Source organism: Microbacterium sp. GW823-FHT02G05, assembly GCF_058797175.1.
This window is the reverse complement of sequence record NZ_JBXAJK010000002.1, coordinates 564710-622154: the sequence shown is the minus strand read 5'-3', so window position 1 is coordinate 622154 and position 57445 is coordinate 564710. Positions and strand designations below refer to the sequence as shown.

The 57445-nt window shown below is 65.2% G+C and carries 54 protein-coding genes and 2 tRNA genes (2 of these 56 cut by a window edge); 33 read left to right on the top strand and 23 right to left on the bottom strand.

All coding sequences use genetic code 11. The annotated features are described in order from the left end of the window. Nucleotides 1–973 carry the 5' portion of an NHL repeat-containing protein gene (locus AC1REM_RS12965; protein ID WP_492514985.1) on the bottom strand. The gene continues 293 nt to the left of window position 1, outside the view, so only the first 973 of its 1266 coding nucleotides appear in the window; it begins with the start codon at nt 971–973; its stop codon lies off the left edge, out of view. Nucleotides 974–1199: 226 nt separating this feature from the next. Here AC1REM_RS12965 and AC1REM_RS12960 point away from each other — a divergent pair, with 226 nt between their 5' ends. The 11 genes from AC1REM_RS12960 (at nt 1200) to AC1REM_RS12910 (ending at nt 16663) form a co-directional block, all read left to right on the top strand. Beyond that, nucleotides 1200–1517, top strand: coding sequence for a hypothetical protein (locus AC1REM_RS12960; protein WP_492514984.1), 318 nt, complete (start codon nt 1200–1202; stop codon nt 1515–1517). A 176-nt stretch (nt 1518–1693) separates the two neighbouring features. Next, nucleotides 1694–2206: a DUF3846 domain-containing protein gene (locus AC1REM_RS12955; protein ID WP_492514983.1), complete on the top strand. Its 513-nt coding sequence runs from the start codon at nt 1694–1696 to the stop codon at nt 2204–2206. 386 nt (nt 2207–2592) lie between these two features. Then, the gene (locus AC1REM_RS12950) at nt 2593–5046 is read left to right on the top strand and encodes a type I restriction-modification system subunit M (RefSeq protein WP_492514982.1); all 2454 of its coding nucleotides are present in this window, start codon (nt 2593–2595) and stop codon (nt 5044–5046) included. Then, on the top strand, nt 5046–6167 hold the full coding sequence (locus tag AC1REM_RS12945) for a restriction endonuclease subunit S (protein WP_492514981.1): 1122 nt from the start codon (nt 5046–5048) through the stop codon (nt 6165–6167). Before AC1REM_RS12950 ends, AC1REM_RS12945 begins: the two co-directional genes overlap by 1 nt. Next, nucleotides 6164–6913: a TIGR02391 family protein gene (locus tag AC1REM_RS12940; protein WP_492514980.1), complete on the top strand. Its 750-nt coding sequence runs from the start codon at nt 6164–6166 to the stop codon at nt 6911–6913. Before AC1REM_RS12945 ends, AC1REM_RS12940 begins: the two co-directional genes overlap by 4 nt. Beyond that, the gene (locus AC1REM_RS12935) at nt 6910–9987 is read left to right on the top strand and encodes a type I restriction endonuclease subunit R (protein WP_492514979.1); all 3078 of its coding nucleotides are present in this window, start codon (nt 6910–6912) and stop codon (nt 9985–9987) included. The genes AC1REM_RS12940 and AC1REM_RS12935 overlap by 4 nt, the downstream gene beginning before the upstream one ends. Before the next feature lie 13 nt (nt 9988–10000). Further along, nucleotides 10001–10699, top strand: coding sequence for a M48 family metallopeptidase (locus AC1REM_RS12930; protein ID WP_492514978.1), 699 nt, complete (start codon nt 10001–10003; stop codon nt 10697–10699). Nucleotides 10700–10799: 100 nt separating this feature from the next. Further along, nucleotides 10800–11540, top strand: coding sequence for a Hachiman antiphage defense system protein HamA (locus AC1REM_RS12925; RefSeq protein ID WP_492514977.1), 741 nt, complete (start codon nt 10800–10802; stop codon nt 11538–11540). Next, complete coding sequence (locus AC1REM_RS12920) at nt 11537–13993, top strand: DEAD/DEAH box helicase (RefSeq protein WP_492514976.1); 2457 nt, start codon at nt 11537–11539, stop codon at nt 13991–13993. The genes AC1REM_RS12925 and AC1REM_RS12920 overlap by 4 nt, the downstream gene beginning before the upstream one ends. Before the next feature lie 867 nt (nt 13994–14860). Beyond that, nucleotides 14861–15580 carry a hypothetical protein gene (locus tag AC1REM_RS12915; RefSeq protein ID WP_492514975.1) on the top strand — a complete coding sequence of 240 codons (720 nt, stop codon included), beginning with the start codon at nt 14861–14863 and terminating at the stop codon, nt 15578–15580. Between the two features lie 171 nt (nt 15581–15751). Beyond that, a complete protein-coding gene (locus tag AC1REM_RS12910) occupies nt 15752–16663 on the top strand; it encodes a helix-turn-helix transcriptional regulator (RefSeq protein ID WP_492514974.1) in 912 nt (303 codons plus the stop codon). A gap of 8 nt (nt 16664–16671) precedes the next feature. Here the strand turns inward: AC1REM_RS12910 and AC1REM_RS12905 are convergent, their stop codons facing one another. Further along, nucleotides 16672–18864 (bottom strand): MMPL family transporter, encoded by a 2193-nt coding sequence (locus AC1REM_RS12905; RefSeq protein WP_492514973.1) that lies wholly within the window; start codon nt 18862–18864, stop codon nt 16672–16674. Nucleotides 18865–18930: 66 nt separating this feature from the next. After that, nucleotides 18931–19428, bottom strand: a complete 498-nt coding sequence (locus tag AC1REM_RS12900; RefSeq protein WP_492514972.1) for an Lrp/AsnC family transcriptional regulator — start codon at nt 19426–19428, stop codon at nt 18931–18933. A 112-nt stretch (nt 19429–19540) separates the two neighbouring features. Here AC1REM_RS12900 and AC1REM_RS12895 point away from each other — a divergent pair, with 112 nt between their 5' ends. Then, a complete protein-coding gene (locus tag AC1REM_RS12895; protein ID WP_492514971.1) occupies nt 19541–20752 on the top strand; it encodes a trans-sulfuration enzyme family protein in 1212 nt (403 codons plus the stop codon). Here AC1REM_RS12895 and AC1REM_RS12890 read toward each other — a convergent pair. After that, on the bottom strand, nt 20749–21267 hold the full coding sequence (locus tag AC1REM_RS12890; protein WP_492514970.1) for a YbaK/EbsC family protein: 519 nt from the start codon (nt 21265–21267) through the stop codon (nt 20749–20751). The genes AC1REM_RS12895 and AC1REM_RS12890 overlap by 4 nt on opposite strands. Nucleotides 21268–21306: 39 nt before the next feature. Next, nucleotides 21307–22440, bottom strand: coding sequence for a PQQ-dependent sugar dehydrogenase (locus AC1REM_RS12885; RefSeq protein ID WP_492514969.1), 1134 nt, complete (start codon nt 22438–22440; stop codon nt 21307–21309). A gap of 73 nt (nt 22441–22513) precedes the next feature. Between AC1REM_RS12885 and pepN the strand changes: the two genes are divergently transcribed. Then, a complete protein-coding gene (pepN, locus tag AC1REM_RS12880; protein ID WP_492514968.1) occupies nt 22514–25000 on the top strand; it encodes an aminopeptidase N in 2487 nt (828 codons plus the stop codon). 19 nt (nt 25001–25019) lie between these two features. On the opposite strand, the gene AC1REM_RS12875 is transcribed toward pepN, so the two are convergent. Continuing rightward, on the bottom strand, nt 25020–25541 hold the full coding sequence (locus AC1REM_RS12875; RefSeq protein ID WP_492514967.1) for a GNAT family N-acetyltransferase: 522 nt from the start codon (nt 25539–25541) through the stop codon (nt 25020–25022). A 7-nt stretch (nt 25542–25548) separates the two neighbouring features. Beyond that, nucleotides 25549–26187 (bottom strand): MBL fold metallo-hydrolase, encoded by a 639-nt coding sequence (locus AC1REM_RS12870; RefSeq protein WP_492514966.1) that lies wholly within the window; start codon nt 26185–26187, stop codon nt 25549–25551. A gap of 145 nt (nt 26188–26332) precedes the next feature. On the opposite strand from AC1REM_RS12870, the gene AC1REM_RS12865 reads away from it, so the two are divergent. Next, nucleotides 26333–26405: transfer RNA gene (locus tag AC1REM_RS12865), tRNA-Glu, on the top strand. 103 nt (nt 26406–26508) lie between these two features. Here the strand turns inward: AC1REM_RS12865 and AC1REM_RS12860 are convergent. Then, the gene (locus tag AC1REM_RS12860) at nt 26509–26772 is read right to left on the bottom strand and encodes a hypothetical protein (protein WP_492514965.1); all 264 of its coding nucleotides are present in this window, start codon (nt 26770–26772) and stop codon (nt 26509–26511) included. Between the two features lie 13 nt (nt 26773–26785). On the opposite strand from AC1REM_RS12860, the gene AC1REM_RS12855 reads away from it, so the two are divergent. Continuing rightward, a complete protein-coding gene (locus AC1REM_RS12855) occupies nt 26786–27481 on the top strand; it encodes a polysaccharide deacetylase family protein (protein WP_492514964.1) in 696 nt (231 codons plus the stop codon). A 67-nt stretch (nt 27482–27548) separates the two neighbouring features. Beyond that, nucleotides 27549–27621, top strand: a tRNA-Glu gene (locus AC1REM_RS12850). A gap of 59 nt (nt 27622–27680) precedes the next feature. Here the strand turns inward: AC1REM_RS12850 and AC1REM_RS12845 are convergent. The 3 genes from AC1REM_RS12845 to AC1REM_RS12835 form a co-directional block, all read right to left on the bottom strand. Then, nucleotides 27681–28766 (bottom strand): DUF4349 domain-containing protein, encoded by a 1086-nt coding sequence (locus AC1REM_RS12845; protein ID WP_492514963.1) that lies wholly within the window; start codon nt 28764–28766, stop codon nt 27681–27683. Then, nucleotides 28763–29320 (bottom strand): RNA polymerase sigma factor, encoded by a 558-nt coding sequence (locus tag AC1REM_RS12840; RefSeq protein ID WP_492514962.1) that lies wholly within the window; start codon nt 29318–29320, stop codon nt 28763–28765. The genes AC1REM_RS12845 and AC1REM_RS12840 overlap by 4 nt, the downstream gene beginning before the upstream one ends. 76 nt (nt 29321–29396) lie before the next feature. Further along, a complete protein-coding gene (locus AC1REM_RS12835) occupies nt 29397–29540 on the bottom strand; it encodes a hypothetical protein (protein ID WP_492514961.1) in 144 nt (47 codons plus the stop codon). A gap of 32 nt (nt 29541–29572) precedes the next feature. Here AC1REM_RS12835 and AC1REM_RS12830 point away from each other — a divergent pair, with 32 nt between their 5' ends. From AC1REM_RS12830 to AC1REM_RS12800, 7 genes are all read left to right on the top strand, one after another. Continuing rightward, nucleotides 29573–30604 (top strand): TerC/Alx family metal homeostasis membrane protein, encoded by a 1032-nt coding sequence (locus AC1REM_RS12830; protein WP_492514960.1) that lies wholly within the window; start codon nt 29573–29575, stop codon nt 30602–30604. A gap of 183 nt (nt 30605–30787) precedes the next feature. Next, nucleotides 30788–32251 carry a 3-isopropylmalate dehydratase large subunit gene (gene leuC, locus AC1REM_RS12825; protein ID WP_492514959.1) on the top strand — a complete coding sequence of 488 codons (1464 nt, stop codon included), beginning with the start codon at nt 30788–30790 and terminating at the stop codon, nt 32249–32251. A 1-nt stretch (nt 32252) separates the two neighbouring features. Next, complete coding sequence (leuD, locus tag AC1REM_RS12820) at nt 32253–32849, top strand: 3-isopropylmalate dehydratase small subunit (protein WP_492514958.1); 597 nt, start codon at nt 32253–32255, stop codon at nt 32847–32849. 80 nt (nt 32850–32929) lie between these two features. Continuing rightward, nucleotides 32930–34273 carry a UDP-N-acetylglucosamine 1-carboxyvinyltransferase gene (murA, locus tag AC1REM_RS12815; RefSeq protein ID WP_492514957.1) on the top strand — a complete coding sequence of 448 codons (1344 nt, stop codon included), beginning with the start codon at nt 32930–32932 and terminating at the stop codon, nt 34271–34273. Between the two features lie 3 nt (nt 34274–34276). Further along, a complete protein-coding gene (locus AC1REM_RS12810; RefSeq protein WP_492514956.1) occupies nt 34277–35044 on the top strand; it encodes a lysophospholipid acyltransferase family protein in 768 nt (255 codons plus the stop codon). After that, nucleotides 35034–36164, top strand: coding sequence for an NAD(P)H-dependent glycerol-3-phosphate dehydrogenase (locus tag AC1REM_RS12805; RefSeq protein ID WP_492514955.1), 1131 nt, complete (start codon nt 35034–35036; stop codon nt 36162–36164). The genes AC1REM_RS12810 and AC1REM_RS12805 overlap by 11 nt, the downstream gene beginning before the upstream one ends. After that, entirely contained in the window at nt 36070–37152 is a 1083-nt protein-coding gene (locus AC1REM_RS12800; protein ID WP_492514954.1) for a D-alanine--D-alanine ligase family protein, read from the top strand. Before AC1REM_RS12805 ends, AC1REM_RS12800 begins: the two co-directional genes overlap by 95 nt. A gap of 33 nt (nt 37153–37185) precedes the next feature. On the opposite strand, the gene AC1REM_RS12795 is transcribed toward AC1REM_RS12800, so the two are convergent. Together AC1REM_RS12795 and AC1REM_RS12790 are read right to left on the bottom strand one after the other, a co-directional pair. Then, a complete protein-coding gene (locus AC1REM_RS12795; protein ID WP_492514953.1) occupies nt 37186–37680 on the bottom strand; it encodes a DUF3515 family protein in 495 nt (164 codons plus the stop codon). Between the two features lie 9 nt (nt 37681–37689). Further along, nucleotides 37690–38724, bottom strand: a complete 1035-nt coding sequence (locus tag AC1REM_RS12790) for a Gfo/Idh/MocA family protein (RefSeq protein ID WP_492514952.1) — start codon at nt 38722–38724, stop codon at nt 37690–37692. A 22-nt stretch (nt 38725–38746) separates the two neighbouring features. On the opposite strand from AC1REM_RS12790, the gene thiL reads away from it, so the two are divergent. Further along, on the top strand, nt 38747–39751 hold the full coding sequence (gene thiL / locus AC1REM_RS12785) for a thiamine-phosphate kinase (protein WP_492514951.1): 1005 nt from the start codon (nt 38747–38749) through the stop codon (nt 39749–39751). Here thiL and rsmD read toward each other — a convergent pair. Next, the gene (gene rsmD / locus AC1REM_RS12780) at nt 39748–40329 is read right to left on the bottom strand and encodes a 16S rRNA (guanine(966)-N(2))-methyltransferase RsmD (RefSeq protein ID WP_492514950.1); all 582 of its coding nucleotides are present in this window, start codon (nt 40327–40329) and stop codon (nt 39748–39750) included. The genes thiL and rsmD overlap by 4 nt on opposite strands. Before the next feature lie 22 nt (nt 40330–40351). On the opposite strand from rsmD, the gene AC1REM_RS12775 reads away from it, so the two are divergent. The 8 genes from AC1REM_RS12775 to AC1REM_RS12740 all read left to right on the top strand — a co-directional run bounded on the left by AC1REM_RS12775 (nt 40352) and on the right by AC1REM_RS12740 (nt 46797). After that, nucleotides 40352–42523, top strand: coding sequence for an ATP-dependent DNA helicase RecG (locus tag AC1REM_RS12775; protein ID WP_492514949.1), 2172 nt, complete (start codon nt 40352–40354; stop codon nt 42521–42523). A gap of 19 nt (nt 42524–42542) precedes the next feature. Continuing rightward, entirely contained in the window at nt 42543–43040 is a 498-nt protein-coding gene (gene coaD / locus AC1REM_RS12770; protein WP_204937497.1) for a pantetheine-phosphate adenylyltransferase, read from the top strand. Between the two features lie 100 nt (nt 43041–43140). Continuing rightward, entirely contained in the window at nt 43141–43638 is a 498-nt protein-coding gene (locus AC1REM_RS12765) for a YceD family protein (RefSeq protein ID WP_492515490.1), read from the top strand. 2 nt (nt 43639–43640) lie between these two features. Continuing rightward, nucleotides 43641–43850 (top strand): 50S ribosomal protein L32, encoded by a 210-nt coding sequence (gene rpmF / locus AC1REM_RS12760; protein ID WP_091036036.1) that lies wholly within the window; start codon nt 43641–43643, stop codon nt 43848–43850. Between the two features lie 17 nt (nt 43851–43867). Further along, a complete protein-coding gene (rnc, locus tag AC1REM_RS12755; protein WP_204937496.1) occupies nt 43868–44560 on the top strand; it encodes a ribonuclease III in 693 nt (230 codons plus the stop codon). Beyond that, the gene (gene mutM / locus AC1REM_RS12750; protein ID WP_492514948.1) at nt 44553–45446 is read left to right on the top strand and encodes a bifunctional DNA-formamidopyrimidine glycosylase/DNA-(apurinic or apyrimidinic site) lyase; all 894 of its coding nucleotides are present in this window, start codon (nt 44553–44555) and stop codon (nt 45444–45446) included. Before rnc ends, mutM begins: the two co-directional genes overlap by 8 nt. Nucleotides 45447–45587: 141 nt before the next feature. Next, nucleotides 45588–46214: a hypothetical protein gene (locus AC1REM_RS12745; protein ID WP_492514947.1), complete on the top strand. Its 627-nt coding sequence runs from the start codon at nt 45588–45590 to the stop codon at nt 46212–46214. 25 nt (nt 46215–46239) lie between these two features. Beyond that, nucleotides 46240–46797 (top strand): DUF6434 domain-containing protein, encoded by a 558-nt coding sequence (locus AC1REM_RS12740; RefSeq protein ID WP_492514946.1) that lies wholly within the window; start codon nt 46240–46242, stop codon nt 46795–46797. On the opposite strand, the gene AC1REM_RS12735 is transcribed toward AC1REM_RS12740, so the two are convergent. The 9 genes from AC1REM_RS12735 to AC1REM_RS12695 form a co-directional block, all read right to left on the bottom strand. Continuing rightward, complete coding sequence (locus AC1REM_RS12735; RefSeq protein ID WP_492514945.1) at nt 46794–47321, bottom strand: hypothetical protein; 528 nt, start codon at nt 47319–47321, stop codon at nt 46794–46796. The two genes, AC1REM_RS12740 and AC1REM_RS12735, sit on opposite strands and share 4 nt — an antisense overlap. Continuing rightward, on the bottom strand, nt 47318–47941 hold the full coding sequence (locus tag AC1REM_RS12730; RefSeq protein WP_492514944.1) for a hypothetical protein: 624 nt from the start codon (nt 47939–47941) through the stop codon (nt 47318–47320). Before AC1REM_RS12730 ends, AC1REM_RS12735 begins: the two co-directional genes overlap by 4 nt. Then, entirely contained in the window at nt 47928–48476 is a 549-nt protein-coding gene (locus tag AC1REM_RS12725) for a hypothetical protein (protein WP_492514943.1), read from the bottom strand. Before AC1REM_RS12725 ends, AC1REM_RS12730 begins: the two co-directional genes overlap by 14 nt. 9 nt (nt 48477–48485) lie before the next feature. Then, nucleotides 48486–49697, bottom strand: a complete 1212-nt coding sequence (locus tag AC1REM_RS12720; RefSeq protein WP_492514942.1) for a hypothetical protein — start codon at nt 49695–49697, stop codon at nt 48486–48488. A gap of 6 nt (nt 49698–49703) precedes the next feature. After that, the gene (locus tag AC1REM_RS12715; protein ID WP_204937489.1) at nt 49704–49997 is read right to left on the bottom strand and encodes a hypothetical protein; all 294 of its coding nucleotides are present in this window, start codon (nt 49995–49997) and stop codon (nt 49704–49706) included. Between the two features lie 82 nt (nt 49998–50079). Then, entirely contained in the window at nt 50080–51405 is a 1326-nt protein-coding gene (locus AC1REM_RS12710) for a permease (protein WP_492514941.1), read from the bottom strand. Beyond that, nucleotides 51402–52100 carry an ABC transporter ATP-binding protein gene (locus AC1REM_RS12705; RefSeq protein WP_492514940.1) on the bottom strand — a complete coding sequence of 233 codons (699 nt, stop codon included), beginning with the start codon at nt 52098–52100 and terminating at the stop codon, nt 51402–51404. The genes AC1REM_RS12710 and AC1REM_RS12705 overlap by 4 nt, the downstream gene beginning before the upstream one ends. Nucleotides 52101–52253: 153 nt before the next feature. Then, complete coding sequence (locus AC1REM_RS12700) at nt 52254–53345, bottom strand: GNAT family N-acetyltransferase (RefSeq protein WP_492514939.1); 1092 nt, start codon at nt 53343–53345, stop codon at nt 52254–52256. Between the two features lie 14 nt (nt 53346–53359). After that, on the bottom strand, nt 53360–53635 hold the full coding sequence (locus AC1REM_RS12695) for a hypothetical protein (RefSeq protein ID WP_492514938.1): 276 nt from the start codon (nt 53633–53635) through the stop codon (nt 53360–53362). A gap of 533 nt (nt 53636–54168) precedes the next feature. Between AC1REM_RS12695 and smc the strand changes: the two genes are divergently transcribed. Then, a protein-coding gene (smc, locus tag AC1REM_RS12690; RefSeq protein WP_492514937.1) for a chromosome segregation protein SMC crosses the window boundary here: on the top strand, nt 54169–57445 show its 5' portion. Its footprint extends 254 nt past the window's final position; only the first 3277 of its 3531 coding nucleotides appear in the window; the start codon lies at nt 54169–54171; the stop codon falls past the right edge of the window.

Here is a 57445-nt window from a genome sequence, read left to right as displayed (position 1 = left end):
GGAATCCGTTCGTGCCATCGCCAGCAATCGTTGAAACGGTTCCGTTAGGGAGGATCTTGCGGATGCGACTATTTTCAGTGTCCGCAACGTAGAGTGTGCCAGCAGTGTCAATGACGATGCCACGCGGTCGGAAGAATTGCGCCGTATTGCTAGGGCCGTCCTGATAGCCGTGGTTGCCGTCGCCGGCCGGTGTCGAGACCGTGCCATCAGGGAGAATCTTGCGGATGCGGCTATTGTTGGTGTCCGCAACGTAGAGCGTGCCAGCACTGTCAATGGCGATGCCTTGCGGGCGGAAGAATTGCGCCGTATTGCCAGGGCCGTCCTGATAGCCGTAGTTGCCGTCGCCGGCCAGTGTCGAGACCGTGCCATCAGGGAGAATCTTGCGGATGCGGCTATTGTTGGTGTCCGCAACGTAGAGCGTGCCAGCACTGTCAATGGCGATGCCTTGCGGGCCGTAGAACTGTGCTGTCGCTCCAGGTCCATCTTGGAATCCGTTCGTGCCATCGCCAGCAATCGTTGAAACGGTTCCGTCAGGAAGGACCTTCCGGATACTGTGGTTGAGACTGTCCGCGACGTAGAGCGTGCCAGCACTGTCAATGGCGATGCCTTGCGGGCCGTAGAACTGTGCTGTCGCTCCAGGTCCATCTTGGAATCCGTTCGTGCCATCGCCAGCAATCGTTGAAACGGTTCCGTCAGGAAGGATTTTGCGGATGCGGTGATTAAACGTGTCTGCGACATATAGTGTGCCGTTGCTGTCGACGGTAGTATTCGATGGAGCTGAGAACTGTGCCGTTAGCCCCGGTCCATCTTGATATCCCTGAGTCCCGTCGCCAGCCACCGTCGAAACGGTGACGTCTGGATCCGCAGCCGATGCGCTTGATAGCGGCAGAACTGCTGATATTAGCATGAGAAGCGCGGCTAATATAAGCGAACCTTTCGAATAATGGTGTTTATGTGTGTTTTGAATGCCCATTTCCTCTTGTACTCCTTAGCTGCATTAATCACAGCCTGTTCGACGCCCACTATGAAGCATGAGCGTGTTTGGTGCAAGACATCATTTGTAGTAGTTTTTGCAACACTGACGATCGGAAGATTGACGCACCGCAGCATCCGTTCATACTCAGCGTCGTTCCTCATTGGCATGCGGCTTGAAGGAGAACCATAAGGTTCGCCGGCCGCTCCCGATGAGGAGGCTCACCATGAGTGAGAACACCCCCGCCAACGTGCCTTCCACGGCACTCGGCCCGATCCGCACCCTCGCGGTGCGACTCACCGACGGATTGCGGGCACAGCTGGACGTCATCGCCCAGCTCAACGACCGCTCCGTCACCGAAGAGATCCGCATCGCCCTCGAGGCCTGGGTCGAAACCAGCAAGTCCGACCCAAAGGTGCTCGCCAGGGCCGAGACGGTGCGTGCCGAGATCGACCGCGAGGCCAAGACCAAGCAGTCCGCAATCGAGGCCATCTTCGGCGGCGCAGGAGCCAAGGCTTCGCGCGCCAAGTCAGGTTCCGCCTGACGCCACAACTCCCTCTCGCCGGGGGAGAAGGGTGGCTGCCCCGGGGATCTGAGCGCTACGAGCGCTCTCTCCGGGGCAACTGCCCAAACTACTCACCTGCCCTCGTTGCTGCCCCGCGGCTTCGCAAGAGAACCAACCAGGTTCTCGGCCGCGACAACAGTAAGGAAGTGGGAGGCATGGTTCAAGGAATCGTCATCCCGGCTGACAGCAATGAACCACTCCGGGAGCTCGACACCGCAGAACCGGACCCAGTTGGGCATGCGGTCGGCGGACTCATGGAAGCCGTCGACCTGTGCGACCTCGGCGTCACGGTTGATGTCAACGAGTCCGGGCAGTTGCGACACCTGCCGTTCAACAGCCGCGCTTCGTTCCTTTGGTGGTACCACGTCCCGTCCGCGCGTCAGCGAGCCATGCTCGTCGGCGACGCGGTCATCGTGGGGCTGCCGGATGATGACGGCGCCGACACCGAGGTGCCACAGGCTGTACGTGAACTGCTGTTCTCACCCCAACGCTTCCGCGTCGAGGTGCAGACGGCAGGCGACCCTACCTGGTGCCGCAACCGGGCGACCTTTCCCGATTACTGGGAAGCGATCGTCTGGGCGATGGTGCTGCTCGAGCGGATGTCGGAGGTGGTGGAAACCCGCGTCGTCCCGGTGGGCGGCGACGAAGACGTGGTCGCGGCGGCGTGACCACTGTTCACCACTTCCAGCACGGCGGCGACTGCCCAGTCTCGAGAGCTTTGCGCTCCCGTCTGGAGCGGTCGCCGCCTTCTTCATGTGAGCGCGGGGCTAGGCAAAAACACCAGTTCATCGTATAAATAAGAGCAGCGCTGCGCGGCGGTTGAGTGAATCCTCCCACCATGCGCCACACACCCAGTCGAGTGTCTCCGCGGCTTTGTCGGCATCCGCCGATACCCTGAGAGCAGTCCCTGGGGGACATCAACTTACTGCGTGCACTGCCGCGCGTTGGAGGAACTACACAGCATGACCCGAGCCACAACTAACCGACTCAAGCGTCTATCGGGAAAGCGCGTCGTCAAGTACACCGCGACCGACCTGTCGCCGAAGGTGGTGACGTGGTAGTGGCTCTCAAGAAGTCGGACCTCTACAGCTCGCTCTGGGCCAGCTGCGACCAGCTCCGCGGGGGCATGGACGCCAGCCAGTATAAGGACTACATCCTCACGATGTTGTTCGTGAAGTATGTCTCGGATAAGGCGAAGTCCGACCCGGACAGCCTGATCGAAGTCCCCGAAGGCGGATCGTTCGAGGACATGCTTGCCGCCAAGGGCGACAAGGAGATCGGCGACAAGTTCAACAAGATCATCGGCAAGCTCGCCGAGGCGAACGATCTGCGCAACGTCATCGACCAGGCGGACTTCAACGACGCCGAGAAGCTCGGCAATGGCAAGGAGATGCAGGACCGTCTCTCCAAGCTCGTGACCATCTTCAATGATCTCGATTTCCGTGGCTCGCGCGCCGAAGGCGATGACCTGCTCGGCGACGCCTACGAGTACCTGATGCGTCACTTTGCCACCGAGTCGGGCAAGAGCAAGGGGCAGTTTTACACGCCTGCCGAGGTCTCTCGCGTGCTCGCCAAGGTCGTGGGTATCAACTCGAAGACCCGTCAAGATGAGACCGTCTACGACGCAGCCAGCGGTTCTGGCTCTTTGCTTCTGAAAGCTGCAGCGGAAGCTCCGCGTGGCATGACTATCTACGGCCAGGAGAAGGACAACGCCACTTGGGCGCTGGCGAAGATGAACATGATCCTTCATGGCAATGAGACCGCGGAGATCTACAAGGGCGACACGATTACTAGCCCGCAGCTGACCAACGGCACGAAGCTCAAGACGTTCGACTACGTCGTCATGAACCCGCCGTTCTCGATCAAATCGTGGAACAACGGCCTGGAAGAAGACTTCGGGCGTTTCGAGTACGGCATGCCGCCAGAGAAGAACGGCGACTACGCCTTCCTGCTCCATGCGCTTACGTCGCTGAAGTCCACCGGTAAGGCAGCGGTCATCCTTCCGCACGGCGTGCTCTTCCGTGGTAACGCCGAAGGCAATATCCGTAGAGAACTACTCAAGCGCGGCTTCATCAAGGGCGTGATCGGCCTCCCGGCGAACCTCTTCTACGGCACGGGCATCCCGGCCTGCATCGTGTTGCTCGACAAGGAGAACGCCGTTAGTCGTACCGGCGTCTTCATGCTCGACGCCAGCCGTGGCTTCATCAAGGACGGCAACAAGAACCGCCTCCGTGACCAGGACATCCACAAGATCGTCGATTCATTCAACCGTCAGCTCCCGATCGACGGCTACTCGCGCATGGTGCCGATGAGCGAGATCGCCGACGCGAAGAACGACTACAACCTCAACATCCCGCGCTATATCGATAGCTCCGAGCCGGAAGACATCCAGGACCTCTCAGCGCACATCCATGGCGGCATCCCGAACCGCGACATCGATGCGCTTCAGAACTACTGGGATGCGTTGCCTTCGCTCAAAGCAGGGTTGTTCGAGCCACTCCGCGAGGGGTACTCGAAGCTCAAGGTCGATCTCTCCGAGGTGCAGGACTACGCCCTCAACCGGAGCGGTCTTGAATTCATCCGCGCGGACGTCGAGAAGGTCGTCAGCGACTGGTTTGCCGCGCACCGCGAGATGCTGCTAGGGATCAACGCGGAAACGAAGCCGAACGATCTGATCAGCGCACTTGGCGACGACTTGCTCGCGCGGTTCAAGGACATGCCCCTCCTCGATGAGTACGACGTATACCAACAGCTCATGAGCTACTGGAACGAGACGATGCACGACGACGTCTACCTGATCATGACCGAGCTCGGCAACGGTGGCTCATGGGCCAGCGCCTCCAAGCCTCGTCCGACGATCGAAGACAAGGAGCGCAAGCTCACTGAGGATGCGGATCTTGAGATCGGAAGTGGACGGTCCAAGAAGAAGTACAAGATGGACCTCGTCCCGCCGGCGCTGATCGTGTTGCGCTACTTTGCGAGCGAGCAGGCGAAGGTCGACGAACTCCAAGCTACCGCTGACGAAGCTGCGCGTGCTGTCGAGGAGTACACCGAAGAGAACGCCCTGGAGGATGGTCTCCTCGCCGATGCGATGGACGACGACAAGATCTCGAAGGTGCTTGCGGCCAAGCGTCTACGCGAGATTAAGAGCGGTGGCGACCAGGAAGAGATCGCCGCACTGAGCCACTTGATCAAGCTGTACACAGCTGAGGCTGCGGCCAAGAAGACGGCGAAAGAGGCGGAATCTGGTCTCGATGAGCAGACGCTGCGACAGTACGGCGCGCTCACTGACAGCGACGCGCAGGAGCTTGTGCTCGATGCAAAATGGCTGGCGACTCTGGAACGGCGAATTGACGGACAAGCGCGCGACCTGACGCTTCAGCTTGTGCGGCGGGTACGCGAGATCGGTGGGAGGTACGCGTCGACTGTCGACGAGCTTGATGATGAGCTGTCGAATCTTCAGGCCCGAGTTGCGGTGCACCTTGAGGACATGGGAGTCGTTCTCTGATGGGATCACCAGTGTGGACTGAGCGACGCCTCGGCGAACTCGTTTCGTTGACGAGTGGTCAGAGCCCGTCGGGATTCAGATTTCGTGCGGTGGGCACACCGTATTACAAGGTTGATCAACTTGGTCGCGCAACCAAATACCTCGATTCATCTTCGACGCCGTACTTCGCGACCAAGATGCCGACGATACCCGCGGGCAGCGTCCTGATAGCCAAGCGAGGTGGCGCTATCGCGTTGAATCGCGTGAGGGTTACGACCGTGCCGAGCTTCATGGACACTAACGTGATGGCGCTCACTCCGCGCATCGAACTTGACTCTGAGTTCTTGTTCTATTGGCTCAGCTACCGCGGACTCTGGGACATCGCGGATGTCACATCGGTGCCACAGATCAATAACAAGCACATAAATCCGCTTGGGATTGCACTCCCCGACATTGCGGAGCAACAGAGAATTGCCGCAGCATTGCGCGGCTCTGATGATCTGATCGTCACCCTGGAGCGGCTCATCGCCAAGAAGCAGGCGATCAAGCAAGGGATGATGCAGGCACTACTGACAGGACGCACACGCCTTCCTGGCTTCACGGACGAGTGGACTCATTGCCGTCTTCGGGACGTGCTCACCGTGCGGCACGGGCGGAGCCAACGAGCCGTCGAGCGCCCATCGGGTGTAGTACCGATCCTTGCCACGGGCGGGCAGATCGGGTGGGCCGATCGCCCGCTGTACTCGAAGCCCTCCGTGCTTATCGGGCGTAAGGGAACTATTGATCGCCCCCAGTATCAAAGCAAGCCTTTTTGGACGGTCGACACATTGTTCTACACCGAGATCGCACCGAATGCGGATCCGAAGTTTCTCTTCTACGTCTTCCAGACCGTTGACTGGCGATCTATGAATGAAGCTTCGGGCGTCCCGAGCCTGAGTTCCTCCCGCGTTGAGAACGTGGACGTTCACCTCCCGGGTCTGCCCGAACAGATTGCGATTCGCGTAGTCCTCGATGATGCTGAGGCTGAGCTTTCGTCGCTCAACCGTCGACTCGTAAAGGCTCGCGCCATTAAGCAAGGCATGATGCAGCAACTCCTAACGGGCCGCACTCGGCTTCCAGTGCCTGACGAGGTGGCCGCATGACCGGCTTGAACAGCGACTGGGCGTTGGCTGAACTCGACAAGTTCATCACGATGACGGTGATGACGAACAACAGCCGAAGCGGACCCGGCTACGTCTCGATCACTCACACATCGAGTACCGCTTCTCCGGATGCGGACGTGACCAAGCAGGCGCAGGTGGTCGAGAAGATTCTCGACCGTGTGATCCCGACTTGGCGGACTGATATCGAGAACTCGAAGAATAATCGCTGGACGCGTCATCGCGAGGCGGCGATTCGAGCTCGCGAAGAACTCGTCCGCGCCGAGGAGATACGCCAGAATCTTGGCGAAGATGCCCCCGAAATCTCAGCCGCCAACCTACACTCATGGATCTGGGGCGGAGCCCGCTCGCTTTGGCAGTCGGGCCACTACGTGCAGACCGTCCGCGATGCGGCGACCAAACTCAACGCCGAGACGCAGAACAAGGTCGGCCGTCGCGACGTGAGCGAGACCGACCTGTTCAAGCAGTCGTTCTCTCTCGACCCAGCGAAGTCAGGCAAGCCACGGCTTCGTCGAATGGCACCCGAAGACAACGACACATATCGCTCCGTTCAGCGCGGCGCGATGGCCTTTGCCGAGGGAGTCTTCGCGGGCATCCGCAATCCGCTCAGCCACGAAGCGGATCAGGAGATGAGCGAGCAAGTGGCACTTGAACACCTGGCTGCGTTGAGCGTGCTCGCGCGGTGGGTGGATGAATCAACTGTGGAGCACGCAGGAGAATCCTCATGAGCACCGTAGGCCAGATCGAAAAGAAGACGCAGGACCGCGTCGTGAAACTGTTTACCGAGCAGCTCGACTACGAGTACCTCGGAGACTGGCACGACGGCAACCGCACCAACGGCATCGAAGTCGATCTGCTCGAGCAGAACCTCCGGGCCCGCGGCATCGACGAGACGCTCATCAGTCGTGCGCTCGATCGCCTGCAGAAGGCTGCCGCGGTGGGTGCTGGTCGGAACCTGTACGAAGCCAACCGTGATGTTTACGAACTGATCCGCTACGGCGTGAAAGTAAAGTCTGCCGTCGGCGACCAGACCCAGACGGTCTGGCTCGTGGACTGGCAAACTCCAACCGCCAACCACTTCGCGATCGCCGAAGAAGTCACCGTTTTGAGCCAGCACACGAAGCGCCCCGACATCGTGCTCTATGTCAACGGTCTCGCGCTCGGAGTCGTCGAGCTCAAGCGGTCCAAAGTCTCAGTGACCGAAGGCATCCGCCAGAACATCGGCAACCAGAGCAAAGACTTCATCCGTCCGTTCTTCTCGACGGTGCAGTATCTCTTTGCCGGCAACGATGCCGAAGGTCTTCGCTACGGGGTCATCGACACACCCGAGAAGTACTGGCTCGAGTGGAAAGAAGACTCCGACGTGGAGTCCCCGCTCGACCGAGCACTACTTCAGATGTGCTCGAAGGAGCGCTTCCTCGAACTGATCCACGACTACATCGTCTTCGACAAGGGCGTCAAGAAAGGCCCTCGCCACAACCAATACTTCGGCATCAAGGCGGCCCAGGCGCGCATCGCCAAGCGCGAAGGCGGCATCATTTGGCACACCCAGGGTTCCGGCAAGAGTCTCACGATGGTGTGGCTCGCCAAGTGGATCCGCGAGAACCAGCCCGACGCGCGCGTCCTTCTGATCACCGACCGCACTGAACTCGACGAACAGATCGAGAAGGTCTTCAACGGGGTACACGAGAGTATCTACCGCACCAAGAGCGGGGCGGATCTCATCGCGACGCTCAACAAGTCCGAAGAATGGCTGATCGGCTCGCTCGTCCACAAGTTCCGCGGCGGTGACGACAACGCGGAACAGGACGCTGATGACTACATCGCCCAGCTCAACGCCGCGCTGCCAAAGGACTTCAAGGCGAAAGGCAACATCTTCGTCTTCGTCGATGAGGCTCATCGCACGCAGTCCGGCAAGATGCACAAAGCGATGACGCAGCTGCTCCCGGGAGCCATGTTTATCGGCTTCACGGGCACGCCCCTGCTCAAGGCGGACAAGGCGACGAGCATCGAGACCTTTGGATCGTTCATCCACACCTACAAGTTCAACGAAGCCGTTGCCGACGGGGTCGTTCTTGATCTCCGCTATGAGGCTCGAGATATTGATCAGGAACTGAGCTCGCCGGCCCACGTCGATAAGTGGTTCGAGGCGAAGACCAAGGGGATGACGGATCTCACCCGCGCTGAGCTCAAGAAGCGCTGGGGCACGATGCAGAAGGTCGTGTCCAGCAAATCGCGTGCGGAGCAGATCGTGGCCGACATCCTGATCGACATGGAGACCCGGCCGCGCCTGATGGACCGCCGGGGCAACGCCATGCTGGTTGGTGCGAGCATCTATCAGGCCTGCAAGTTCTACGATCTCTTCGTGGCTGCGGGCTTCAAGGGCAAGTGCGCCATTGTCACGAGCTACCAGCCGAACGCTAGCGAGATCTCGAAGGAAGACGCGGGCGCAGGCAAGACCGAGAAGCTCGCGCAGTACGACATCTACCGCAAGATGCTGGCGGACTACTTCGACACCTCCGAAGACGACGCCATGGGCCGCGTCGAAGAGTTCGAGACCGCCGTCAAGAAGCAGTTCCTCGAGGAGCCGGGCCAGATGCGCCTGCTCATCGTGGTGGACAAACTTCTCACTGGATTCGACGCGCCGAGCGCCACCTACCTCTACATCGATAAGAAGATGCAGGATCATGGCCTCTTCCAAGCGATCTGTCGGGTCAACCGTCTCGATGATGACGACAAGGATTACGGCTACGTCGTCGACTACCGTGACCTGTTCAACTCGCTCAAATCTGCCATTCACAACTACACGAACGGCGCGCTCGACGGCTACGAGAAGCAGGACATCGAAGGTCTGCTCTCTGACCGCATCGACAAAGCTCGGGAGTCTCTTGATGACGCCCTCGAGCGGATCCGTGCTCTGTGTGAGCCGGTGCTGCCACCCAAGGGCACGGACCAGTACCGCGCCTATTTCGTGGCGATGGAAGCCGGGAACGCCGAGCAGATCAAGCTCAATGAACCGAAGCGCGTCGAGTTGTACAAAGCCGTCGCGGGCGTCGCCCGTGCGTTCGCCAACATTGCCAACGACATGGTCGAGGCCGGCTATAGCCCGGCGGACACCGAAGCCATCAAGCGCGAGATCGCGCACTACAGCGACGTGCGCGCTGAAGTGAAGCTCGCGGCTGGCGAGGACGTCGACTTCAAGGCCTATGAAGCCGACATGCGCTTCCTGCTCGACACCTACATCAAGGCTGGCGCTTCCGAAGTCGTGTCGAACTTCGAAGACGCCGGGCTTATCGACCTGATCGTGAAGCTCGGCCCCGGCGCACTCGACAAGCTCCCTCCTGGCATCAAGAAGAGCAAGGAAGCGGTTGCCGAGGTCATCGTCAACAACATGCGCAAGGTCATCATCGATGAGCACGCGCTGAACCCGAAGTTCTACGACCGCATGAGCGAACTGCTCGACGCGATCCTTGAAGAGCGCCGCAAGCAGGCCCTCGACTATGAGGAGTACCTGGCGAAGATCCTCGAAGCTGCTCAGCAGCTCGGGAAAGGCGAGAGTGACCACCCGTACCCGGACTGGGCTGCCAACGGGGGCCAGCGCGCTCTCGTGGACTTCTTCTGGCCCGACAGTGACCTCGCACTCGAGGTTCACTATGCGGTGCGCAACAACAAGAAACATGGCTGGAAGGACAACGCCCTGAAGCGCAAGCAGGTCGAGCGTGCGATCATGCGCGTACTACCGGGCGATGATCGTGCCGCGGAAGTCTTCAATCTCATTCGGAACCGCGATGAGTACCAGTAGCGCCTATCTCACCGTGCGCGGTATCGACATCGATGTCGTCTACAAGAACATCAAGCACTTGCACATCGGCGTCTACCCGCCAGCGGGGCGCGTTCGTGTGGCGGCACCGGAACGGCTTGATGACGAGGCAGTCCGCCTCGCTATCGTGCAGCGTCTGCCGTGGATTCGGCGCCAACGCAAGGAACTTGCGAGTGCGGACCGGCAGTCGATGCGTGAGATGGTGACGGGTGAGAGCCACTACGTCTGGGGACTACGCAAGCGCCTGAAGGTCGTTGAACGACCTGGACGCGCGCACATCGAGGTCGATGGTGAGCGCCTGGTGCTGTTCGTGCCGACCGCCGCTTCGCCGGAGCAACGCCGGATGGTGCTGGATCGGTGGTACCGCGAGCAACTGCGCGCTTCAATTCCCGGCCTGATTGCCAAGTGGGAAGCCCAGCTTGAGGTGACGGTACCCAAGTGGACGATCCGCAAGATGAAGACCAAGTGGGGATCGTGCAACCGCGAGACGCACGACGTCTGGTTCAACGTCGAGCTTGCCAAGAAGCACCCTGACTGCCTCGAGTACATCGTGGCGCACGAACTCACGCACTATTTCGAGCGAGCCCACGGTGCTCGCTTCACTGCCTTGATGGATCAGCACCTGCCAGATTGGCGTGTGCGGCGCGACGAACTCAACGGATCACCTCTCGCGGAGGAAGAGTGGGACGCGTGAGCAATGGTGTCGATGGTTGCGGGTGCAGGCTGGAGGGTCGTCCATGAATGGCCTTCGAACCCTAGCTGTTGGCGATGCGAGCATTATCGTCCTTGAGTCGGTGACCGATGAGATCAAGGACGCACTCGAAGAGCGTCTGGCTGAGTATTGCTACGGCCGCGTGCACGTCGATGAAGACCCTGACTATTACTCCTTTGAACTGACGATCGCGGAGTTCTTCAGGCTGTACGACGCCAAGCCTGACCACACCAAGCTCGGCCTCGCGGGGGAACTGGTCGTGCACCTGCTCCTCCCTCACGGGCACGAGCATCTGGAGAGTGCCTGCTTGTACTTCAACAAGGAAGAGCACAACGTCAAGAAGGGCTTCGATCTCACTTTCCGTGATCGCATGGACGGCGGTCTCTGGTACGGCGAAGTCAAGTCCGGTCGTGTCGGGGACGGCCAGACTGCAGATGACAAGGTGCGAGAACGTATCGGTGAAGCCGAGCGTGGGCTGAATGCGATGTTCACCTCTAGCGTCGAGAGGAAGCGCTGGGATGCGGCGATTCTTGATGCGGATGCCACCCTTCGCGGGACGAGCGCGTCGAACGTGAAGAGTCTGCTGCGCGCGGACTTCAAGACGATTAGTCAGGGCACTCCGGCAAAGGTTCGAGCGCTGCTGTGTGCGGTCGTGATGCATCCCTTCGACGTGAGCGAGATTGATGCCGCTTCTGGGCAGCATCTCATTGATGGCGTGAAGTCACGCGGACGCTTCGAAGACGTCCGCATCTTGTTGATTCAGCAATCTGACCTTGAACTCATAGTCGAGGTGCTACGTGAATCGTTGGAAGAGGCGGCATGACGGCCACGGACATCACGGTGCGCAAGCTGCGGCATCACAAGAATCTTGACGGTTCGGCCTTCCTGGAGCTGTATGAGAAGCTCGTGCTGTCGCAGCCGCTTACCGACAGTGAATATCAGGAACTCCTGGCATTTGCCGTGATCTTTATGCGGCAAGGGGACCCCACTGTTGAGAAGCTCGGATATCGAATCGCCTTGCAGTACTCGTTGGACACTCTCGACTTCGATCCGCTGATGGCGATCTCAGATCAGCGCGAGATTATGCCAGTGCTCGACGCGATCCGTCGAGCCCACCCGGAAGCGGTGGATGACAGCGACCTTCGACAGGTCTTGAGCGAAGCGCACGGAATCAACTTCACGCAGGGCGGCGTCACGCGGACGAGAGAACAGCTCGCTCTCCAGCAGTTCAACCGTCAGCACTCACAGGCCGCGATCATCGCTCCGACCTCGTACGGCAAGTCGGAGATGTTGATTGCGCGCGCAATCGCAGCACTTCCGGGCGCCGTATGTATCGTTGTGCCTTCCAAGGCTCTCATTGCTCAGACAAAAGCAGAACTGATGCGGGTAGCGGGAGGCCCGAGCAACGCAACGAGGGTCATCACTCACCCCGAGGCATACAACGGCGAGGGATCGTTCATCGCCGTCCTCACGCAGGAACGCCTGCACCGGTTGTTTGTCGACAACCAGGACTTGCAGCTCGATCACCTACTCGTGGACGAGGCGCAAAACATACTAAGTAGCGACTCCCGATCACTTGAGCTGTCCCAGGTGATACTCATTGCTCGTCGTCGAAACGCCGGACTCCAGATCGCCTATTACACGCCGTTCCTGGAGGAGCCCGAGGCGCTTCGGCATGTGAATGGCGTCGACGACGAAGTCCGCTCCCGCACTGTCAATGAACATGTCAAAGCTGAGAAGTTCTTCGCCGGTGCGCTTGGCGAAGAACTCCATGTCTTCGACCAGTTCTTGGGACGAAGTTTCGATACTGGCATCGCTGTGCCGGCTGACGACGCTGCGGCCGTGATTGCGCTGGCTGGCGACCGTACGATTGTGTACCTAAACAAGCCGCGCGACGCGCAGGCGCTTGCGCTCCAGATCGCGAATCAGGTCGGAGACATCGAACTCACTACGCTCGCTGAGACGGCGATTGCGGCGATTGGTGACCTCATCGACAAGGACTACCTACTCGTCGATGCGATTCGGAGCGGAGTTCTGTTCCACCATGGTCAGATACCCGAGGTGCTTCGGCAATACGTCGAGAACCTCTTCCGCGAGGATCACGCAGAGCAACGTCGCTACCTGGTGACCACGTCAACGTTGCTTGAAGGTGTGAACACCCCTGCCGACACTATGATCTTGATGTCAGCGGGTAAAGGACGCGGCAACCTGGTTCGATCATCGTTCCGGAACCTCGTTGGGCGGGTGGCGCGCTTCAGCCAGATCTTCGCACCGGGTCGCCCCCAGTTGTCTTTGCTACTGCCGAAGATATACGCCATTAAGAGCTCATACTCACGTGCGGATTGGAATCCACTCGCATGGCTTGGCGATCATGCAGATCCATCGAAACCTGCTATCGACCCAGTCGAGAATCCTCTACTCCAAGGCGGTCCGACCGACCAACCACGCATTGAGGCACTTGAGCGGCTCGAGAACATCGAACGGGGCGCGTCCGGCCTTGAGGAGGTGCGTCTCGCACTTACTGAGCTGGGGCGACTGTGCTTCCGGCATGGTGCGCATGACTTTGACGTGTTCAAGTATGAGCGCCTTATGCAAGATCGTGTGACCGAGCGTGTGGGCACGCTGGTAACGACCGCCGAAGAGTTGATTGCGACTATTCGTTCGATCTTCCTCGATGGCGTTGAGCTGCTGGGGAATGGTACGGCTGACCTCGAACGGCTCCACGACGAAGAGGCAGCTCGGAAGTTCTATGCCATGTTCTTGAGTTGGCGAGCCGACGGTGCGCCGATGAAGCTCATGATCGGGCGCTATCTGAAGTACTGGAAGGATCAGGAGAGCGACTGGATTTGGGTTGGATCGAAATGGGGCGATGAGAAGAAGTTCCCAGCGGAGCACGTCAAGGCGTACGTCCGTCGGTCTAAGAAGGCGCGTCCGGCGTTGGTCAACCTGGCAATCGTTCGCATCAAAGCAGAGCTCGATTTCCTCGATTACAACCTGATGAAGTATCTCGAGATTCTCTTCTCTCTTGGACTGGTGGAGGAGAACTTCTACCTGAAGCTGAAGTACGGAACGGATGATCGAGTAGTCATCACGATGCTCCGAAACGGTATGTCGTTCGAGCTTGCGAAGCTCATCGCGGAGTCGTACGTCGCACATGCCGTAGTTGATACTGTGGCGAACGCCGTGGACTTGAAATCCAGTCTCCTGGCCGCACTGGAAGCCGACTCCGTGAACGACGTCTTGATCTTTGAGGTGCGTGGGTTGCTGGGCTCGTAGGTGTACCTGCGAATCGTCGAAGCTTTGAATTTCTCGCGCATTCGTTCATTGTTGCTGGGATGGTTGCGGCAATGACCGGTCGTTTCCCTTGTCTCGAGTAGATATCCAGGACGCTCGCGGCTTGCTCGGCCGCATCTCTACGCCCAGCCGATGGAGCGCTCGCAAGACCGCGCCATGCGACAGACCGTACTTGGCTTCCAGGTCACGCATCGTGGATCCTGCCCCATACTCCTTCGCTATCGCAGCAGCTTCGTCATCGCTCACTTTCCGCTTCTGGATTGTGACGCCCTGCGCCTTCAGCATGCGCGTCAGTGCAGAGTTCGCAACGCCAAGCTCCTTCGCGAGCGACCGGGCACTCTCGCCTGCCTCGGCTCGCTCGACCAGCTCTGTCACCTTCTCCGCTCCGAGCCTCTTCGACAGTTCCTGCGGTCGAGGTGAAACTGGCTTGTTCAAACCATCCGGACGGCTTCGAAGAACCGCGAGTTTCCGCAGAAAATCAGGGGTCAGACCGCTCGCCGAATTGTTTGAACAGAGGTCGAGAGTGCCAGCAAGAAACAACCCTCGCTCAGGCGGGGGTTTTCTTGTATTGCGGCGCGGCCGGCGGCCTCGGGGCGCACCTCTTCGCGCGGCCCGGTTTTCGGTGTCATCACACGCCGGACGGCGATGGGATCTTCGCTGGGGAGCGACCGCGACGCCGGCGACCGTCGTCGGGGTTGCTGGCGCAGTGGTCATCGCAGTGGGCGCGGTGACTTCTCAGGCAGTCACGGTCACGTTTGGCGAGCCGCATTCGGAATCGGGGCAGATGAGGGTCACCCGCGCGTCCGCACTTCTAGGGTGTGATCCTGACCACACCCGGGGAGGAAGACAATGACCGATACCGCGCCCATCTCGAGGCCGAATCCCATCAATCGACGCGCCGTGCTGGCGGGCGCAGCCTGGTCGGTTCCGGTTATCGCGGTCGCTGCGATGACCCCGCTCGCGGCCGCGAGCACCGAACCGGTGCGCCTGCTCTCCGCATCGAGCAGAGTGTCCGTCGCGCCCGTGAATGACCCGTCCTGGAACGCTGCGCAGTATGGTGCGGGCAAGGACATGATCCCGTACGCACCCGTCGTGCTCGGGTTGTCGTTTACCAATCTCGGTGATCCGCTGCTCGCGGGAGAGGCATATATCCAGGGCCTTCTGACCTCGGCGGCGAAGGATCCCACGGGCATCATCTACGCGCTCTCGGCCGCACACAACAACAACTGGGAGTTCGTGGGCATCGGGGCTCCGCAGCATTCGGATGTGTCCACCGACGCTGCCTATCCCGTATGGTTCCGCTATCTGTTGCCGCTCGCGACAGGCCAGACCTCGAGCACCGCGATCTTCACCGCGAACCCGACGGGGGCCATCGCAGATCACATCGTCGTCGATGGAGTCGTGCAGATCCCTGGCCAGACTCTCTGGTCTAGGGCTTTCATCAACGCTGACCTCTCGGCGATCCCGGTGGGGAAAGCAGGTGCCGCGAGTGACTTCGTCTCCGGATGGTCGAGCACGCCGCTGCCGGGCAGAGCAGCGACCTTCTACATTGAGCCCGCCGCAAGCTGACAGGCACAGCTTCGACGCCACTGCCGATGGGGAAGCGCGCGTGCGCCCTCCCCACGCGCACCGGCCCCTTTCGTGACCCGGCTGCGCTTCCCCATCTCGCCTCATACGGCGCTATAGCCCCCGATGCTCGCCCTCCGGCATACTGATCTCCTGGCTCAGCGGGGAGGGTGCGTGGAGGAAATCACCATCGGTGCGACGGAGGTGCATCGTCTTGTCGGGCGACAGAGCGTCGCCGTCCCCGATCGTGAAACGTTCGCCGCGCAGCGCCAGCTGCAACAGTACGGCGAGGTCGTCATCGAGCGAAGCTCCATGTCCACGATGCGCGTGCGAACGACGCCCGTCCTGCGCAGCGAGGCGCCTAGCATTGCCCTGTTGCAGATCGTCCATGGCTCGCTGACCGTCTCTCGCGCTGGTCTCACTGCACGCGTATCCGGCGGCGAGTCGATCCTCCTGCTGAGCACTCGGGGGTATGACTTCCTCTTGGAGGGGGAGTGCATTCAGGTGCTGTTGCCGTTGCGCCTGTTCTCACCGGAGGCAGCGGCGACGATCATCGCCGTCACTGACATCCCTGTGCCTCCGACTCCGCTGAGCGCACTGGTGTGGGGTCTCATCGATCACCTCATCACGGCAAGTCCGAATGCCGAGCCCGATGCCGCGACGATCGCCGGGGTCGAGGGTGTCGTCACCGGTCTGATCGCGCAGCTCACCGCTCACGACTTCTGGGGACGGCGCCAGAGTGACTCGGAATCACCCATCCTCGTTGCCGCCTTCCTGTTCTTCGACGCCCACATTTCCGACGCCACCGTCACCGTCGACAGGATCGCCTCCGGGATCGGAACGAGTGCGCGCAGCCTGAATCGCGCGTTCCGCTCGATCGGCACCACCCCGATGGCGGCGATCCGCGACGCCCGGCTGACGGCGATCGCGAAGCAGCTGCGCTCACGGGTCGCTCAACCGACGATAGAGATGCTCGCGGCGGAGTACGGCTACGGGGATCGTACAGCTCTCACGCGCGCGTTTCGTCGCAGATTCGGCCGATCACCTGCGGACTATCGACGGTGGGTCCTGCCCTTCGGGCAGTGAGGGTCGCGTTACTCCTTGCCCCGTCCCAGTTTCGACGGCCACCAGATCGCGCGTCCGATGTCGTAGGTGAGTGCCGGTACGAGCAGTGAACGCACGATGAACGTGTCAAGCAGCACTCCGAAGGCGACGATGAAGGCGATCTGGACGAGGAACAGGATCGGGATCACCGACAGTGCGGCGAAGGTCGCAGCGAGCACGAGTCCGGCCGAGGTGATCACACCTCCGGTGATCGTGAGTCCGCGAAGGATGCCCTCACGGGTGCCGTGTTTCAGGGCTTCTTCGCGCACGCGCGTCATGAGGAAGATATTGTAGTCGATGCCGAGGGCAACGAGGAACACGAAACTGAACAGGGGTACCGCCGGGTCAGCGCCGGGGAACTGGAACACGTGCGTGAACAGGAGAGCGGCGACGCCGAGTGCGGTGCCGAACGACACCACGGTCGTCAGGACGAGCAGGATCGGGGCGAGGATCGAGCGCAGCAGCAGCATCAGGATCACCAGGATCACCAGCAGAACGATCGGGATGATCAAGGTGCGATCGTGGATGGACGCGTCGTTGGTGTCGATCGCCGTCGCTGTGACGCCGCCGACGAGCGAACCGGGGATGTCCTCGTGCAGCGCAGTGCGCAGTTCGCGCACGGTGTCGGCGGCCGCGTCGGAATCCGCAGCGTTCGTGAGCGTCGCCTGGAGCAGCACGTCGCCGTCGGCCACGGTGGGGGCGGGCGCGGGCGTTCCCGGAGGGCCGAAGGCCGTGATGCCGTCCGCGGTCACAGGGGCGGTGCCACTGGGAGAGTCGGCGGCGAGGACCGAGACGCTGTCCACACCGTCCTCTGCGAGGAGCACGTCGGTGGCGTCTTGAAGCTCGGCTTCGGGAACGATGACGTACACCGGGCTTCCCGATCCGCCGGGGAAGTGCTCGCCAAGCACCTGCTGGCCGTCGCGCGCGTCGCTCGCACCGAGAACGAGGTCGGAGGCGGGGACGCCGTCGGCGTCCAGTTGCGTTGCGCCGACGGCGCCGGCGATCAGCACCAGCGAGGTGACGATCCAGATCGAGCGGTGACGCCGGCGGATCCACTCGGCCAGGCGCACCCAGATGCCGCGTGTGGGCATGCCGTTCTCGGCGGCGACGACCTCAGGCTCGTACTGTGGGCGGCGAGGCCAGAAGGCTGCGCGGCCGAAGGCGAAGAGGATGGCGGGAAGCAGCGTGAGGGCGGCGAGCATCGCGAAGACGATGCCGATGGATGCCACGGGGCCGAGCGTGCTGTTCGATTTGAGGTCGCTGAGCAGCAGGCAGAGGAGCCCGGCGATGACGGTGCCGCCGGACGCGATGATCGGCTCGAAGGAGCCGCGGATCGCCTGCATCGTCGCAGTCCACTTGTCGGTGTTGACGCGCAGGGCCTCGCGGTAGCGCGAGACGTAGAGCAGCGAGTAGTCGGTGGCGGCGCCGATCACGAGGATGAACAGGATTCCCTGCGTCTGTCCCGAGAGCAGAAGGATGCCCGCCTTCGCCAGCCACCACACGGAGAGCAGCGCGACGGTGAGAGCGAACAGGCTCGTGGAGAGAACGGCGACGGGCAGGAGGAGCGAACGGTAGACGACGATCAGGATCAGGAATACGGCGAGCAGCGCAACACCCAGCAGCAGCCCGTCGATGCCCGAGAAGCCGTTCACGAGGTCGGCGGTGAAGCCGGCAGGCCCGGTGACGTGCACGGCGGCGCCGTCCGGCGCGGCGGCGCGCATCTCGTCACCGATCGCGTTGACTGCGTCGCGCAGATCGGCGCTGGAGTCGATCGGTACGAAGATCTGCACCGCGAGACCGTCTTCGGAGGGGAGCGCCGGCGAGACGTCGCTGCCGACCCCTTCAACGGTGTCGGGAAGGGCCGCAGCCGCCTCGCTGATCTTCTCCACGGCGGCTTCGCTCAGTTCGGTGTCGTCGGCGATCACGACAACGGCGGGGATCTCATCGGAGTCGCGGAAGTCACCGAGACGCTCCTGCACCTGGGTGGCATCTGCACTGGACGGCAGGTATGTGGTCTGGTCGTTGGAGGAGACCTCGCTGACCTTGCCGAAGTAGGGGCCGCCGATACTGGCCCCCGCAAACCATACGAGAATCAAAACGGCAGGCAGGAGGATGCGGATCCAGCGCGGAGCCCCGTGCGTGCGGGCTTCGCGTCGAGTGTGGGGCGCCGTCGAGTCGTTCATGCCGAATCCTTCTGCGATGGTGAAGATATCGCTAGCTAAGTTAGCAAAATTTTGAACGCGATGTGCTCACCCTCGTGCGCGAGGCAGCACGCCCACACCCTCGCGAAGCTCGAACACGAGCTGTGTTTCCGTGGCGCGCACGACTTCGTGGATCGTGATCTCCTCGAGCACGATGTCGCGCAGCGCGGCAGCATCGCGCACAGCCACGTGCACGAGGAAGTCGTCGGCGCCGGCGATGTGGAAGACCTGGAGCACGCCCGGAGTGTGCACGAGGTCGTCGAAGAGCGCCTCCACTCCGGCCTTGCTGTGGTTTCCCAAGCGCACGCGGATCATCGCCTGTAGCGGGTGTCCGAGCGCGGCGAGGTCCAGGTGTGCGCGCAGCCCGGCGATGATGCCCCGCTCGCGCAGCATCCGCAGCCGGTAGGCACACGTGGACTCGGGAATACGCAGCGCCTGCGCGAGTGCTTTGACGGTGGCGTCCGGGGTTTGAGTGAATGCGGCGAGAACGCGCAGATCGAGGTCGTCGACGGGGGATTCGCTCGCGGGAGATTGCTGGGTGGGCAAGGGCAGTCCTCTCGGGTCGTGAGATTTCACTGATCCTGCAAAATTCTGATCCATCATTGCGTGTTCAACAAGAGAACTAGAGAAGATCAGTGAATCCGCGCATCCTGAAGCTATGACTTTGCGCCCTGAGACCATCGCCGTTCATGCTGGACGCACCGACTTCGCAGCCCTCGGCGTGCACGCTGCGCCGATCGATCTGTCGTCGACGAACCCGCTGCCGGATATCGAACACGGCGGTGACTCGTATGAGTCGATGGCGACAGGAGGCCACCCTCTGGCCGGTGGTGGCAACGTCTATGCCCGGCTATGGAACCCGACGGTCGCCCGGTTCGAGGAGGCACTCGCCGAACTGGAGCACGCGAACGCCGCGGTCGCCTTCGGGTCGGGCATGGCGGCGCTGACCGCCGCGATTCTGTCGCACACGACCGCAGTCGGAAAGCCGCACATCGTGGCGGTGCGTCCGCTCTACGGCGGCACTGACCACCTGCTGGATTCGGGTCTCCTCGGTGCGGAGACGACATTCTGCGCCCCCGGCGAGGTCGCTGCGAGCATCCGCCCCGACACGGGCCTCGTGGTGCTGGAGACCCCGGCGAATCCCACACTCGATCTCGTCGACATCGCCGAGGTCGTTGCTCAGGCCGGCGTGGTCCCGGTGCTGGTCGACAACACCTTCGCGACCCCGCTGCTGCAGAACCCGCTGGATCTGGGCGCGGCGATGTCGATGCACAGCGCCACCAAGTACATCGGCGGGCACGGAGACGTCATCGCGGGTGTGATCGCCTGCTCCGAGCAGACTGCCGAAGCGCTGCGTCGGGTGCGTGCGATCACAGGGGCTCTGCTGCACCCGCTGGGCGCGTACCTGCTGCACCGTGGCCTTGCGACTCTCCCGATTCGCCTGGAACGGCAGCAGGCGACGGCGCAGACGATCGCCGAGTGGCTGACGACGCAGGACGGCGTGCTCGAGGTGTTCTATCCCGGCATGCGCGAGGGGGAGCGCGCACTGCTCGCGCGGCAGATGCGAGGCAGGGGTGCGATGATCGCCGTGCGTCTGCGAGGCGGTTTCGAGGCAGCATCCGCGCTCACCTCCGGGGTGGAGCTCTTCACCCACGCGGTGTCACTGGGCGGTGTGGACTCCCTCATCCAGCATCCGGCGGCGCTCACGCACCGCCCGGTCGCCCCCGAGGCGCGACCGGGCGCGGACATCGTGCGGCTGTCGATCGGGCTCGAGCACCCCGATGATCTCATCGACGATCTGACGCAGGCGCTCCAGAAGGCGGATGCTGCCGCTGCGACTCCCGTCGCCGCGACAACGGCCGCGCGCTAGTCGTTCGCGACCGTGACGACCGTGCCATCGGTCAGAGCGACGAGGTTCTCGAACGTCATCGGCATGACGGTGTTCGCGACGCCCGCGGCGGTCCAGACGGTGGGGTACGCGCGGAGTGCGTCGTCGACGACGGTGCGGATGCGAGCCGGATGCCCGACGGGGGCGACGCCGCCGATGACCTGACCAGTGAGCTCCTTGACAAGCTTTGCGGGTGCCATCTTCGCCTGCCCGGCGCCCATCGCCGCGGCGAGCACCTCGGTGTCGACGCGGTGCCGTCCGCTCGTCATCACCAGGAGTGGCTCCTCGTCGACGAGGAAGAGCAGACTGCTGCCGATCGCGCCGACGTCGCAGCCGAGCGCTGCGGCGGCCGCCACCGCGGTATGGGCGGAGGCGGGCAGCTCATGAATCGGTGACTCCACACCCGCAGCGCGCACATCGTCATGCACCCGGCGACTCTTCTCGCTGAGTGCGCTGGGGTCGACGATGTACGCGTGGAGAGGAACCTCAGTGTTCATGCCTCGATCGTGGCATGAGTTGCGCAGCGGCGCGAAGTTCTAGCCCGGTGCAAGAACGACGGCGAGGAGGCGGTCGTCGTCGGCGCCGGGGCTGCCGCGTCCGTCCGTGTTGTTCGTCAGGAACCACAGAACGCCCTGCGTGGCGGGGGCGACCGCGCGGATGCGCCCGAACTCGCCCAGGAAGAACGTCTGCTCGGACGCGGGATCGGACACCGGCACCACGCGAATCGACTGCCCTCTCAGATTCGCGAGGATCAGCGAACCCTCGACCGCGACGAGTCCACTCGGACTGGCCTGATCGGTCGGCCACTGCCGGAGCGGATCGACGAAGCGCGCATCTCCGCCGGCTCCTTCGACGACAGGCCAGCCGTAGTTCGCGCCAGGGAGGATCTCATTGAGCTCATCCCAGGTGTCCTGGCCGAACTCGCTCGCGAACATCCGTCCGTCCGCGGACCAGGCGATGCCTTGCACGTTGCGGTGGCCGAGGCTGTAGACGAAGGACCCGGGGAAGGGATTGTCGCCCGGCACCTCGCCCGAGGGCGTGAGTCGAAGGACCTTGCCCGCCAAGGAACTCGGATCCTGGGCTGCATCCGGCTCTCCTGCGTCTCCGACGCTCACATAGAGCATCCCGTCAGGACCGAACGCGAGCTGACCTCCGTTGTGGTTGCGTGCCGACGGCAGCCCGCTGATGAGGGTCGAGGGGGCCCCGAGAGCGGGAGCCGTGGCTGTGCCGGTGAGCGGGAAACGCTGCACCCGGTTGCCGTCACCCGCGGTGGAGTACGCGTAGAGGGCTTCGTCATCCGCGGCGAGCCCCAGGAGTCCGCCTTCGCCCCCGTGCTGCACATCCGTGAGCGTCGCGATCTCGGTCACTGCGCCGCCGTCCGTGATCGCGAGGATGCGACCGGTATCTCGTTCACTCACGAAGGTGAACCCGCGGGTCTGGGCGATGCCCCACGGGGCGTCGAGATTCGTGACGATCGTCGAGACCGCGCCCGACGGCCACACCGTCGGCGGGGGAGTCGGCGTCGGTGTCGGCGTGATCGTTCGCGTGGGCGTCGGGGCGGGTGTGCTCGTCACTGACGGAGAGGGAGACGGCGGTGCCGCCGGGGTGCACGCCGTCAGCGAGATCGCCAGCAGAACGGCGGTCCCCGCGGTGACGGTGCGCCTGACCATAGGACGAGGATGCCACGCGGGAGGCGATCGCGCACGGGCCTCATACATCGACCGTCCATGAAACGATGAAGACATGACCACTGCCAACCTCACTCGCGAAGAGACGGCTGCGCGATCCGCGGCCGTCACGGCACGCAGCATCCGCGTCGAGCTCGACCTCACCGGGGCTCCTGACCAGGAGCAGGCGACTTTCCCCGTTCGCACCACCCTCGAGTTCGACGCCACGACCACGACGACGTGGATCGACTTCATCGGCGAGCGGGTAGCCCGAGTGGTCGTGAACGGCATCGAGCAGGCTGTGGACTATGACGGCGCACGGATCGTCGTGGACGGCCTGACGGCGCAGAACACCGTCGAGATCGAGGCATCCGGTGTCTACAGCCGTTCCGGCGAGGGGCTGCACCGTTTCGTCGACCCTGTAGACGGCGAGACCTACCTGTACACCCACTATGAGCCGGCCGATGCGCGCCGGGTCATGGCGTGCTTCGAACAGCCCGACATGAAGTCCCGCTACACCTTTGTCGTCACCGCGCCCGAGGGGTGGCACGTGCTCTCGAACCAGAGCCCTGCGCACACCGCGCTCGCCGAAGGAACGCAGATCGTCGAGTTCGCCCCGACGCTCCCGCTCTCGAGCTACATCACCTGCATCGCCGCAGGTCCCTACCACCGCGTGCAGGACACCTGGAAAGGAGAGGCCGGTGAGATCGTACTCGGCGTCTTCTGCCGCGCCTCGCTCGCCCCTCACCTGGACGCCGACGAGATCCTGACCGTCACGAAGCAGGGGCTCGACTTCTTCCACGATGCGTTCGCATTCCCGTACCCCTGGGGCAAGTACGACCAGATCTTCGTGCCCGAGTACAACATCGGTGCGATGGAGAACCCCGGGCTCGTCACCTTCACCGAGGCCTACATCTTCCGCGGCGCATCCACTCGCGCGCAGAAGTCGGGGCGCGCAAACACGATCCTGCACGAGATGGCCCACATGTGGTTCGGCGATCTCGTCACGATGCGCTGGTGGGATGACCTGTGGCTCAAGGAGTCCTTCGCCGACTACATGGGATCGCACGCCTCTGCTGCGGCGACCGAGTACACCGACGCCTGGGTGGCGTTCGCCAACCGTCGGAAGGCCTGGGCGTACACGCAGGATCAGCTGCCGACGACGCACCCGATCGTCGCCGACATCACCGACCTCGAAGCGGCCAAGCTCAACTTCGACGGCATCACCTATGCCAAGGGCGCTTCCGTGCTCAAACAGCTCGTCGCGTTCGTGGGGGAGGACGCCTTCTTCGAGGGCGCGCGCCGCTACTTCGTCACGCACGCGTATGGCAACACGACTCTGGACGACCTTCTCGTCGAATTGGAGCAGGCCTCCGGCCGTGACCTTCGCGACTGGTCGAAGGCGTGGCTCGAGACGAGCGGCATGTCGACGCTCTCGCTCGCTCAGGATGCCTCGGGCGCCACGGTCCTGCACCAGACGGAGCCTCGCCCGCATCGGGTGCAGGTCGGACTCTACGACCTCGTCGATGGGACGCTGACGCTGCGCGAGCGGATCGGACTCGACATCCTCGACGAATCGACGCCCGTCGACACGGGCGACGCCGACCTCGTGCTCATCAACGATGCCGACCTCACATACGCCAAGGCGCGTCTCGATGACCGCTCGCTCGACGCTGTCGACGAAGCGCTCTCGACCCTCGACGACGAACTCGCCCGTGGCCTCGTCTGGTCAGCGCTCTGGAACGCCACCCGCGACGGGGAGCTCCCCGTCATCCAGTACCTGTCCATCCTCGGCGCACACGCGCAGCACGAGACCAACGTCGGTGTTCTCGCCGGTCTTCTCGCCAACGCCTCCTTCGCCGCACGCGCCTACCTGCCCGAGGAGCTGAGCTCGCAGGCGCTCGCGGCCTGGCTCGACACGACCTGGAACGGACTGCACGGTGCGGCACCGGGCAGCGGTGCACAGCTCGTCTGGGCGCGAGCCATGGCGGAAGCCGCGGAGGTCGCGCCCGGGAAGGCGCACGAGGTCCGAGCGCTGCTCTCGGGCACGGCTACAGCACCGGAGGGGCTCACCCTCGACGCCGATCTGCGCTGGATGCTGCTCACCGCATTGGCTGCCACCGGCAACACGACCGAGGCGGATGTTGTGCGCGAGCTCGAAAGCGACGACACCGCCAGCGGGCGTACCGCAGCGCTGCACGTGCGCACTGCCGTGCCGACAGCCGCCGTCCGGGACGCCGCGTGGAAATCGGCGTGGAACGACCTCACGCTCAGCAACGACCACCTCGATGCCACGATCAGCGGTTTCCGCGCGGGCGGACGGCGTGACCTGATCGCGAAGTTCGATGAGGACTACTTCGCGCGGATCATCCCCGCATGGCAGACGCGGAGCATCGAGATCGCCCGTCGGCTCGTCGTGGGGCTGTTCCCGTCGACGCCGACGCTGACGCTCGTCGATGCATGGCTCGCGGAGCATCCCGATGCGCCCGCGGCGCTGCGCCGACTCGTCATCGAGCAGCGCGATCACCGGGAGCGGGCGCTGCGTGTGCAGGGCGTTCTCTGAGCAGAGCCATCGCTGAGGGCTAGGCGACCTGCATCCCCATGACGGTGCGCACGATCCACGGATGCGCGTGGTCATCGGCGATGTGGGTCATGCCGAGGTTCTCGGCGACGCCGCGCGAGGCGACGTTGTCGGGATGGATGATCGCCGTGAGGAGGGTCGGCGCGAACTCCTGGCGCACGAGCTCCAGACAGGCGCGCGCGGCCTCCGTCGCGTAGCCCTTGCGCTGCTGTCGGGCATGCACGTGGTAGCCGACCTCCAGAACGGGTGTGTCGTTGTACGACTGCCAGGTGAGGCCGCAGTCGCCGACGAACTCTCCGTCATGGGTTTCGATGATCCACAGACCGTGGCCGTGTTCCGCGTAGCTCGCCTGCATCCGCGCGATCCAGTCCGCGGACTCGTCGCGGGTCTTCGGCGCGGGGTAGAAGGCCATGACGGAGGGGTCCGCGAGCATCGCCGCCATGCTGTCGAGATCTGCGGGAGTCATCTCTCGAAATCGGAGCCGGTCGGTGGGCTCGGGAAGAATTCGCTTCGAAGGGGGCATTGTCGTCTCAGATGTCCAGGGTGTCGCCGGGGCCGAGTGCGAAGAACTCTCCGCCGTTCTGCTCGGTCGCCCATTGCAGACGTGCGCGGTGCATGCCGCGGCCGATCTCCGAGAGCGTCATGTCATGGGTGCCGAAGGCGCGACGGGGTGCGACGGCGAGCACGAAGTCCATCGCGTCCCGGATGCGCAGCCAGGGCGCGCCCAGGGGAGCGGCGAGTGTGTCCACGGCGACGCCCTCCGGTACGGCGTAGGAATCGCCGGGGTAGTACAGGCGCTCGTTCACGAGGACTCCCACATTGTCGATCTCGGGCAGCGAGGGATGGATCACCTCGTGTACGCCGCCGAAGAAGGTGAGCGTGAAGCCACCCGCCGTGACCGTGTCACCGGGATGGACGACCGTGATCGCATGACCGGAGTCGGCATTGGCGACGCCCTGCGGAGCAAAGACGGGGATTCCCGGCGCCGAGGAGAGGATGCGCTCGAGATGCGCGGACGTCCAGTGGTCGGGGTGCTCGTGCGTGAGGACGACGCCGACGACGTGGTGAAGACTGTCGAGGGGCAAGGTGTAGACCCCGGGATCGATCAGCAGAGTCTCTCCGGCTTCCTCGATGCGGAGGGCGGCATGTTCGTGCTTTGTGAGGCGCATGAGGCCAGTCAACCTCTGCGCGATGCCCGCGGCAACTCCCTTTCTTGCGCGGGCTGAGAGGCGAAGACACACCCGGGATGCGGCACGGTGAGGCCGATTTGGCGGCCATCGAACTGCCGTGGCATACTTGAACGGTTGTCGAAACGGCCCCATCGTATAGCGGCCTAGTACGCCGCCCTCTCACGGCGGTAACGCGGGTTCGAATCCCGCTGGGGTCACAACACAAGAAAGCCTCCGGTTCATTCCGGAGGCTTTCTTCGTTCCCGGACTTGTCCCCAATCGGGTCATCCGTCGAGAGGCAGCGCCGTCGTTCCGCTACCCTCAGGCTCGGAGGGAGCCTTCCGGCGCGCAACCGGTGGGCAGAGGGGGAGATGTGCACAGGTCACTGGATCGGCGAGCCTTGCTCGTGGGGCTTGCGGGTGCCGCACTCACCGGTCTCGTCGCCTGTACGCCGGCGTCGAGGCCCGTAGCCGGTACCGCGGACGTGGTGCGCCCGGGTGTACCGACATCCTCGCCGACGCCGACGCCGACGCCGACGCCGACGCCGACGCCGACGCCGACCGAGCCCCCGATCGCTCGCGTCATCGATCCTGCAGAAGTGGCTGCACGATTCGAGGGATCCGCGCCGACTCAGTGGGGCACAGCGCTTCCCGGAATAGTGACGCATCTGGCACAGCCTGCGGCCGAGAGCGGCGCTGCGCGTGTGGCTTTGACATTCGACGCATGTGGTGGTCCCAGCGGTTCTGACCTTGACCACGAACTGCTCGACGGGCTGCGCCGCGAGCAGATTCCAGCGACGCTGTTCCTCAATGCGCGCTGGATCGACACCCACGCGGCGCTTGCTGGCGAGCTCGCGGGCGATCCGCTGTTCGTTCTCGCCAACCACGGAACCAGTCATCGTCCGCTCTCGGTCAACGGGAGATCCGCATATGAGATTCCGGGGACGAGATCAGCAGCAGAGGCTGTCGCCGAGGTCTGGGAGAACCATATGGTGCTCACGGATCTCACCGGCACCGCGCCAAGGTACTTCCGAGCGGGGACGGCACACTACGACGACGTCGCAGTGCAGATCGTGCACGCACTGGGGGAGATTCCCATCGGCTTCTCGGTGAACGGCGACGGCGGTGCGAGTTTCGGTGCGGGGACTGTGCGCACGGAGATCGGTGATGCGCCGCCGGGCGGCATCGTCCTGGCGCACATGAATCAGCCACACGGAGGCACGCACCCCGGCGCTATCGACGCCGCTCGAGATCTGCGTGTGCATGGAGCCGAGTTCGTCCATCTGGACGTCTGACGCGCCGACTCCGTCTCGTTTTGGTGACAGCTCTGCGCGCATGGCATACTTGTACGGTTGTCGAAACGGCCCCATCGTATAGCGGCCTAGTACGCCGCCCTCTCACGGCGGTAACGCGGGTTCGAATCCCGCTGGGGTCACAACACAAACGAAAGCCCTCGGTTCTCCGAGGGCTTTCGTCGTGTCTGGGCGCTGCGAGTTACTTCGTCGTCATACCCGAGGCCCGGCGGCGCGAGCGGCGTGCCCGCACGATGCCCCAGACGATCAGGAAGATGACGGCCGCGACGGCCAGCCAGGGGAGCGCGAATCCGAAGGCGACGACCAGCGCGTTGAGGGTCACCAGCAGGCCGTTCCAGCCGGCGAAGAGCCCGTCGCCGAATCCTGCGGGATCGGGTTCCGTCACAGTCGCCGTGCGCGTCAGCTCGACCTGCAGCGACGACATCGCGACCTGCGTCTCGAGATCCGCGAGCTGCTGCTCATAGGACTCGAGCTGCGCCTGACGGTCCGTAAGCGCGACCTCGGCCTCGATGAGCTCTCCGACCGTCCCCGTCTGCGCCATCAGCTCGGTCAGCCGCTGCACGGACGCGCGCGTCGCCTCGACTCGCGCGCGCAGGTCGATCGCCGTCGCCGTCACATCCGTGGCATTGCTGGAGCTGGCGATGACCTCACCGGTCTTCTGCAGCTCGGCGATTGTCTCGTTCAATGTGTCGGACGGCACCCGGATGCTGATCCAGGCGTAGTCATCCGTGCGCGGAGCGGGCATCGACTGGTCGGCGACGACACCGGACGAGCCGATGTTCTTGCTCTCCACGAAGCCGCCCTGTCGAATCGCGAGCGCGGCGATCTCCTCCGCCGACTTCTGGATGTCGTCGACACGCACAGTCGCGGAGGCGGAGGTGATCATCTCCCGCGGTGCCTCGGGGCTCGCCGCCGACATATCTGCCGTCGAATCAAGAAGGGTGAGGCCCTCAGGCATCGTTGCGCCCTCGAGCTTCGGGGCAATTGCGGACTCGCTCGACGCCGACCCTGCGGACATGAGCGATCCCGTCGACGCGGTGATCAGGGCGGGCGAGACGACGGCGCCGACGACGAACGCGGCGGCTACTCCGGATGCGGTGAGCCATCCGCGCCTGCGAGCGCGTGACCGCGCAGCGCGAGCATCCTTCGGTTCGGCGTCCGTGTGCGCAGACGCGCGCTCCTCCGCGATCGTGGTGAACACGCTCTGCTCGATGCGAGCGATGGTCTCGTCCGAGAGAGGTGGGAGTTCAGGGGTCGAGGTGTTCATGCTTCTTCCGTTTCTCTCACAGCTCCGCGCAGCTGGGTGCGAACGCGGGAGAGACGGTTGCGAACGACGCCATGACTGACGCCCAGCTCAGCGGCTGCCGCCTGGTAGGCGTAGCCCTCACTGGCGCATAGGCGGAAGATCTCGCGATCCAGTTCCGTGAGCGTCTGCAACTCGGCCGCGATGCGCTCCGCGAGCGCCGCGCTGATCACCTGCTGCTCGACGTCGACCGTGTCGGCGATCGTCTCGTCGACAGCATCCGCCGTATGTGCACGATCCTTGCGCTGGCGCCGCAGGCGATTTGCTGCTTGGAAACGGCAGATCGTCGCCAGCCAGGGCAGCAGCGATTCGCTCTCCAACTGGAGCGCCCCGAGCTTGCGCCAGGCGACGACGAACGTCTCCTGTGCGACATCCTCCGCATCGACGGTGGTGCCGACGATGCCATGCGCGATCCAGTACACAGGGCGGACGTAGGCGCGATAGAGCTGCCGGAAGGCATCATCGTCTCCGCCCGCGGCCTGTGCGACCAGTTCGGCGTCGGTCAGTGTCTCTGGCATCCTCGCTCCGTTCGGTGTCTCTCATCGGAGAAGTGTCCACTTGGTTCGAATCGTCTCACGCCGCGCCCGAATCAGGTCAGTTCACCGCGGCCCAGCGTCGACCGGTATCCTTGACGGGCGAGAGGGAGTATCCCACTTCTGCGCGTTCGTCATCACGGTGCTCGTTGTAGTGCACCCGGGCGCGTGCCGTGTCATCACGGGGGAGAGACTTTCGGCCCATTACCGACCCCTTTCGAAAGGTGCCTCGCGCCCGTGAATATCCCCGTCTGGTTCGAGATCACGTCACTCGTCGTGCTCGTCGTGATTCTCATCGCCGACCTCATGCTCATCAAGCTCCGCCCGCACATTCCGTCGACCAAGGAATCCAGCCTCTGGGTGGGCTTCTACGTCGCTCTGGCTCTCGCCTTCGCCGGGCTGCTCTACTTCATCGCCGGCGGGCAGTTCGCCGGCGAGTTCCTCACCGGCTGGGCCCTCGAGTACAGCCTGTCGATCGACAACCTCTTCGTGTTCGTGCTGATCATGGCGCAGTTCGCCGTGCCCCGCCGTCTGCAGCAGATGGTGCTGATGGTGGGCATCATCATCGCGCTCGTGCTCCGCGGTCTCTTCATCATCGCGGGCGTCGCGATCATCGAGAACTTCTCGCCGGTCTTCTACATCTTCGGTGCGTTCCTGATCTGGACCGCCATCCGCCAGGCGATGCCCGAGGGCGACCACGACGGCGAGGTCAAGCGCGAGAACTTCTTGATCCGCCTCCTCCGCCGTCGCATCGACATCAGCGACGAGTACGACGGAACGAAGATGCGCACCGTCGTCGACGGCAAGCGCATGTGGACCCCCATGATCATGGTGTTCGTGGCCATCGGCGTGACCGACCTCATGTTCGCCATCGACTCGATTCCGGCGATCTTCAGCATCACGCAGAACAGCTTCCTGGTGTTCACGGCGAACATCTTCGCCCTCATGGGTCTGCGTCAGCTCTACTTCCTGCTCGGTGACCTGCTCGACCGTCTGCGCTACCTGCACTACGGCATCGCGGTCATCCTCGGCTTCATCGGCGTGAAGCTGGTGCTGCACGCGATGCATGTCAACGAGCTGCCGTTCATCAACGGGGGCCAGCACATCGAGTGGGCACCGGACATCTCGATCTGGCTCTCGCTCACAGTCATCGTCGCCGCCATGGGGATCGCGACGGTTGCGAGCCTCATTGCGTCCTCTCGTGACAAGAAGCGCGAACCCGTTGTCGAACCGTCGGAGCAGGGCAAGGCGCTTCGCGACGAGGTCTGAATGATCCGCGGGGCACGGCGTTCGCGGTGCCCCGCGGCGTTCGCGGTGTTCGCGAGCGTGTAAACTGACCGGCATGCACCGGCGGGCCCTTCTCCTTAGCGGCCGCGACGAGACCTCGATCTAGGCCTTCCTCGTCGCGGCGTCCTGCATGGGCCGAACCGTGAACCCAGGAGACAGCGACACATGACTACCGATGCATCCGGCATCCGCTCTGCCGACCGCCCCCGCACGCTTGCCGAGAAGGTCTGGGACGACCACCTGGTCGTCAAGGGCGAAGACGGCACGCCCGATCTCATCTACATCGACCTGCACCTCGTGCACGAGGTGACGAGCCCGCAGGCCTTCGACGGCCTGCGCACCGAGGGGCGGCCGTTGCGCCGTGTCGATCTGACGATCGCCACCGAAGACCACAACACCCCGACTCTCGAGATCGACAAGCCGATCGCGGACCTCACCAGCCGCACGCAGATCGAGACGCTGCGCCGCAATGCCGAGGAGTTCGGCGTGCGCCTGCACTCCTTGGGCGATGCGGAACAGGGCATCGTGCACGTCGTCGGCCCGCAGCTCGGCCTCACGATGCCCGGCATCACGGTCGTCTGCGGCGACTCGCACACGTCGACCCACGGCGCATTCGGCGCGATGGCCTTCGGCATCGGCACGAGCGAGGTCGAGCACGTCATGGCGACGCAGACCCTGCCGCTGAAGCCGTTCAAGACCATGGCGATCAACGTCGACGGCGCGCTGCGCCCGGGCGTCACCGCAAAGGACATCATCCTCGCCGTGATCGCCAAGATCGGCACCGGTGGCGGCCAGGGATACGTCCTGGAGTTCCGCGGCAGCGCGATCCGCGCGCTGTCGATGGAGGGCCGCATGACGATCTGCAACATGTCGATCGAAGCCGGCGCCCGTGCCGGCATGGTCGCTCCGGATCAGATCACGTTCGACTACGTTCAGGGACGCGATCACGCGCCGCAGGGACAGGACTGGGACGACGCCGTCGCGTACTGGAAGACGCTGCCCACCGACGAGGGTGCCGTCTTCGACGCGGAGGTCTTCATCGACGCGAACGAGCTGGAGCCGTTCGTGACCTGGGGGACCAACCCCGGTCAGGGCAGTTCGCTGTCGGCAAGTGTCCCGGACCCCGCGCAGATCGCTGATCCCAACGAGCGGGCTGCGGCAGAGCGCGCGCTGGAGTACATGGATCTGACGCCGGGGACGCCCCTCAAGGACGTCACGGTCGACGCGGTATTCATGGGCTCGTGCACGAACAGTCGCATCGAAGACCTGCGCGCATTCGCCTCGATCGTCAAGGGCAAAAAGAAGGCCGATGGCGTACGGGTCATGGTCGTCCCCGGCTCCGCGCGTGTGCGTCTGGAAGCCGAGGCGGAGGGTCTCGACAAGATCATCACCGACTTCGGAGCCGAATGGCGCTTCGCGGGCTGCTCGATGTGCCTCGGCATGAACCCCGACCAGCTGGCCCCGGGGGAGCGCTGCGCATCCACCTCGAACCGCAACTTCGAAGGACGACAGGGCAAGGGAGGCCGCACGCACCTGGTGTCGCCGCTCGTCGCCGCAGCCACCGCGATCCGCGGCACGCTGTCCAGCCCGAGTGACCTGGAACTGGCTTCGGCCGGAGTGGAGGCCTGACATGGAGAAGTTCACGACGCACACCGGTGTCGCCGCCCCGCTGAAGCGATCCAACGTCGATACCGATCAGATCATCCCCGCGGTCTACCTGAAGCGCGTCACCAAGACGGGCTTCGATGACGCGCTGTTCGCTGGCTGGCGCCAGGACCCGGACTTCGTCCTGAACCAGGAGGCGTTCCAGGGTGCGAGCGTGCTGGTCGCCGGACCCGACTTCGGGACCGGATCGAGCCGCGAGCATGCCGTGTGGGCGCTGCGCGACTACGGGTTCAAGGTCGTTCTGAGCACCCGCTTCGCCGACATCTTCCGCGGAAACTCGGGCAAGCAGGGCCTGCTCGCCGCCACCGTGACAGAAGAGGATCTCGAGCGCATCTGGGCCGCGATCGACGCCGAACCGGGCCGCTCGATCACGATCAACCTCGACGAGCGCACCGCGCGAATCGGCGGTGTCGAGGCTCCTTTCGAGATCGACGATTACACTAGATGGCGGCTCCTCGAAGGGCTCGATGACATCGGGCTCACCCTGCGCAACGAAGACAAGATCGCGCAGTTCGAGGCCCGTCGCGAGTCGTGGCGGCCACGCACTCTTCCTGTCCGCTGAGACACGATCGCGTGGGGCTGGGGCATGTTGCCCCGTTGCGGCGACCGCCGCTGTCCGTCTGATGAAGTGAGGCTTTTGGAATGACGACACCCCTGATCGACACCCCGTCTGGCGACGTTCTCGCGATTCGTGGAGGACGCCCGCTGCGCGGACGTGTAGATGTCAAGGGCGCGAAGAACCTCGCGACCAAGGCGATGGTGGCGACGCTGCTCGGAGAGACGGTCAGCACGCTGCGCGACGTTCCGGATCTCAGCGATGTCGCCGTCGTCCGTTCGCTGCTCGAGGTGCACGGTGTTCGCGTCAGCGACGGCGACGAGCCCGGAGCACTTGTCTTCGACCCGAGCGACGTCGAGTCGGCGCACTTCGAAGAGATCGACGCGCACGCCGGTGCCTCGCGGATTCCGATTCTATTTTGCGGTCCGCTGCTGCACCGCCTGGGCCAGGCATTCATCCCTGACCTGGGCGGATGCCGCATCGGCGACCGTCCGATCGACTTCCACCTCGATGCCCTGCGCAAGTTCGGCGCGATCGTCGAGAAGCAGCCCAGCGGCATCCGCCTCTCGGCACCGCAGGGCCTGCACGGTGCGAACATCCACCTGCCGTACCCGAGCGTCGGGGCCACCGAGCAGGTGCTGCTGACGGCGGTCCGCGCGAAGGGCGTCACCGAGCTACGCAACGCGGCCATCGAGCCCGAGATCATGGACCTGATCGCGGTGCTGCAGAAGATGGGCGCCATCATCTCGTACGAGCCCAACCGGGTCATCCTCATCGAGGGCGTCGACGAGCTGCGCGGCTACGACCACCGGTCGATCTTCGACCGGAACGAGGCCGCGTCCTGGGCCAGCGCGGCGCTCGCGACCGACGGTGAGATCTTCGTCGGCGGCGCTCGTCAGCAGGAGATGCTGACGTTCCTCAACGTCTTCCGCAAGGCCGGCGGCTGGTTCGACGTCCAGGAGGACGGCATCCTCTTCCGCCGCGATGGCGAGCTCAAGCCCGTGATCGTCGAGACCGATGTGCACCCCGGCTTCATGACCGACTGGCAGCAGCCTCTCGTCGTGGCTCTCACGCAGGCGCACGGCCGCTCTGTCGTGCACGAGACGGTCTACGAGAACCGCCTGGGCTTCACCGAGGCACTCGTCAAGATGGGCGCCGACATCGTCGTGCACCCGCACGGACTCCAGGACGGCCCGCGCCGCGTGCCTCACCGTCCGCTGGAGCAGGCGGCCGTGATCACCGGCCCCACGCCTCTGCACGCTGCCGACATCGTTGTTCCCGACTTGCGTGGCGGATTCAGCCACGTGATCGCGGCGCTCACCGCACAGGGCGAGTCGAAAGTCTCGGGTGTCGACATCCTGAGCCGTGGCTACGAGAAGTTCCTGGGCAAGCTGGAAGCCCTGGGCGCGGACTTCGACGTCATCGGCTGAGCCATGACCGCATCGAAGAAGAAGCCGCGCAGCGAGCGGTCGAAGCCGAGCGCGTTCTGGCCGCTCGCGGCGGTCGTGGTGCCGCTCGTGTCGTACTTCGCGAAGATCGAGATCCGCGGCCGAGAGAATCTGCCTGCGCAGGGCGCGTATGTGCTCGGTCCGAACCACTACTCGGAGTTCGATCCGCTCATCGTGGCGGTCGCCGTGTGGCGTCTCGGACGTCAGCCGCGATTCATGGCGAAAGAGAGCCTGTTCCGGGTTCCGGTGCTCGGCTGGGCGCTGCGGAGCACGGGCATGATCCCCGTGGCGCGCAGTTCGTCGGCCACGGCCGCGAAAGAGACGCTCCGGCACTCCGAAGAGCTCGTTGAACACGGGCGCGGCGTCATCGTCTACCCCGAAGGCACGCTGACCCGTGACCCTGACCTGTGGCCCATGCGCGGAAAGTCCGGTGCCGCTCGTCTGGCGCTGGCGGGCGAGATCGAACTCATCCCGATGGCTCAGTGGGGCACCCAGGAGATCATGGGGCGCTACCAGAAGGGGCTGAAGCTCTGGCCTCCGCGTAAGCCGGTTCAGGTGCTGATCGGCAAGCCGATCGACCTGTCGGACCTGCGTGCGCGCGCGAACGAGGGAGCGGCGATCACCGAGGCCACGGAGCGCCTGATGGCGGCTGTGACGACGCTGCTGGAAGAATTGCGCGGTGAGAAGGCTCCCGCCGAACGGTGGAATCCGAGCGCACACGGGCAGAAGGAGACAGGCCGCCTTGAGTCGTAAACCAGCACCGTCGGGCCCTCGCGTCGCCGTGATCGGCGCGGGCAGCTGGGGCACGACCTTCGGCAAGATCCTCGCCGACGGCGGCGCGGACGTCACCATGTGGGCGCGCCGACCGGAACAGGCGCAGGAGATCGCAGAGGCCAAGCGCAACTCGCAGTACCTGCCAGGCATCAATCTGCCCCGTTCCATGACGGCGACCCACCACCTGTCCATGGCTCTCGACGGCGTCGATCAGGTCTACCTGTCGGTGCCCAGTCAGTCGCTGCGCGAGAACCTGAAGGCTCTGCGTCCGATCCTCGCCGACTCCGACGTTCCGGTCGTGAGCCTGATGAAGGGCGTCGAGCGCCGCACGGGTCTGCGCATGAGTCAGGTCATCGAGCAAGAGCTGCGCTGCGATCCCGAGCGCATCGCCGTGGCATCCGGGCCCAACCTCGCCCTCGAGATCGCCCGTGAACAGCCGACGGCGGCAGTGATCTCCTCGGTCAGCCAGGAGACAGCGGAGATCGTCGCGCGTGCGGCCCGCAATCGCTACTTCCGCACCTTCGTGAACACCGATGTGATCGGCACCGAGTTCGGCGGTGTTCTGAAGAATCTCATCGCGGTCGCGATCGGCATCGTTGACGGTGTCGGCTACGGCGAGAACACGAAAGCGTCGATCATCACGCGCGGTCTGGTCGAGATGACCGACTTCGCGGTCGCGAACGGCGCCCAGCCCGAGACCCTGCAGGGGCTCGCCGGCCTGGGTGACCTGATCGCGACGTGCCAGTCACCGCTCAGCCGGAACAACACGGCGGGGCGCCTGCTCGGGCAGGGATACAGCTACCAGGACGTGGTCAAGCAGATGAATCAGACAGCGGAGGGGCTGGCCTCGGTGGCCCCGGTGCTGCAGCTCGCGCGTGATGCGGGGGTGGACATGCCGATCGTGGAGCAGGTGAAGCGCGTGCTCGACGGCACCATGAACCCTCGCGACATCGCGCCGCATCTGACCACCGACGACGACACCCCGCAGGGGGAGAGGACCCAGAATGGACAAGCAGACGGTGGCGGTGCTCTTCGGAGGGCGTTCCAGCGAGCATTCGATCAGTTCCGCAACGGCGGGCGGAGTGCTGGGGGCAATTGATCGCGACCGCTACGAGGTGATCCCGGTCGGGATCACCCGCGAGGGGGCGTTCGTTCTTGAGGACGACGACCCGGCGAAGTTCCCGCTCGACGCGGCGCATCTGCCGGAGGTCGTCGACAACGGAACCCGGGTGCTGTGGCCGGAGCCGGGCGGCGACCGCACGCTGCGCGTCGTGCGCGCGGACGGCTCGGTCGAGGGCCTCGGCGAGATCGATGTCGTGCTGCCGATCCTGCACGGACCGCACGGCGAAGACGGCACCATCCAGGGGTACTTCGACACCCTCGAGGTGCCGTACGCCGGGGGCGGCATTCTCGATTCCGCGCTGTGCATGGACAAGCACTTCATGAAGGTCGTGCTGCAGTCGGCCGGGATCTCGGTCGCGCCGTGGATCACCCTCCGGCGAGGACAGTGGGCGACGTCATCCGAGACCCTGCGTGCAGAGATCGCCGGCCTCGGGCTGCCGCTGTTCGTCAAGCCTGCACGTGCCGGTTCGAGCGTCGGCGTCTCGAAGGTCGATGACCTGTCGGAGCTGGATGCTGCGCTGGCGATCGCCTTCGCCGAGGATGAGAAGGTCCTCGTGGAGACCGGGGTGACCGGCCGCGAGATCGAGGTCGCGATCCTGGACAGCGCCGAGGGCGTTCGTGCCTCCCTGCCCGGCGAGATCGTGCTCACCTCCCGCGCGTTCTACGACTTCGAGGGCAAGTACCTCGGCGGCGACGGCGTGGATGTCGTGTGCCCTGCGGCGCTCACGGACGCAGAGGTCGCTGCGATTCAGGACATCGGCGTGCGCGCGTTCGAGGCGATGGACGGACGCGGACTCGCCCGTGTCGACATGTTCCTCACCACGGACGGTGAACTGGTCGTCAATGAACTCAACACGATGCCGGGCTTCACACCGATCTCGATGTTCCCGAAGTGCTGGATCGCCTCGGGTCTCAGCTACGGCGACTTGATCACCGAGCTCGTCGAAGCGGCTCTGCGCCGCTGAGCGTTGCGGTGACGGCCGTCTGTCGCTCTGACGTCAGGCGCCGTCGCCGCCTTCGTCGATCGGGACGTCCGGTGCTGTGCACTTCGCGGTCACGGGGATCGACGACATTCGCGGACCGATCGCTTCGAGCACGGTGTCCGGGCTGATGACCTCGTTGTTGACGTACAGCTGCACGGCGGGTTCACGTCCGTAGCTGGTCATGCGCATCCAGGGATTGTCGGTGGGGTCGACGAGCCAGTCGGTGCCGCCGAGGGTCACACACTGCATGGTGCTGGGGCCGGGGACGTCCACGCCGCAGGACATGAGGACGGAGTAGGTCGGATCACCCCAGGCTGCGGTGGCCTGCGCGTCCGTCCAGCGGCGGTCCTGGTCGCTGATGCCATCGGGCAGGCGCACCATGACGTCGGCGCACAGCGGGTTGTTCGCGTCGGGGGCGGGTTTCAGTGCGACGGTGGACGAGCATCCGGTGGCGAGAAGAGCGCCGGCGAGAACGAGGCTGGCAGTGATCCACCGGGTAGTGCGCGACATGCTTCCAGGCTACCCGGCATCGATGAGAGCTCGGGCCTCGTCGATGAGCTGCATCACGCGGATGCTGGTGGCGAGCGGATGCTCCGGAGCCTCCGTCCTTCCCGCGGCGAGATGCTCGGCGACGGCGACCGCCTGATAGGCAAGGCCGTCACGGCCGCGCAGGGACGTGGGGTCACTCCAGCGACTCACTTCGAAGTCTCCACGCGCGGACTGCAGCGTGAGAGTGAGTCCGCTGGGCGACCAGAACGGGGCATCGAATTCGAGGCGTCCGTTCTCGCCGTAGATCCCGGCGCGGTGGGGTGCGGTGGCCAGGACGCTGGTGCGGGCCACCGCGGTGGCCCCGGCAGCGCGCAGGAGGACAGTGGCGTCGGAGTCGACGCCGGTCTCGGCATGGAAGCCCGATGCATGCGCGACGTGCGGGGCTCCGAGCACCCAGGTCGTGAACCACAGCGGGTAGACGCCGATGTCGAGAAGCGCGCCCCCGCCGAGAGCAGGGTCGAAGAGCCGGCTGTGCGGATCGAAGGTCGCGCGACTGCTGAACTCCGCGCTGACGTGGCGGAGCGGACCGAGCGCGCCTGATCTGAGGACGTCATCGACGAGGCGCATCTGCGGGAGGAAGCGCGACCACATCGCCTCCATCGCGAACACGTTCGCAGCCTGCGCGGCATCCTCGATCTCCGTCGCTTCGGCCGCGGACATGGCGATGGGCTTCTCGATGAGCACCGGCTTGCCTGCGGCGATCGCGGCGAGAGCGTGGTCCCGGTGGAGGGGGTGCGGTGAGGAGATGTAGATCACGTCGATCGCGTCGTCGGCGCAGAGCGCATCGACCGTGGTGTGCACCCGCTCGATGCCGTGTTCCGCGGCGAACGCGCGGCCCTTCTCCGCGGAACGCGATGCCACCGCGGCGACCCGCTGGTCGGTGTTCGCATGGACGGTGCGCGTCCAGTCGCGGGCGATCGCGCCGGGGCCGATGATGCCCCACCGCAGGCGTGGCGCGTCACGGAGCTCGAACGCGGCAGGGGGCACGGTCAAAGGTGTGGGCATGCCGACAGGCTAGCGTGGGAGGATGCCTGATTCCGTGAGCCCTTCAGACGATCCGCGCATCGGCGATGTCTCGGAAGGGCACATTCTCCGTGCGATCCTGGCGCGGACGCCCGCGGCAGAGCACACACTGCTCGGGCCGGGCGACGACGCTGCCGTGATCGCCGCGCCATCCGGCTCCGTCGTGGTGACCACCGACACCCTGGTGCACGGGCCGGACTTCCGCCTCGCCTGGTCGAGCGCCTACGACCTCGGCTGGAAGGCGGCGGCGGTGAATCTCGCGGATGTTGCCGCCATGGGTGCCCGCCCGACCGCGTTGCTCGTCGCGCTCGCGGTACCCCGGGATCTGCGGGTGTCGTTTGTGGAGGGGATGGCCGACGGCCTGCGTGATGCCTGTGCCGCTCTCGCGCCGGGCTGCGCCGTCGTCGGGGGAGACCTCACCGTGTCGTCGGTGCTGACGATTGCCGTCACGGCGATGGGCGATCTCGAAGGGCGCCCGCCTGTCACGCGCGCGGGAGCGGAGGTCGGCGATGTCGTCGCGGTCGCCGGCGAACTCGGGCAGGCCGCCCAGGGACTTGCCGTGCTGTTCGGAAGGTTCCGGGATGGGGATGACCCTGTCCCCGTGGATCCCGCGCAACTTGCCACGGGAGAGCGCCTCGCGCTGGACGCGCAGCTGCGCCCGGTCCCACCGATCGGACTGGGCCCGCTCGCGGCGATCGCGGGCGCCACCGCGATGATGGATGTGTCCGACGGCCTTGCGATCGACGCAGGGCGCCTCGCTGCGGCATCCGCCGTGACGATCGCCCTGGAGAGCCGCGCGCTCGGCGCAGACCCGGCCCGCGCGCTGGCCGGTGGTGAGGACCATGCCCTGCTGGCGACGTTCCCCGCCGACGGTCCGCTGCCGCCAGGCTTCCGTGCGATCGGTGTCGTCCAGCAGACGCGTGATGACGCACCCGTCACGTGCGATGGCATCCCGGCCGATCCCACGGGGTGGGATCCGTACCGTGATTGGGACGCGACCGCCGGTTAGGCGGAGCGGGGTTCGGCCCACCAGATGCGTGTGTCGCCGTAGGTCTTGTCGCGGATCTCTTCGAGTCCCGCGGCGGCGAAGTCCGGCGTGCTCGCTCGGCGGGTGCGTTCGATGACGACAAGTGCGTCGGGGGCCAGATGCGGCGCGAGTGCGACGAGGTCGGCGTTCATCGCCTGGTCGTCGATGTCATAGGGCGGATCGGAGAACACGAGGTCGAATGTGCCCGTGGTGCGCTGCAGGAATGCGTGCACGGCGCTCTCGTGGACGCGTGCGGTCCGATCACCGGCGCCCTGGGCGCGCAGCGACGCGAGAACGCGGTCGATGTTCTTCCGGACGACCGCGGCGGCGGGGCGTCCGCGCTCGACGAGTTCGGCGCTGAGCGCCCCACGGCTGAGCGCTTCAAGCCCCAATGCTCCCGAGCCGGCGTAGAGATCGAGGACCCGCGCGTCGTCGATGGCATCCGCGGATTCAAGTGCGGCGAACAGAGATTCCCGCACGCGGTCGCTCGTGGGTCTGGTACCGGCGCTCGGCACGTCCAGTCGTACGCCGCCAGCGGATCCGGAGATGATTCTCGTCACGCAACAACCCTAGACTTTGAGCATGTCCTTCAGCCTCGACACCCCGCTTGCCGAGGCGTTGGGTGCCGGCCCCGCGAAGACGCTCGATCGGGCGTTCCACATGCAGAGCGTGGGCGATCTGCTCGCGCACTACCCTCGGCGCTACGCCGATCCGGGTGAGCTGACGCCGATCCGGGAACTCCCGCAGGGCGAGATGGTCACGATCGTCGCCGAGGTGCTGTCGTCGACGGTACGGCGCATGCGGAACCGTGCGGGAGCCATGCTCGAGGTGACCATCGGCGACGGTGTCGGGCGCATGTCGCTGACGTTCTTCGCGAAGAACCTCGGGCAGGCGGAGTGGCGGCAGAAAGAACTCGCCAATGGTCGGCGGGGGGTCTTCTCCGGCAAGGTGAGCCTGTTCCACAATGCGACTCAGCTCACGCATCCGGAGTACGAGCTCTTCGATGACGAGGCGGATGCGCGTCGGAGCGCGGACGCCCGCGCCAATGTGCCGATTCCCATCTATCCGGCAACCTCGACCCTGCAGACCTGGCAGATCGCGAAGCTCATCGGCCGCGCGCTCGATGGCCTCGGGGACGTGCCGGAGCCACTGTCGGAGACTGTGCGAGAGGCAGAAGAGCTGCTGCGCGCACGCGTCGCGCTGGAGCAGATCCATCGGCCGCGTGCCCGCAACGACATCGATCCGGCCGTGCGCACGCTGCGCATGCACGAGGCGCTCGTGCTGCAGACGGCGCTGCTGCAGCAGCGCGACGCTGTGCGTGCCCTGTCTGCGACAGCTCGCCCGGCCGCCTCGGGTGGGCTCCTGGAGCGTTTCGACGCGAGCCTTCCGTATGAGCTGACGCCCGACCAGCAGATCGTCGGCGATCAGATCGCGACCGATCTCGTCGGCACCTGGCCGATGAACCGTCTCGTGCAGGGCGAAGTCGGCTCAGGCAAGACCCTTGTCGCACTCCGTGCGATGCTGCAGGTCGCCGAGTCTGGGGGACAGGCCGCACTCATCGCACCGACCGAGGTGCTTGCCGGGCAGCACCTGCGATCGATCACGAAGATGCTGGGCCCGGAATTGGCGCCGCTCGTCATGCCGACACTGTTGACAGGGCAGATGCCGGCGGCCGACCGGCGCAGAGCCGCGTTGCGGGTCGCCTCCGGGCAGGCGTTGATCGTGGTCGGCACACATGCGCTCCTGGGGGACAAGACGACGTTCGCCGATCTGGGGCTCGTCGTCGTCGACGAGCAGCACCGGTTCGGTGTCGAGCAGCGGGAGGCGCTGCGAGCGAAGGGCTCCAGTCCGCATGCGCTTGTCCTCACCGCGACGCCGATTCCGCGCACGGTCGCGATGACCGTCTTCGGCGACCTGGACACGTCGGTGATCCGCACGATGCCCGCGGGTCGTGCGGGCATCGAGAGTCACGTGGCGCCGCTGGCGGAGCATCCCGGGTGGTTCGCCCGTGTGTGGGAGCGCGCGGCGGAGGAGATCGCACAGGGACGCCAGGTGTTCGCCGTGTGCGCCGCGATCGACACGACGAAGAAGACAGCCGAGCCCGGATCCCTTCCCCCGAGTGATGACACCGGCACGGGGCCGCGCTGGGGCGTCGTTCAGCTGGAGGAGGCTCTGGCTACGCACCCGCGGCTGGGGACTCTGCGGCGGGCACTGCTGCACGGCAAGATGCCTGCCGACGAGAAGGATGCCACGATGCAGGCCTTCGCTCGCGGAGAGATCGACCTGCTCATTGCGACGACCGTCATCGAGGTCGGTGTCGATGTACCCAACGCGTCGACGATGATCGTGCTCGACGCGGACCGCTTCGGAGTCTCGCAGTTGCACCAGCTGCGAGGGCGCGTCGGCCGCGGTGGTGTGCCGGGACTCTGCCTGCTCGTGACAGAGGCGGAGGAGGGCACACTTGCCCGCGATCGCACCGAGGCCGTCGCGGCGACGCTGGACGGCTTCGCACTCGCAGAGGTGGATCTCGAGCTGCGCGGCGAGGGCGACGTGCTGGGTTCGTCGCAGGCGGGCGTGCGCTCGTCGCTGCGGCTGCTGCGCGTCGTGAAGGACGCGGGACTCATCGCCCGCGCGCGGGAGCTGGCAGAGCGGCTGCTGGCGGAGGATCCGGCGCTCGCGCAGCAGCCGGGACTCCGCGAGGCGATCGCACGTCGCGTCACTGACGAAGACCGCGCGGCGCTGGCGAAGAACTAGCGTGTCCTAGGCTGGATGCATGAGCAACCGGATCGCCGTTGTCCCGGGTTCCTTCGACCCCCCGACGCTGGGTCATCTCGACGTGATTCGTCGCGCCGCCCGCCTTTACGATGAACTGCACGTGCTCGTCGTGCACAACCCGGGCAAGGAGGCGATGCTTCCGATCGCGCAGCGACTCTCTCTTCTGGAGCAGTCGATCGACGAAGACGGCATCGGTGGCAACATCATCATCGGCTCGTGGAGCATGGGTCTGCTCGTCGACTATGCGCGTGACGTCAACGCAGGGGTTCTCGTCAAGGGCATCCGCTCCCAGATCGATGTGGCCTACGAGACGCCGATGGCGATCGTGAACCGCCACCTCGCCGACATCGAGACGGTGTTCCTGCTGCCCGACCCGGGGCACGCGCTCGTCTCGAGCTCCCTCGTGCGTCAGGTGGCGTCGCTCGGCGGCGATGTCTCGCCGTTCGTCCCGCCGGCAGTGGCCACGTTCCTCGACACCGGAGCCCGCGGACTCTGAGCCTCTTCCCACTCCGAACGGATACAGTGGTGGGGTGAAGACCCGATTCAACAGCCCGTTCGTGATCCCCGTGCGCGACATCGTCCGCAAGCCCGGTGAGATGCGTGAGCACGAGCTCGACATCACGCTCAGCGAGCGCTGGGGCGAGGGGATCGTGGCGTTCGAGAAAGACAGCGAGCTTCTCCTCGACGTCCGCCTGGAGTCCGTCCACGAGGGCATTCTCGTGACCGGAACGGCCGAGGTGACGTACTCCGGAGAGTGTGGTCGCTGTCTCGAACCGATCTCCGCGCCTGTCGAAGTCGAGATTCAAGAGCTTTTCGCCTATCCTGGAGAGGAAGCAACTGACTTCGAGGTTCAAGACGACCACGTGGATCTTGAAACTCTGGTCAGGGACGCGGCCGTATTGTCGCTCCCGTTTCAGCCGGTTTGTCAGCCGGATTGCCTTGGTCTCGACCCTGAGACCGGCGAGAAGCTGACAGAAGGAAAAGGCGCGGATGCCGCGGCTCCCATCGATCCTCGATGGAGCGCGCTCCAGCAGATCACAGACCAAGGGACGACGGCAGAGCGCCGTGCGCCCGAGAACACAGAAGGTAGTTAGCCATGGCTGGTAACCCCCCGAAGCGCAAGGTTTCCCGTTCGAACACCCGCTCGCGTCGCGCGCAGTGGAAGGCCGCTCCCGTTGCTCTGGTGAAGACCATTGAGAACGGCGAGGTCGTCTACAGCCGCCCGCACCAGGCCAAGGTCGTCACCGACTCGCAGGGCACCGAGCTCTTCCTCGAGTACAAGGGCCGCAAGGTCGCCGACGTCTGAGAGACGTTTGGTTCAACGTGACAGGGCTCCCAGAGGGGACGAGGGCTCTCACAGCACAGCTCGGCGTCAGTATTGACGCCGAGCTGCTGACTCTTGCGTTGACCCACCGCTCGTACGCGTACGAGCACGGTGGTATTCCCCATAACGAACGCCTGGAGTTTCTCGGCGACTCCGTTCTGGGCCAGGCAGTGACCGTGATGCTTTTCACGACCCTGCCTGACCTCGACGAAGGAGCGCTCGCGAAGCGCCGGGCGAGCGTCGTCTCCACCCTCGCGCTGGCAGAGGTGGCCCGTGGCATCGGCCTCGGCGACCACCTTCTCCTCGGGCGAGGAGAGGAGCAGACCGGCGGTCGTGATAAGGACTCCATCCTGGCCGACACGATGGAGGCCGTGATCGGTGCGACCTTCCTGTCTGCCGGTCCGGATGCCGCGACCGATCTGGTTCTGCGGCTGACCCAGCCGCTGCTCGCCGATCCCGAGCGGTACGGTGCCGCGATGGATCCGAAGACGAGCCTTCAAGAGCTCGCCGCCCGAGTCGGATCCCTTCCGCCGCAGTACTCCGTCGTCGCCAGCGGTCCGGATCATGATCGCCGCTTCACAGCGACGGTCGTCGTCGGTGACGTCATGACGAACGGCGACGGGACGAGCAAGAAGACCGCCGAGATGGCCGCCGCCCTCAGCGCCTGGCACGCCATCAACAACCGTGCCTGAACTTCCTGAGGTCGAGGTCGTTCGCGCCGGACTCGCTCCCGCCATGTCGGGGGCAGTGGTCCGCGCCGTCAGCGTCTTCGATGAGCGGGCATTCACGCGTCATCTTCCGGGCTCCGCGGATTTCGCGGCCCGGCTTGAGGGGGCGACGGTCGACGCGGTCGTGCGGCGCGGCAAGTTCCTGTGGATGCCCCTCGTCGGCGGTTCCGCCGCTGTCGTCGGTCACCTCGGGATGAGCGGTCAGCTGCTGCTGCGCGCTCCGGGTGCCGCTCCCGAGCGCCACGAGCGCGTGCGGCTGTTCATCGAGCATCCGCGTCATGGCGAACTGGCCGTGGTCTTCGCCGATCAGCGTACTTTCGGGTCGCTCGCGATCGACCAGCTGGTCCCCACGTCCGATGCGCGGCCCGCCGGCTACGGATCGGATGCTGCGCTCATTCCGACGCAGGTCGCGCACATCGCCCGCGATCCGCTGGATCCTGCGTTCGACGACGACCTGTTCCGGGTGGCCCTGCGACGTCGTTCGAGCGCGATCAAGCGCGTGCTGCTCGACCAGAACCTGATCAGCGGTGTGGGCAACATCTATGCCGATGAGTCGCTGTGGGCGGCGCGCATCCATCCCGAGACCCTCGCGTCCGCGCTCTCGACCGTGGCGGTACGGCGACTGCTCGTCGAGGTGCGCGCCGTTCTGCAGAAGGCCCTGGCAGAGGGCGGCACCAGCTTCGATGCGCAGTACGTGAACGTTAACGGTGAGGCCGGCTATTTCGCGCACTCCTTAAATGCCTATGGGCAGACCGGCAAGCCCTGCGCGCGCTGCGGCGGAGAGATTCGGCGCGACGCGTTCATGAACCGTTCCAGCCACTACTGCCCGCGCTGCCAGCGACGGCGCTGACCGGAGGAACCCATGCAGATCTGGACACCACGCTGGACCATCGAAGCTCCCGCGCAGACGCGCGGAGCAAGCGGATTCGGGGGAGTCGCCTCTGGGCTGCGGCCTGAGGACTGGCCGGTGTGTGCGGAATGCGGGATCGCAATGACATTGCTCCTTCGTCTCGCTGCAGGGCCGTGGATGCAACGGGTGCCCGCTGACCATGTGCTCCTGGTGTTCAAATGCGAAAGTGACGACGTGTGCGACTTCTGGGAGCCGGACGACATAGCCAATCGATCGCTGCTTGTCCATGAGGATTCTCTCGACCATCACGGCTCCCTGCCGGTCGATGTCGTCGAAGGACGCTCCCGCGTTCTCCCGCCGCTTTGGGTCACGGAGTGGCTAGCGACCGACGACGGTGTGACCGTGGAACAGGCGATGCACCTCCACGACCCGGAACTGTTCTGGGGCCTTCCCGAAGAGGTGCAGTTCTTCCACGGATTCGAATCCTCCCGCCTCACAAAGGCCGGCGGCGCCCCGAACTGGACAGGCAACGGTCCGAGCGACGAACCGCCGTCACCGCGGGCGCTGCTCTTTCAGATCGACAACTGGATCGGTCTCGTCGACGCACCCGAGGCTGTGCGGACCTGGAGCGACGCGGCAGGAGCCGGCGTTGTCATACGGGACAACCAGGTCAGCGCCGCGAACTTCCTGAGCGACGGTATCGCCTACGTCTTCGACGTGACCCCGCATGCGCCGGTACCGACGCCGAGGATGCTGATCTCCCGATAGCGAGGAGTGCGGCTACAGTATGCCGGTGAGTTCTTCCGCCCGACCCCCGTTGACCGCCGAGATCACTGAGCAGGAGTTCCTGCGCTGGTATTGGTTGAAGGAGGAGCTCCAGGCTTTCGCGCGGGACCGCGGTGTGCGTGCGACGGGGAGCAAGGCGCTTCTGACGGCGCGGATCGCGGCATCTCTCGCGGGGAGGTCCTTCGTCGAGCCGACGCCTGCACGTCGCGCGAGCGAGCCGCAGCTCGCAGGCGTGCTCACCACGGAGACCGTGATTCCCGTCGGACAGCGCTGCAGTCAGGGCATCCGCGCCTGGATGGCCTCTCAGATCGGTTCGAGCATTCATTTCGATTCCGAGATGCGCGCGTTCTTCGCGGAATCCGATGGCACCTCGACGATGCAGGAGGCGCTCGACCACTGGCACCGCACGCGCGGTCAGGGCGTCACGAGCATCGACGAGCAGTTCGAGTACAACCGGTTCACGCGGAGCTGGCATGCTGCTCACCCGGAGGCATCGCGCGAAGAGCTTCTCGACGCATGGCGCGCCTACCGGAACACTCCGGTCGAGGAGCGCGGTCGCGTCTAGGATGCGTCGGCGGTGGTCAACTGCGATCCGACGAGCGCCGCAGCATCTCCCGCCACCCGGCCGAGGAGTCCCGGGTCGTCGCTGAGGATGTCGGCGATGAGACGTCGCCCTTCGAGGACGCGCTGCGCACGGAGCAGCAGCAGAGGCTGCGCGTGGACGTCTGGTGCCACAAGAGCGAGGGTCATGATGCCGGTATCGGTCGGAAACCGTCGCTGCAGAAGCACCGACTCGAAGGGGCTCCCGATGTCACTCTCCAGATCATCGATCGGGTCGGTGACGCTCAGATCGGCACAGAGCCCGGTCGCATGCGGACCCAGGACATGCCACACCCGTGCCTGGGTCTCGGTCCGCACGGGCAGGCGTGTGATGGCGGACACGGTGAGCGATTCCGCCTCTGCCGTGTGCGTCACATCGGGGGAGGCCGATGCGAGCGAGGTGAGCAGCGCCCGCGCCAGCGAAGGAGCTTCGTTCGGATCGACGCTGAAGGGCACGCCGAGCCAGCCGAACGGGAGATCTTCTCTCACGCGTACCGCCAGACGAAGGTCGACACGATGGAATCGGCGAGCGCAGTGAATGCCGTCAGCGCAGCACCCGCCTCTTCTTCGCCGGGGTGCACGATCGAGGCCATGATCAGGATGCCGCGTCGAGGGTCTTCGCCAGGGAAGGGGCGCACATAGCTGATCTCCCGAGTGATGACCCCCGCGAAGTCATCGCTGCCGCGACGTTCGCTCTCCCAGCGGAAGACGACCGAGCCGTCGCCGGAATCCAGCGTCTCGATTCCGTTCGCCACGTGCGCGCGCTGCGCCACATCGTCGGGGAACGATCCGCCCTGGGTGATCCACGGGGCCGTCAGGATGCTCATCGGGGTGGAGCCCTCCGTCGCATGCGGCTGGACGGGCATGAACAGTTCCAGGCCGCCGCGCTGGCGCATCCGCTGCCATTGCTGGGTGACGGACGCGTGCATCTGACCATAGAGGTCGGGGCGCCCGACGCTCTGAAATCGCGCCCGAAGCAGTGCCAGAAGCTCGTCACGACCCGCGTCGTCAGCTCCGAAGCGCCCCCAATCGGGCGGAACGAGCAGGGTGTATCCACGGGGCTCAGGCGCAGTGGGTTTTCCGCCGATCAGTTCGTCACGAAGCGACACGGGCGCCCCGCGCTTCTCCAGAGGACAGTGGGCGACGGTTGCGTCCCAGAATCGCGCCGAGAACGACCAGCAGGCTCAGCGGGCTCGCGAGCCAGTGCCACCCGATGGAGTAGCCATCGGGACCGGGCGTGGTGATGACACCGGTGGGATCGGGATCGAACGTCGCGATCGCCAGCGGGAAGAGCACGGCGAACCCGGCGACCACGATGACGGTGAAAGGAACGTCTTTGCGTACCTGAGTGCCGCCGAGCAGGAGGTACAGGAAAGCGGAGACACAGGCGATGGTGACTGTGCTGATCGTCATCCAGGCGGGCACCGAGAGAACCGGCCAGGGGAGGACCTCACCCCAGAGGGAGAACGGCTCATTGCTGTAGTAGACGCGCCCGGCATTGAAGATGAGGCGTGCGCCGGCGGGGATGATCCACTGCAGTGCGGTGGCGATCGTCGCCAGCATCGCGACCAGCCGCAGCACGCCGAGCGTGCGCGGGAGTGCCCGTGCATTCGTGCGAAGGGGATGCAAAGAAGAGAAGGGCATGCGAACAGCCTACGGGCGCCCGAACGGCACGTACCACGGGTTGTCCGGTGCGCTGTAGAGTCCGGCGCCGATCCCTGTCACCCAGGAGCCGACGGCTGTCCACCCTGCGCCGCCGACCTTGGGAGCCGTGGTCACGATCATGTCCGCCCAGGCGGATGCGATGGTTCCACTGCGGCCTGCGGTCGATGCCGTCCACTGGGCGAGTTCCGGGCCCCACTGGCTCAGCACACCCCACTCGTTTCCGCGCATGAGCACAGAGAACGGATGCTTCCAGGCTGCGCCGATCGTCGGCATCGACTGCATGCGCACGCCATTGGCGAAGACCGGAAGCCGGGAAGCGCTCTGGGAGGCCTGCAACACGTCGGCGCCCCCGTTCGCGGCGGTGGCGAGACGGAGCGAGCGCGAGGCCAAGCCTCCGATTCCCGCTGTGAGAAGTCCTACGGCGCTCCAGAGAACATCGGACAGCGAGGCCTTGCCGTTCGCGTAGAGGTAGATGTTGCCGGCAAGATGCACCGCCGACAGCGCGATCGTTGTCGCCAGGAGGATGGCTGCCCACGGGCTCGTCACGACGAAGAGGGCGACGACCGCGAGCACGATCAGCACGTACCCGAGCACGCCGAGTGCGTCGGCGATCCAGTCCCATTTGCCGTCGTCGTTGTCGGCCTTGTCCATCGCGTCGGAGACGCCGTTGGCCGCGGTCTCGAACGCGGCATCCCACAGGTCGTAGGCCGAGTCGAAGGCCCGCCATTCGGACGCGCGGTCGGTCTCCGCGCTCTCGAGCTCCGTCGCCGCGTCGCCGAGCTTCTCGCCGTGCTCTTTCACCTCCGCCTCCTCCATGCCATACGTCGGCGAGTAGAGGAGTGTCTGCTGCGTGTTCTGCGCCGTGACATAGCGCTTCTCCGCGGCGATCACCGAAGCGCTGTGTGCGGTGAACCATGCGCGCGCATCTTCGAGTGCCGTCGCATACGGCGTCAGCGCCTCACCGGTCTTCTGGTAGCGGACGCCGGCCTTGCGGAGATCGCCTTCGAGCTTCTCCGCATCGTCCTTCAGCCGATCGGTGCCCGCGCTGACCTGAGACTCCGTGATGTCGCGGAGCGTCGTGGCCGTCGTGATCATGGCGGTCCCGAGCGTCTTGTACTGCTCGGCGGTTGTGCCGATCGTCGTCGGTGAGCCGGCGAACTGCACCAGTTCACGGCCGGTCGAGGGGGAGTAGTAGGACATGGTCGTCTACTTTCCTTCCATGGAGGCGACGGCGTCGGCCTCCCACTCGTCCCAGCCGGTCACGATCGAATCGAGCCCCTTGTGCACGTTCTCGATCATCTCCGTGAGCTCATCCCGGTTGCCGGCCCAGTTCGCCTCGAACCATCCGACACGGTCACGGAGCTTGGACTTGCCGTGGGGGCGGTCGATGGCCGCCTCCAGGTTGTCGTTGATCTTCGCGGCGCTGTCGAAGGCGTCTTTCGCGGCCTTCAATGTGTCACGCGCCTCAGTGAGCCGCGCGCGGTCGAGCAGTACGTCCATCGTGAGTATGACCTCCTCCCTTCAACCTAATCGAGCACCGTCGATCACGCAGTGGGGAGGAATACCCATCCTGACGCGACCCTCAGGCTGTCGCGAAGGAACGAGCGAGCAGCGGGCGAGTCACACGGGTGCTGAGCCAGACCATTCCGATGCCCGCAGCGACGACTGTGGCGATCGTGAGGAGTGAGATGGGGGCCGTGATCATCGCGATCCCCAGGAGCGGGAAGACGAGCACTCCGGCGCACAGCGCCGATCCGAGTGCCGTGATCAGCAGCGGCGACATGATCGCGCGGCGCCGCGCAGCATCCACGGTCTGCATCGGCGTGCCTAGATAGTGCAGGCTCGAGTGCAGCGGTCGCTGATCGAGGATCTCGGACGCCTGCGTTACCCCTACGGAAGCGGCGACCATCACGAACGATCCCACGAGGGTGATGATCACACCCGTACGGATGTCGGTGGCGAGAGCAAGGTCGGCGGCGGTCGCGGTGTCACTGGCCATCGAACTCATGAGGGCCGCGCCCGTTCCCGCGAAGACAGCCATGAAGCTTGCCATCGCGATTCCGCTCACCTGACGCCAGGCTGCCTTGGGGGAGTCAAGCACCATCCGGGCGGCCAGCAGGCGTTCCGGAGTCGCGGCGCGACGCGCCTGACCGTTCGCGATGACCTTGAGCACCCACGGTCCGATCAGGTTGAGCACCGCGAGTGAGACGCCGAAGACTCCGGCGAGCACGACGATGAGCATGATCGCGCTGGACACCACGCTCGGCGCCAGCTTGATCGTCAAGAACGCTGCGGCGAGGAGCACCACGACGATCACCGCGCGGATCCAGTGCACGGATCCCGTCGCCGCGCGCATGCGCACGCCGAGCGGGGAGATGACCACCTGGCGCAGTGCGATGATCGCGCTCACTGCCGCGAGCACGACGATCGACGCGGCGACCGCGAGGATGATCATCGGCGAGAGCGCAATCGCCTCGATGCCGAGCGCTTCTCCGCGGAACGGGATCAGCGCCACCGCCGGCAGCAGTGCGAGCGAGCCGAGCACTCCGGCGAGCACCCCGGTGAGGGCGATCAGTGTGGACTCGATGACCGTGAGCACGCCGACACCCCACGCCGTGACGCCCAGGAGGCGCAGAGTGGAGAGCTTCTCGTCTCGACGGCGTGCTGAGAGGCGCGCCGCAGCGGCGCCCAGTGTGCTCAACGGGACCACGAGCAGGACGACCGCGATCGCGGCCAGAGACTGGTAGAGCATCGCGTACTCATCCGTCCAGGACCAGAACGCCTGAGCGCCACCGATCACCGTGAGGATCAGTGCCGTCACGACGGCGAATGCGATCACGGGAAGCGCGAGCACGCCCATGCTTCCGGGGGTCGGACGCAACAGCATCCGCAGGGCAGAGAGCTTCACGCGGCCACCTCCTGCGAGACGATGAGTCCATCGCGAACCGTGACGGTGCGCGAGCAGCGTGCGGCGACCTGTGCGTCGTGCGTCACGAGCACGAGCGTGCGACCCTGACCCGTCGTCGACCACAGCAGCGCATCCATGACCTCCGTCGAGGTGGCGGAGTCCAAAGCCCCCGTCGGCTCGTCGGCGAAGACGACCTCCGCACCCGTGACCTGTGCGCGAGCGATGGCCACGCGCTGCGCCTGACCGCCGGAGAGCTCGCCGATCCGGCGCTGCTCCATTCCCGCGAGTCCGAGAGAGGCGAGCCAAGCGCCGGCGAGCTGCTCCGCCTCCTGACGGGAGTGCCCGGTGAGCATCGACGCCAGAGCCACGTTCTCGATCGCCGTGAGTTCGGGGATCAAGAGCCCCTGCTGGAACACGAAACCGAAGCGCTCCCGGCGCAATCGCGACCGCTCGCGGTCGTTCAATGCCGTGACCTCGATGTGCACACCTGCCTGCGTCGGAGCGAAGGTGACACTTCCCTGATCGGGAGTGATGATTCCCGCCAGCACGTGCAGCAGCGTCGTCTTCCCCGATCCCGAGGCGCCCATGATCGCGACCGACTCGCCGGGAGAGATGCGCAGATCGACCCCGGCGAGTGCGCGGGTCGTGCCGTAGGACTTGCGGAGGCCGGTTGCAGTGATGACGGAAGAACTCATGCTCCCAGCCTCACCGGCGTCCGCCTCTCTCGTCATCGCTCGCCAGAATGAAGCAGCCCCGCAGAGGTCATCCTCGCGGATGACCTCTGCGTCCGGCGCACGGATGCCACGCGACACGGCACGGGCATACGTGGCGTCCTGGTTGCGAGCGACTCACACGAGGGTTCGCTGCCAGGCTGCGGCATAGGAGAGTGGCACGAAGCCGATCGACTCGTTGATGTCGAGCATCGGGCGGTTCTCCTCGGCGTTGAATGTCGAGACCTGCGGCGACTGCGGGGCGAGCTCGCGCCACCGCAGCAGGTTCGCGGCCTTCACGAGCATCCCGAGGCGGTGTCCGCGGTGCTCCTTCGCAACGAGCGTGCCGTACTGGTGTGTCACGCCAGAGCGATCCTCACCGATCAGGAGCTCGTTGTAGGCGACGAGCGCGCCGCTGGGCACATGCTCGACGGCGGCGACGGAGACCAGGGATCCGGCTGCGGCGAGCCTCGCCTCACGGCGCAGCACACGTCCTTCATCCCACGCCTCCTCGTCGATGACCAGATCGCCGCTGGGCACGTCGGTTGCGAGACGGGAGAGAATCGCCGCGAATCCGGCGCGAAGCTCGGCCGGCGTCGGGAGCGTCCAGGAGACGACCCGGTAGTCGTCTCCTGCGGCGGCCTCTGCGCGTGCGTATGCCGCCGTCGCGATTTCTAGCGAGTTGCGCAGATCGAAGCCGCTGTTGCGTTCGACCTGCTCGAGCTCGTAGCCGCGCGAGAAGAGGAAGCGTGCCAGATCCGTGCGGGTCGCTCTGCCCCAACCAGTGCGCGGAACGTAGGGCTCGGCGTCCTCGGCGACAGGGTGCAGCGACCATGCCTGCAGGCTCGTACGACCCAGCGCCCGGGCTTCGGCCTCGCCGACGTCGAGAAGGGCATCCTCGATGCCCTGTCCCCACTGGCCCGGCTCGATCAGCAGGTCGAACTCGCCCGCGACCGAGCCGGCCTCCGCGGCGAAGCCCATCAGGAGGGCGCCGACAAGCCGACCGCCGCGGCGGGCGATGAAACCCCGCTGCAGACGGTCGGTCTGGTCGAGCCATCCGGGCAGCATCTCCTCAGCGGTCTGGCGGAGGTGATCGCCTCCCGAATCCGAAAGGCACACCGCGTTGTCCAGCGCCACGAGCTCGTGGAGCTCGGCGGCATCCGGGCCGTGTGGTGCGGACGGCGGGACGAACGGTGCGATCACGATCGCGTTCGTGTCCGTCGTTGTCATGATTACTCCTTCGATCAGCGCAGTTGCAGCGGAACGCTGTAGTACAGCGCGGTTGCCTGGTATTCCTCGAGCAGCGCGCGTCGACGCTGTTCGGAGAGGGCGAGTTCCCTGAGCCGTTCACCCGTGCGCTCCTCACGAGCGGCGCGGACGAGCAGCCAGACGGCCAGGCGCAGGGACAGTCGGTGTGCCGGGGAGAGGGCGCGCAGTTGCGCGGCGTCCGGAAGCACGACCGACGAGGGTTGGGAATGTACGGTGACGTCCGCGGTGCGGGACGACAGGGTGATGTTCACGATGATTCGCTTTCGGTGTGATGGGGTGGGTGCTGCGCCCTCATCCGTGCGTTCATGAGCCGTCTGACTGGAGGACGCCGAGAAGGTCGTCGCCGAGCAGGGGCCGGAAAGAGGATGGGAGGCGGAGCCGAAGCCCGGGCGGATGCGGATGTGCACGCGCACCGGTGGCAGAGGATGCCTGGGGATGCCGAAGAGGCAGGAATCGCAGGTGCGTCACGAGCACGAAGAAGCGTGCAGCGCGCAGGAATGCGAGGAGTCGGCTACGCCGTCGCGATATCGCCGCGGAGGTTCACCGAGAACGCAGAACGTCGGTAGGACGTCGCGGAGTCAGCGGGCGTTGTGCCCATATGTGCTGGATTCATCATGTCGGTGGCCTCCTTTCTTGGCGATGCGGGTTGTAACGCTAGCGGAAGTTTTGCGCCGTGGTCAACACTCTGGTTGAAGTTCGCGCAGATTCGAGCGTTTCCGGTGGGTCTCATCCGGCGTGTCCGGTAGCGTGAGGGCGTGATCTTACCCCGACGACAGGCGCCCGCGTGCACCTGAAGAGCCTGACGCTGAAGGGCTTCAAGTCGTTCGCCCAGCCGACGACCTTCGCCTTCGAGCCCGGCGTCACCTGCATCGTGGGCCCGAACGGATCGGGTAAGTCGAACGTCGTCGATGCTCTGGCCTGGGTCATGGGGGAGCAGGGGGCGAAGACGCTCCGGGGCGGAAAGATGGAGGATGTCATCTTCGCCGGAACCTCGACGCGCGGACCCCTGGGGCGTGCGGAGGTGCAGCTCACGATCGACAACAGCGACGGCGCACTGCCGATCGAGTTCGCAGAAGTGACGATCAGCCGCACGCTGTTCCGCAACGGGTCGAGCGAGTACGCGATCAACGGCGAGGGATGCCGCCTGCTGGATGTGCAGGAGCTGCTGAGCGATTCGGGTCTGGGCCGGGAGATGCACGTCATCGTGGGGCAGGGGCGACTGGACACGGTTCTGCAGGCGTCCCCCGAGGATCGGCGTGGCTTCATCGAGGAGGCGGCGGGGATCCTCAAGCACCGGCGCCGCAAAGAGAAGACGTTGCGCAAGCTCGACGCGATGCAGGCCAATCTGACGCGACTGAGCGATCTGGCCGGGGAGATCCGTCGCCAGCTCAAACCGCTCGGCCGCCAGGCGGAGATCGCGCGGGAGGCGCAGACGATCGCCGCAGTCGTGCGCGACGCCAAGGCACGGATCTTCGCGGATGACGTCGTCGCCCTGCGCACCGCGCTGGCTGATCACACGCGCACCGAGCAGGCGCGGCATGCCGAGCGCCTCGTGCTCACCGAGCAATCCGACCAGATGCGGGCGAACATCGCCCGCATCGAGCAGTCCCAGAGTTCTGCGGCCGTCGACGAGGCACGACGCGTCGCCTTCGGCCTGGAGCAGGTCCAAGAGCGGATGCGCGGGCTCTACACGCTCGCGAACCAGCGCCTGGCGCTGCTCGGCAGCGAGGAGGACGACGCGGCGGTCGCGGCAGTGACCGTCACGCAGTCGATGATCGATGAGGCCAAGGACGAGATCACCACGATCTCGGCTGGCCTCGGCGACGCCCAGGACGCTGCGGAGGATGCGACACGTGAGGTGCAGCGCGCCCGCGCGGAGCTTGATGCCCTTGACGTCGACATCGCCGAGCAGAGCGCCCTCGTCTCCGCGCACGACATGCGCATCAATACGCTGCGTGGCACGGCCGAGGCGGCAGCATCCGCTCTCGCCGCGGTGCGCGGCGCCGTCCTGCGACAGGAGAACGCTCTCGAAGCTGCGCACACGCGGCGCCGCGAGGCCGCGGAGGCCCGCGAGCTCATCGAAGACGGCGAAGCGCCGCAGGGCACCGCCGCCGAACATGCCGAGGCATATGAGCGTGCTCAGTCACAGGTCGTCGCGATGGAGGCTGAGCAGGAGGGCATCCGGGAGCGACTGCATGCGGCGGAACGCGAGGCGGAGGCGCTGACCGCGAAGGCATCTGCGCTCTCCAGCGCCCTCGCGATCTCCGGAGACGCCGCGGAGATCGCGCAGAGCGGCCGCGATGGCGTGCGCGGGCTCGTCGGTGATGCGGTTCAGGTACGTGCCGGCTACGAGGCGGCGATCGCCGCAGTGCTCGGGTCGCTCGCCGAGGGCGTGCTCGTCGAGCACGTAGATGACGCCTTTGCTCTGGCCGCGGATGCGAGCCGGGAAGGACACGGATCCTTCGAGATCGTCGTCGCGAACGCGCGCATTCGCGACCGCCGTACTCCGGTGAAGGGGACGATCGCCGCGCACGAGGTGGTCACGGCGCCCGATGGTGTGCTCGGCATCCTCTCGCACGTCCTCATCGCCGACGACCTCTATGCGGCACGGGCCGCTCATGCAGCGGCGTCGGACGGCAAGGAGGCGGCGCTCACGACGATCGTGACGCGTGCTGGCGAGGTCCTGACCGCGTACACCCTTCACTCGGGTGCGGGCGGTGAGCGCTCGCGGCTCGAGCTGGCCGCCGAGCGCGACGCCGCCCAGGACCGCCTCGCCGAGGTCCGCGTCATCATCGATGCGCTCCGCGACGCCCGCGCCGATGCGCGCGAGGCGCTCGACCGAGCACGCGCGTCGGCGGCGGATGCACTGCGGACGCTCCGCGAACACGATGCAGCCCTGGCAGCCCACGCGGAGCAGCTCAACCGTGTGATCGTGCAGCATGAGTCCGCGGTCGCCGAGTGCGAACGCCTGGAGACGGGCCTCGCGCAGGCGCAGGCGTCCGTTGCGGAGGCCGAAGCGACGGCGGCGCAGACGAAAGCGACTCTCGAGGAGGCGGAAGCCACCGCGCGTCCGCAGCTCGATGCATCCGCTCGTGAGGGCATGCTGGAGGCGTTGGAGCAGGCGCGCGAGGCGGAGATGCGCGCGCGACTGGACATCGAGACGCTACGCGAGCGGGTGCGTTCCGCGCAGAACCGTGTCGGGACGATGGAACGCCAGCGGGAACGGGAGCGCGAAGCGGCGGCGGAGGCGGTACGTCGCGCGGTCGTGCGACGTGCGCAGCGCGAGGTTGCGGCGGCGGTTGCCGAAGAGCTGCCGCGTGTGCTCGATTCCGTCGATGGCTCCGTCAGTGAGGCGCGCATCGCCCTGAGTGCGGCCGAGGCGGAGCGGTCTGCGCAGAACGAGGAACTGATCGGTCTGCGGCGACAGGAGAGTGCCATTCGGGAACGTCTCTCCGGTCTGACCGAGAGCGTCCACGGTCTCGAGCTGCAGATTCATGAGAAGAAGCTCCACCTCACGAGTCTGCTGGAGCGCGTGGCGTCTGAGCTCGCTCTCGACGAAGACATTCTCATTTCGGAATATGGGCCGGACCAGCTTGTTCCCCGTGATCCGGCGGACGACGACGAGTCTGAGGACGCGGCCATCCCGTTCGACCGCCGGATGCAGGAGCGCCGACTCAAAGAGGCCGAGCGCAAGCTCGCGCAGCTCGGACGCGTGAATCCGCTGGCCCTGGAGGAGTTCGCAGCTCTCGAGCAGCGTCATGCCTTCCTGACCGAGCAGCTCGCCGACCTCACGCAGACGCGCGAGGACCTGCTCACGATCATCGCCGACCTCGACGAGCGCATGGAGACGATCTTCGCCGCGGCCTTCGAAGACACCCGCACCGCCTTCGGCGAGGTCTTCCCCCTGCTGTTCCCGGGCGGATCCGGCAGCATCTCGCTGACCGATCCGGAGAACATGCTGACGACGGGCATCGAAGTGTCGGTGCGGCCGGTCGGGAAGAAGATCGAGCGGCTCTCGCTGCTGTCCGGTGGTGAGCGCTCGCTCGCCGCGGTCGCGCTTC

Bases quoted from the DNA above. Each gene is read 5' to 3' on its own strand.
- rpmF (WP_091036036.1), top strand. From the start codon at position 43,641: ATGGCTGGTAACCCCCCGAAGCGCAAGGTTTCCCGTTCGAACACCCGC.
- AC1REM_RS12870 (WP_492514966.1), bottom strand. From the start codon at position 26,187: ATGCGCCTCACAAAGCACGAACATGCCGCCCTCCGCATCGAGGAAGCC.
- AC1REM_RS12905 (WP_492514973.1), bottom strand. From the start codon at position 18,864: ATGAACGACTCGACGGCGCCCCACACTCGACGCGAAGCCCGCACGCAC.
- AC1REM_RS12955 (WP_492514983.1), top strand. From the start codon at position 1,694: ATGGTTCAAGGAATCGTCATCCCGGCTGACAGCAATGAACCACTCCGG.
- AC1REM_RS12765 (WP_492515490.1), top strand. From the start codon at position 43,141: ATGCGTGAGCACGAGCTCGACATCACGCTCAGCGAGCGCTGGGGCGAG.
- AC1REM_RS12845 (WP_492514963.1), bottom strand. From the start codon at position 28,766: ATGAACACCTCGACCCCTGAACTCCCACCTCTCTCGGACGAGACCATC.
- AC1REM_RS12915 (WP_492514975.1), top strand. From the start codon at position 14,861: ATGACCGATACCGCGCCCATCTCGAGGCCGAATCCCATCAATCGACGC.
- leuD (WP_492514958.1), top strand. From the start codon at position 32,253: ATGGAGAAGTTCACGACGCACACCGGTGTCGCCGCCCCGCTGAAGCGA.
- AC1REM_RS12810 (WP_492514956.1), top strand. From the start codon at position 34,277: ATGACCGCATCGAAGAAGAAGCCGCGCAGCGAGCGGTCGAAGCCGAGC.
- AC1REM_RS12725 (WP_492514943.1), bottom strand. From the start codon at position 48,476: ATGCCCTTCTCTTCTTTGCATCCCCTTCGCACGAATGCACGGGCACTC.
- murA (WP_492514957.1), top strand. From the start codon at position 32,930: ATGACGACACCCCTGATCGACACCCCGTCTGGCGACGTTCTCGCGATT.
- AC1REM_RS12940 (WP_492514980.1), top strand. From the start codon at position 6,164: ATGACCGGCTTGAACAGCGACTGGGCGTTGGCTGAACTCGACAAGTTC.
- AC1REM_RS12715 (WP_204937489.1), bottom strand. From the start codon at position 49,997: ATGGACGTACTGCTCGACCGCGCGCGGCTCACTGAGGCGCGTGACACA.
- AC1REM_RS12890 (WP_492514970.1), bottom strand. From the start codon at position 21,267: ATGAACACTGAGGTTCCTCTCCACGCGTACATCGTCGACCCCAGCGCA.
- AC1REM_RS12835 (WP_492514961.1), bottom strand. From the start codon at position 29,540: ATGGGCCGAAAGTCTCTCCCCCGTGATGACACGGCACGCGCCCGGGTG.
- AC1REM_RS12800 (WP_492514954.1), top strand. From the start codon at position 36,070: ATGGACAAGCAGACGGTGGCGGTGCTCTTCGGAGGGCGTTCCAGCGAG.
- AC1REM_RS12700 (WP_492514939.1), bottom strand. From the start codon at position 53,345: ATGACAACGACGGACACGAACGCGATCGTGATCGCACCGTTCGTCCCG.
- AC1REM_RS12885 (WP_492514969.1), bottom strand. From the start codon at position 22,440: ATGGTCAGGCGCACCGTCACCGCGGGGACCGCCGTTCTGCTGGCGATC.
- AC1REM_RS12935 (WP_492514979.1), top strand. From the start codon at position 6,910: ATGAGCACCGTAGGCCAGATCGAAAAGAAGACGCAGGACCGCGTCGTG.
- AC1REM_RS12720 (WP_492514942.1), bottom strand. From the start codon at position 49,697: ATGTCCTACTACTCCCCCTCGACCGGCCGTGAACTGGTGCAGTTCGCC.
- AC1REM_RS12875 (WP_492514967.1), bottom strand. From the start codon at position 25,541: ATGCCCCCTTCGAAGCGAATTCTTCCCGAGCCCACCGACCGGCTCCGA.
- AC1REM_RS12920 (WP_492514976.1), top strand. From the start codon at position 11,537: ATGACGGCCACGGACATCACGGTGCGCAAGCTGCGGCATCACAAGAAT.
- AC1REM_RS12960 (WP_492514984.1), top strand. From the start codon at position 1,200: ATGAGTGAGAACACCCCCGCCAACGTGCCTTCCACGGCACTCGGCCCG.
- AC1REM_RS12840 (WP_492514962.1), bottom strand. From the start codon at position 29,320: ATGCCAGAGACACTGACCGACGCCGAACTGGTCGCACAGGCCGCGGGC.
- pepN (WP_492514968.1), top strand. From the start codon at position 22,514: ATGACCACTGCCAACCTCACTCGCGAAGAGACGGCTGCGCGATCCGCG.
- AC1REM_RS12705 (WP_492514940.1), bottom strand. From the start codon at position 52,100: ATGAGTTCTTCCGTCATCACTGCAACCGGCCTCCGCAAGTCCTACGGC.
- AC1REM_RS12945 (WP_492514981.1), top strand. From the start codon at position 5,046: ATGGGATCACCAGTGTGGACTGAGCGACGCCTCGGCGAACTCGTTTCG.
- coaD (WP_204937497.1), top strand. From the start codon at position 42,543: ATGAGCAACCGGATCGCCGTTGTCCCGGGTTCCTTCGACCCCCCGACG.
- AC1REM_RS12860 (WP_492514965.1), bottom strand. From the start codon at position 26,772: ATGACGCGAGCGATCGGGGGCTCGGTCGGCGTCGGCGTCGGCGTCGGC.
- thiL (WP_492514951.1), top strand. From the start codon at position 38,747: ATGCCTGATTCCGTGAGCCCTTCAGACGATCCGCGCATCGGCGATGTC.
- AC1REM_RS12775 (WP_492514949.1), top strand. From the start codon at position 40,352: ATGTCCTTCAGCCTCGACACCCCGCTTGCCGAGGCGTTGGGTGCCGGC.
- leuC (WP_492514959.1), top strand. From the start codon at position 30,788: ATGACTACCGATGCATCCGGCATCCGCTCTGCCGACCGCCCCCGCACG.
- AC1REM_RS12795 (WP_492514953.1), bottom strand. From the start codon at position 37,680: ATGTCGCGCACTACCCGGTGGATCACTGCCAGCCTCGTTCTCGCCGGC.
- AC1REM_RS12790 (WP_492514952.1), bottom strand. From the start codon at position 38,724: ATGCCCACACCTTTGACCGTGCCCCCTGCCGCGTTCGAGCTCCGTGAC.
- AC1REM_RS12895 (WP_492514971.1), top strand. From the start codon at position 19,541: ATGACTTTGCGCCCTGAGACCATCGCCGTTCATGCTGGACGCACCGAC.
- AC1REM_RS12745 (WP_492514947.1), top strand. From the start codon at position 45,588: ATGACATTGCTCCTTCGTCTCGCTGCAGGGCCGTGGATGCAACGGGTG.